The 57,671-nt window shown below is 38.1% G+C and carries 46 protein-coding genes, 1 tRNA gene, 2 pseudogenes and 1 riboswitch (2 of these 50 cut by a window edge); of the genes and pseudogenes, 26 read left to right on the top strand and 23 right to left on the bottom strand.

The genetic code is table 11. From position 1 onward, the window contains the following. Window positions 1-1,000, bottom strand: the 5' portion of a protein-coding gene (locus GTH25_RS14575) for an ATP-grasp domain-containing protein (protein WP_164530688.1). 68 nt of this gene lie to the left of the window's left edge; only the first 1,000 of its 1,068 coding nucleotides appear in the window; the start codon lies at window positions 998-1,000; its stop codon lies off the left edge, out of view. 323 nt (window positions 1,001-1,323) lie between these two features. On the opposite strand from GTH25_RS14575, the gene GTH25_RS14570 reads away from it, so the two are divergent. The 6 genes from GTH25_RS14570 (at window position 1,324) to GTH25_RS14545 (ending at window position 5,927) form a co-directional block, all read left to right on the top strand. Beyond that, window positions 1,324-1,908 carry a TerD family protein gene (locus GTH25_RS14570; protein WP_072064329.1) on the top strand — a complete coding sequence of 195 codons (585 nt, stop codon included), beginning with the start codon at window positions 1,324-1,326 and terminating at the stop codon, window positions 1,906-1,908. After that, a complete protein-coding gene (locus tag GTH25_RS14565; protein ID WP_075672879.1) occupies window positions 1,909-3,087 on the top strand; it encodes a TerD family protein in 1,179 nt (392 codons plus the stop codon). Window positions 3,088-3,112: 25 nt separating this feature from the next. Next, window positions 3,113-3,568: a tellurite resistance TerB family protein gene (locus GTH25_RS14560; RefSeq protein WP_075672880.1), complete on the top strand. Its 456-nt coding sequence runs from the start codon at window positions 3,113-3,115 to the stop codon at window positions 3,566-3,568. Window positions 3,569-3,599: 31 nt separating this feature from the next. After that, entirely contained in the window at window positions 3,600-4,640 is a 1,041-nt protein-coding gene (locus GTH25_RS14555; protein WP_075672881.1) for a TerC/Alx family metal homeostasis membrane protein, read from the top strand. 53 nt (window positions 4,641-4,693) lie between these two features. Further along, window positions 4,694-5,272 (top strand): TerD family protein, encoded by a 579-nt coding sequence (locus GTH25_RS14550; RefSeq protein ID WP_072070083.1) that lies wholly within the window; start codon window positions 4,694-4,696, stop codon window positions 5,270-5,272. A 79-nt stretch (window positions 5,273-5,351) separates the two neighbouring features. Continuing rightward, the gene (locus GTH25_RS14545) at window positions 5,352-5,927 is read left to right on the top strand and encodes a TerD family protein (protein WP_075672883.1); all 576 of its coding nucleotides are present in this window, start codon (window positions 5,352-5,354) and stop codon (window positions 5,925-5,927) included. Between the two features lie 65 nt (window positions 5,928-5,992). Here the strand turns inward: GTH25_RS14545 and GTH25_RS14540 are convergent, their stop codons facing one another. From GTH25_RS14540 to GTH25_RS14515, 6 genes are all read right to left on the bottom strand, one after another. Then, window positions 5,993-6,673 (bottom strand): HAD family hydrolase, encoded by a 681-nt coding sequence (locus GTH25_RS14540; protein WP_075672884.1) that lies wholly within the window; start codon window positions 6,671-6,673, stop codon window positions 5,993-5,995. A gap of 215 nt (window positions 6,674-6,888) precedes the next feature. Further along, complete coding sequence (locus GTH25_RS14535; RefSeq protein WP_075672885.1) at window positions 6,889-8,064, bottom strand: fimbrial protein; 1,176 nt, start codon at window positions 8,062-8,064, stop codon at window positions 6,889-6,891. A gap of 3 nt (window positions 8,065-8,067) precedes the next feature. After that, the gene (locus GTH25_RS14530) at window positions 8,068-10,713 is read right to left on the bottom strand and encodes a fimbria/pilus outer membrane usher protein (protein ID WP_099660222.1); all 2,646 of its coding nucleotides are present in this window, start codon (window positions 10,711-10,713) and stop codon (window positions 8,068-8,070) included. Window positions 10,714-10,751: 38 nt separating this feature from the next. Beyond that, window positions 10,752-11,471 carry a fimbrial biogenesis chaperone gene (locus tag GTH25_RS14525; protein WP_075672886.1) on the bottom strand — a complete coding sequence of 240 codons (720 nt, stop codon included), beginning with the start codon at window positions 11,469-11,471 and terminating at the stop codon, window positions 10,752-10,754. A 64-nt stretch (window positions 11,472-11,535) separates the two neighbouring features. After that, a complete protein-coding gene (locus GTH25_RS14520; RefSeq protein ID WP_075672887.1) occupies window positions 11,536-12,099 on the bottom strand; it encodes a fimbrial protein in 564 nt (187 codons plus the stop codon). A 326-nt stretch (window positions 12,100-12,425) separates the two neighbouring features. Then, window positions 12,426-12,719, bottom strand: coding sequence for a helix-turn-helix domain-containing protein (locus GTH25_RS14515; RefSeq protein ID WP_164530687.1), 294 nt, complete (start codon window positions 12,717-12,719; stop codon window positions 12,426-12,428). 1,134 nt (window positions 12,720-13,853) lie between these two features. Between GTH25_RS14515 and GTH25_RS14510 the strand changes: the two genes are divergently transcribed. Further along, complete coding sequence (locus GTH25_RS14510; RefSeq protein ID WP_159241798.1) at window positions 13,854-15,383, top strand: methyl-accepting chemotaxis protein; 1,530 nt, start codon at window positions 13,854-13,856, stop codon at window positions 15,381-15,383. Window positions 15,384-15,620: 237 nt separating this feature from the next. Here the strand turns inward: GTH25_RS14510 and GTH25_RS14505 are convergent. The 7 genes and pseudogenes from GTH25_RS14505 to rpsU form a co-directional block, all read right to left on the bottom strand. After that, a pseudogene (locus GTH25_RS14505) lies at window positions 15,621-15,848 on the bottom strand (bestrophin family protein); the annotation flags it as partial. Between the two features lie 205 nt (window positions 15,849-16,053). Beyond that, on the bottom strand, window positions 16,054-16,773 hold the full coding sequence (locus GTH25_RS14500; protein ID WP_075672890.1) for a scabin-related ADP-ribosyltransferase: 720 nt from the start codon (window positions 16,771-16,773) through the stop codon (window positions 16,054-16,056). Window positions 16,774-16,858: 85 nt separating this feature from the next. Further along, a complete protein-coding gene (locus GTH25_RS14495; protein ID WP_075672891.1) occupies window positions 16,859-17,218 on the bottom strand; it encodes a hypothetical protein in 360 nt (119 codons plus the stop codon). Window positions 17,219-17,658: 440 nt separating this feature from the next. Further along, a tRNA-Ile gene (locus tag GTH25_RS14490) sits at window positions 17,659-17,735 on the bottom strand. Window positions 17,736-18,052: 317 nt separating this feature from the next. Further along, entirely contained in the window at window positions 18,053-19,909 is a 1,857-nt protein-coding gene (gene rpoD, locus GTH25_RS14485) for an RNA polymerase sigma factor RpoD (protein WP_075672892.1), read from the bottom strand. Window positions 19,910-20,095: 186 nt separating this feature from the next. Next, the gene (gene dnaG / locus GTH25_RS14480) at window positions 20,096-21,844 is read right to left on the bottom strand and encodes a DNA primase (protein ID WP_075672893.1); all 1,749 of its coding nucleotides are present in this window, start codon (window positions 21,842-21,844) and stop codon (window positions 20,096-20,098) included. A gap of 112 nt (window positions 21,845-21,956) precedes the next feature. Next, a complete protein-coding gene (gene rpsU, locus GTH25_RS14475; protein ID WP_001144069.1) occupies window positions 21,957-22,172 on the bottom strand; it encodes a 30S ribosomal protein S21 in 216 nt (71 codons plus the stop codon). 342 nt (window positions 22,173-22,514) lie between these two features. Between rpsU and tsaD the strand changes: the two genes are divergently transcribed. Beyond that, window positions 22,515-23,537: a tRNA (adenosine(37)-N6)-threonylcarbamoyltransferase complex transferase subunit TsaD gene (gene tsaD, locus GTH25_RS14470; RefSeq protein WP_098941951.1), complete on the top strand. Its 1,023-nt coding sequence runs from the start codon at window positions 22,515-22,517 to the stop codon at window positions 23,535-23,537. Between the two features lie 106 nt (window positions 23,538-23,643). On the opposite strand, the gene plsY is transcribed toward tsaD, so the two are convergent. Continuing rightward, a complete protein-coding gene (plsY, locus tag GTH25_RS14465; protein ID WP_075672895.1) occupies window positions 23,644-24,300 on the bottom strand; it encodes a glycerol-3-phosphate 1-O-acyltransferase PlsY in 657 nt (218 codons plus the stop codon). A gap of 104 nt (window positions 24,301-24,404) precedes the next feature. On the opposite strand from plsY, the gene folB reads away from it, so the two are divergent. Beyond that, window positions 24,405-24,755, top strand: a complete 351-nt coding sequence (folB, locus tag GTH25_RS14460; RefSeq protein ID WP_075672896.1) for a bifunctional dihydroneopterin aldolase/7,8-dihydroneopterin epimerase — start codon at window positions 24,405-24,407, stop codon at window positions 24,753-24,755. Here the strand turns inward: folB and GTH25_RS14455 are convergent, their stop codons facing one another. After that, the gene (locus GTH25_RS14455) at window positions 24,756-25,994 is read right to left on the bottom strand and encodes a multifunctional CCA addition/repair protein (protein WP_099660219.1); all 1,239 of its coding nucleotides are present in this window, start codon (window positions 25,992-25,994) and stop codon (window positions 24,756-24,758) included. A gap of 26 nt (window positions 25,995-26,020) precedes the next feature. Further along, window positions 26,021-26,641 carry a TIGR04211 family SH3 domain-containing protein gene (locus tag GTH25_RS14450; protein WP_075672898.1) on the bottom strand — a complete coding sequence of 207 codons (621 nt, stop codon included), beginning with the start codon at window positions 26,639-26,641 and terminating at the stop codon, window positions 26,021-26,023. A gap of 219 nt (window positions 26,642-26,860) precedes the next feature. Between GTH25_RS14450 and GTH25_RS14445 the strand changes: the two genes are divergently transcribed. From GTH25_RS14445 to hldE, 3 genes are all read left to right on the top strand, one after another. Beyond that, complete coding sequence (locus GTH25_RS14445) at window positions 26,861-27,784, top strand: CYTH domain-containing protein (RefSeq protein WP_109419687.1); 924 nt, start codon at window positions 26,861-26,863, stop codon at window positions 27,782-27,784. Between the two features lie 26 nt (window positions 27,785-27,810). Continuing rightward, window positions 27,811-30,651, top strand: coding sequence for a bifunctional [glutamate--ammonia ligase]-adenylyl-L-tyrosine phosphorylase/[glutamate--ammonia-ligase] adenylyltransferase (glnE, locus tag GTH25_RS14440; protein WP_159241794.1), 2,841 nt, complete (start codon window positions 27,811-27,813; stop codon window positions 30,649-30,651). 95 nt (window positions 30,652-30,746) lie between these two features. After that, window positions 30,747-32,171 (top strand): bifunctional D-glycero-beta-D-manno-heptose-7-phosphate kinase/D-glycero-beta-D-manno-heptose 1-phosphate adenylyltransferase HldE, encoded by a 1,425-nt coding sequence (gene hldE, locus GTH25_RS14435; protein ID WP_099660216.1) that lies wholly within the window; start codon window positions 30,747-30,749, stop codon window positions 32,169-32,171. 96 nt (window positions 32,172-32,267) lie between these two features. On the opposite strand, the gene GTH25_RS14430 is transcribed toward hldE, so the two are convergent. Beyond that, window positions 32,268-32,972, bottom strand: a complete 705-nt coding sequence (locus GTH25_RS14430; RefSeq protein WP_099660215.1) for a GntR family transcriptional regulator — start codon at window positions 32,970-32,972, stop codon at window positions 32,268-32,270. A gap of 301 nt (window positions 32,973-33,273) precedes the next feature. On the opposite strand from GTH25_RS14430, the gene GTH25_RS14425 reads away from it, so the two are divergent. Both GTH25_RS14425 and GTH25_RS14420 read left to right on the top strand, forming a co-directional pair. Then, entirely contained in the window at window positions 33,274-34,902 is a 1,629-nt protein-coding gene (locus GTH25_RS14425) for an alpha-glucoside-specific PTS transporter subunit IIBC (RefSeq protein WP_075672903.1), read from the top strand. Then, entirely contained in the window at window positions 34,902-36,224 is a 1,323-nt protein-coding gene (locus tag GTH25_RS14420; protein WP_075672904.1) for a 6-phospho-alpha-glucosidase, read from the top strand. Before GTH25_RS14425 ends, GTH25_RS14420 begins: the two co-directional genes overlap by 1 nt. A gap of 99 nt (window positions 36,225-36,323) precedes the next feature. Here GTH25_RS14420 and ubiK read toward each other — a convergent pair whose 3' ends face one another. Further along, window positions 36,324-36,644, bottom strand: coding sequence for a ubiquinone biosynthesis accessory factor UbiK (gene ubiK, locus GTH25_RS14415; protein WP_075672905.1), 321 nt, complete (start codon window positions 36,642-36,644; stop codon window positions 36,324-36,326). A 201-nt stretch (window positions 36,645-36,845) separates the two neighbouring features. Beyond that, a riboswitch (FMN riboswitch) is annotated at window positions 36,846-37,005 on the top strand. 124 nt (window positions 37,006-37,129) lie between these two features. On the opposite strand from ubiK, the gene ribB reads away from it, so the two are divergent. Together ribB and ygiD are read left to right on the top strand one after the other, a co-directional pair. Continuing rightward, window positions 37,130-37,783: a 3,4-dihydroxy-2-butanone-4-phosphate synthase gene (ribB, locus tag GTH25_RS14410; RefSeq protein WP_072070063.1), complete on the top strand. Its 654-nt coding sequence runs from the start codon at window positions 37,130-37,132 to the stop codon at window positions 37,781-37,783. Between the two features lie 174 nt (window positions 37,784-37,957). Beyond that, the gene (gene ygiD, locus GTH25_RS14405) at window positions 37,958-38,743 is read left to right on the top strand and encodes a 4,5-DOPA-extradiol-dioxygenase (RefSeq protein WP_164530686.1); all 786 of its coding nucleotides are present in this window, start codon (window positions 37,958-37,960) and stop codon (window positions 38,741-38,743) included. A gap of 155 nt (window positions 38,744-38,898) precedes the next feature. Here the strand turns inward: ygiD and GTH25_RS14400 are convergent, their stop codons facing one another. The 3 genes from GTH25_RS14400 to tolC form a co-directional block, all read right to left on the bottom strand. After that, a complete protein-coding gene (locus GTH25_RS14400) occupies window positions 38,899-40,062 on the bottom strand; it encodes a glutathionylspermidine synthase family protein (protein ID WP_075672907.1) in 1,164 nt (387 codons plus the stop codon). Between the two features lie 8 nt (window positions 40,063-40,070). Continuing rightward, entirely contained in the window at window positions 40,071-40,799 is a 729-nt protein-coding gene (locus GTH25_RS14395; RefSeq protein ID WP_075672908.1) for a DUF1190 family protein, read from the bottom strand. Between the two features lie 329 nt (window positions 40,800-41,128). Then, entirely contained in the window at window positions 41,129-42,526 is a 1,398-nt protein-coding gene (gene tolC / locus GTH25_RS14390) for an outer membrane channel protein TolC (protein ID WP_075672909.1), read from the bottom strand. A gap of 214 nt (window positions 42,527-42,740) precedes the next feature. On the opposite strand from tolC, the gene nudF reads away from it, so the two are divergent. From nudF to GTH25_RS14345, 10 genes and pseudogenes are all read left to right on the top strand, one after another. After that, a complete protein-coding gene (nudF, locus tag GTH25_RS14385; RefSeq protein ID WP_075672910.1) occupies window positions 42,741-43,376 on the top strand; it encodes an ADP-ribose diphosphatase in 636 nt (211 codons plus the stop codon). Between the two features lie 226 nt (window positions 43,377-43,602). Further along, the gene (cpdA, locus tag GTH25_RS14380; protein WP_075672911.1) at window positions 43,603-44,442 is read left to right on the top strand and encodes a 3',5'-cyclic-AMP phosphodiesterase; all 840 of its coding nucleotides are present in this window, start codon (window positions 43,603-43,605) and stop codon (window positions 44,440-44,442) included. A gap of 3 nt (window positions 44,443-44,445) precedes the next feature. Further along, window positions 44,446-45,021, top strand: coding sequence for an esterase YqiA (gene yqiA / locus GTH25_RS14375; protein ID WP_099660212.1), 576 nt, complete (start codon window positions 44,446-44,448; stop codon window positions 45,019-45,021). A 124-nt stretch (window positions 45,022-45,145) separates the two neighbouring features. Beyond that, window positions 45,146-47,041, top strand: coding sequence for a DNA topoisomerase IV subunit B (parE, locus tag GTH25_RS14370; protein ID WP_099660211.1), 1,896 nt, complete (start codon window positions 45,146-45,148; stop codon window positions 47,039-47,041). A gap of 32 nt (window positions 47,042-47,073) precedes the next feature. Next, window positions 47,074-49,254: pseudogene (gene parC, locus GTH25_RS14365) on the top strand (DNA topoisomerase IV subunit A); the annotation flags it as partial. 51 nt (window positions 49,255-49,305) lie between these two features. Further along, window positions 49,306-50,031 (top strand): DNA gyrase C-terminal beta-propeller domain-containing protein, encoded by a 726-nt coding sequence (locus GTH25_RS19385; protein ID WP_373274652.1) that lies wholly within the window; start codon window positions 49,306-49,308, stop codon window positions 50,029-50,031. Window positions 50,032-50,095: 64 nt separating this feature from the next. Further along, window positions 50,096-50,845, top strand: a complete 750-nt coding sequence (locus GTH25_RS14360) for a 1-acylglycerol-3-phosphate O-acyltransferase (RefSeq protein ID WP_075672915.1) — start codon at window positions 50,096-50,098, stop codon at window positions 50,843-50,845. A 238-nt stretch (window positions 50,846-51,083) separates the two neighbouring features. Then, entirely contained in the window at window positions 51,084-52,505 is a 1,422-nt protein-coding gene (gene ftsP, locus GTH25_RS14355; protein ID WP_075672916.1) for a cell division protein FtsP, read from the top strand. A gap of 458 nt (window positions 52,506-52,963) precedes the next feature. Continuing rightward, window positions 52,964-56,188, top strand: a complete 3,225-nt coding sequence (gene pta / locus GTH25_RS14350; protein WP_159241789.1) for an autotransporter Pta — start codon at window positions 52,964-52,966, stop codon at window positions 56,186-56,188. A gap of 109 nt (window positions 56,189-56,297) precedes the next feature. Then, entirely contained in the window at window positions 56,298-57,422 is a 1,125-nt protein-coding gene (locus GTH25_RS14345) for a hypothetical protein (protein WP_075672918.1), read from the top strand. Window positions 57,423-57,462: 40 nt separating this feature from the next. On the opposite strand, the gene GTH25_RS14340 is transcribed toward GTH25_RS14345, so the two are convergent. Continuing rightward, a protein-coding gene (locus GTH25_RS14340; RefSeq protein ID WP_088494659.1) for a LysE family translocator crosses the window boundary here: on the bottom strand, window positions 57,463-57,671 show its 3' end. The gene runs 406 nt beyond the window's last position; only the last 209 of its 615 coding nucleotides appear in the window; its start codon lies off the right edge, out of view — the gene reads right to left on this strand; it ends in the stop codon at window positions 57,463-57,465.

Here is a 57,671-nt window from a genome sequence, read left to right as displayed (position 1 = left end):
GTATTTTTGTTGGTGTAAAATGGTTATTTTGGGCTTGAGCCTCTTCAATACTCATTAATCCTAATTGGCGTAAAGCAAAAATACCTGCAAGGTTAATTCCACAATGTTGGGTATAACCAATACCACCAGAAGGGCGCATATTAATTTCAAGTAAGAGCGGGCGACCTTGATGATTATTTCGAGTCTGCACATTCACAAGCCCATCGGCTTTCATCGCTGTTGCGCACGCTTTACCTAATTCATAAGCTTCACCTGAAATTTCCAAATGCTGTATTGCACCCTCTTTGCGTCGAGCAACAGCGGCAATAACATTACCTTGCTCAACCACCATATCCACCGAGTATTCTGGACCCGGTAAATAAGGCATTAAGACTAAAGGTTCAAAACGCTCAACCGCTTTTAATGCATCAAGATATTGTTGAGGATTGACTTGGCGATTTTCTGGGTGATTAAACAGTGCCATCGGCGAAACTTGATTATCAAAACGCCAAAAACCCATGCCATAAATCCCTTTTACAGGTTTGATACATAAAGGAGTTTCACCAAAAGGAGGCTCTTTTATATGCTCTTTTAAGTCATCGATCGATTCAATGTAAATAGAAGGTACCGTGGGAAGTCCACATTGTTCCATTGCTTGTGCAAAGGCGACTTTATTATCAGCTAACTGAAGCTGTTCAAGTTGTGTGGCTCCGGTTGTTAATTTGACCCCCAACGACTCAATTTCTTGGCGATGTAATTCAAACCATGCGCTATTACGGCCCGTGTGAATGACACTGACTTGGTGCTGTTTTACAACATCAGCGATAAATTTTAAGCGTAATGTCTCTTCAAGAGGTTCATAAAAAGCCCCATCAGCAAGCGATAAAATCTCATTTCGAGTATGACGATGAGATGCAAGCACAAAGATCTCTTGGTGCTGCTGTTTTGCAAAGTCTTTAACACTTTGAATTATATCGCGTTGTGATGATAAACCTTCCATAAACCAAATTGTGTTATTCATTACGCTGTATACCGTGAAATAAAAGTGTAGGGTTTGATGCCTATAATCATGAAGATTTCGAAGAACAGTGTCAATCATAATATGATTTATTTAAGTTAGTTTTAAAATCGAGTGATTAATTACATTATTATTATTGTTTTCTTGTATTTTTAACATTTATTACAATAAAAATATCATTAATATCAATTAATTGACAAAACTTTAAGTTTAAGTGAGAAAAATAGTCTTGCTCATGTACTTCATCATGATATGATGATTTTCATGATATGGATTTAATCACAAATGGCGTTATTGTTTCACTCTACCTCTGAAGGAATTTAATTATGGTTTCATTAAGCAAGAATCAAACAGTTTCTCTCAGTAAACAAGCACCTACACTGAGCCATTTAATGTTTGGTTTGGGCTGGGATCCGATTAAGAAAAAAGGATTATTAGGCGGTCTTTTTGGTGGTGGTGGTTCTATTGATTTAGATGCAAGTTGCGTATTGCTTGACGCAAGTGGCAATCAAATCGATACCATTTGGTTTAGAAAATTAAAATCAAGTTGTCAGTCAGTTATTCACTCTGGTGATAACTTAACTGGTGACGGTGATGGTGATGATGAAACAATTTTCGTTGATTTAGATCGTTTACCGACAAATGTTGAATATTTGGTATTCACAGTAAATAGTTTCCGTGGACAAACATTTAATGAAGTTGAAAACGCATTCTGCCGTGTTGTTGATAAAACAACTAACAAAGAGTTAGTCCGTTATACCTTAACAGAGCAAGGCTCTCATACAGGTATCGTGATTGCTTCTTTGCAACGTAATCATGGTCAATGGGATTTCACTGCGTTTGGTGCGCCTTGTAAAGGTCGTGTTATTAACGACATGATGCCTGATATTGTGGCTACGGTGGTGCGATAAATGAATATGACTCCAGGTGGGAACTTACCTGTTCCTAATCAAACATTAATCGTTAGAATTCAATCAGGTGCACCTGTTGATGTTTCTGCTTTTAGACTTTATGCGTCAGGTAAAGTGAATGGCGACTCCGATATGGTGTTTTATGGGCAAACTGCGAGTGATGATCGTACTGTTATTTATGCCACGGCAGGTAACAGCACATCATTTACCATAGATTTAACCCGTTTACGTCCAGATGTTGAAAAAATTGCGTTTACGGCAACCTGTGATGGCCAGCAAACAATTGCAAATTTACAACGATTATCGATTCAAGTTGATGCTAATAACGAAGTTGTAGCGAACGGTAATGTTGATATTAACGGTCGTCCAGAAGCAGCATTAATTTTAGGTGAATTGTATCGTCGTAATGGTAGTTGGAAGTTCCGTTTTATTGCTCAAGGATTTAACGGCGGTTTAAAACCACTTGCTGAACATTTTGGTGTTGATATTGCAGATCCTGCTCCAACGCCAGCACCAGCACCAACACCGAAACCGGCGCCAGCTCCAACGCCAGCGCCAAGTTCGGTGAACTTGAGTAAGGTCTCTTTAACCAAAGAGAAACCAGCGATCAGCCTCACGAAGAAAGATGACTTCGGTAAAATTCGAATCAACCTTGATTGGCATCGTGAAAGCAAAAGCGGGGGCTCTGGGTTATTAGGTGGATTGTTCGGTGGCAATAAAGGTATCGACTTAGATATTGGTGCATTCGTCGAACTTCAACAAGGGCATAAATCTGTTATTCAGGCATTAGGAAACGGGTTTGGCGATTTTAATCGTATTCCTTATGTTGAATTACAAGGCGATGATCGCACCGGTGATGTTGCTGGTGGTGAATGGATCTTTGTGAATGGGCGTGAATGGAAAAATATCAAGCAAGTACTGATTTTCGCGTTTATTTATGAAGGTGTGCCGAATTGGAGCAAGACTGATGGTGTGGTCACTATTCATGTGCCAGATCAACCACCTATCGAAACACGCTTAACTGATGGTAATAATGGTCGTGGCATGTGTGCGATTGCCCGACTCGTTAATGAGAACGGATCAATAAAAGTTGAACGTCTCAATGAGTTTTTTAAAGGCCACCGTGATATGGATAATGCGTACGGGTGGGGGTTTCGCTGGACAGCGGGCTCTAAGTGATCAAATTGATATAAGGAAAAATAACATGAGTTTTTTTAACAAATTAAAAGAAGGTTTTAATACAGGCCGTTCTGAGTTAGCCAAGCAAGTTGGTCGCTTTAAAAATAAAAAATTTATGCAAGGTACTGTTGCGATTTGTGCACGTATCGCCATTGCTAGTGACGGTGTAAGTTCTGAAGAAAAACAGAAGATGCTTGGTTTTTTAAAAGCATCGGATGAACTTAAAGTATTTGATACTTCTGAAGTTATCGAATTCTTTAATAAGCTAATCCTGAGTTTCGAGTTTGATACCGAAGTCGGTAAAGGCGAAACCATGAAGTATATTCTGGCAATGAAAGATCAGCCAGAAGCTGCGCAATTAGCTATTCGTGTCGGTATTGCTGTTGCGAAAAGTGATGGTGATTTTGACAATGATGAAAAAGAAGCGGTGCGTGCTATTGCCATTGCATTAGGCTTTGAGCCCGCAGAATTTGGTTTGTAATTAATTTATAGGGAACCGTTCAGGAATTATTATGGTATCCACACATATTGGTTTTCCGACAGAAACTGTCATTGTCTTTGTAGTACTTGCGATTGGCGCTATTTTTATCGACTTATTTATGCATCGTGCAGATAAGCCGATAACGTTAAAGAATGCCATATTTTGGTCTATATTCTGGGTTGCCATTGCAATGGCATTTGCAGGATTCCTTTATATTCATCATGGTGCAGAAGTTGCGAGCTTATTCGTAACAGGTTATGCCTTAGAGAAAGTGCTTTCCGTTGATAACTTGTTTGTCATGATGGCGATTTTCTCTTGGTTTGCTGTACCTGACCGCTTCCGCCACCGCGTTCTTTATTGGGGTATCATCGGGGCCATCGTTTTCCGTGGGATCTTTGTTGCCATCGGTACAGGACTGTTAAGTTTAGGACCATATGTTGAGATTGTATTTGCCTTAATCGTTGCTTGGACGGCAGTTATGATGCTGAAAAGCGGTGATGATAGTGAAGAGATTGAAGACTATTCACAACATCTTGCTTATCGCTTAGTTAAACGATTTTTCCCTATATGGCCAAAAATCACAGGGCACGCTTTCGTATTAACACAAAAAGAAGTCGATGCTGAACTAGCAAAACCAGAAAACAAAGAAATTACTATCGGTCGTGGTACAAAAGCGGCGTTATATGCAACACCACTTATGCTGTGTGTGGCGGTTGTAGAGCTTTCCGATGTGATGTTTGCTTTCGACTCGGTTCCCGCTATTATCGCAGTAAGCCGTGAACCCCTTATTGTTTATAGTGCAATGATGTTCGCAATCTTAGGCTTACGTACGCTTTACTTCGTGTTAGAAGCGTTAAAACAGTATCTGATTTACCTTGAAAAAGCGGTTATTGTGTTGTTGTTCTTTATTGCTGCAAAACTGGGTTTAAATGCAACAGATCATATCTGGCAACATGGATACAGCATCTCCGCGACAACTAGCCTATTTGTTGTGCTAGGTGTTCTTGCTCTGGGTATTATCGCAAGTTTTGTATTCCCAGAGAAAAAAGATGATGAAGGTAAGACAAATTAATAAATATTCTTGAGAAATCAGAATATTAAAAACAAAACTAAAGAGGTTATAAAATGAGCGTTTCTCTTTCTAAAGGTGGTAATGTCTCTCTGAGCAAAGCAGCCCCAACGATGAAAAACGTCCTTGTCGGACTTGGTTGGGATGCCCGTTCTACAGATGGTCAAGATTTTGACTTAGATGCGTCTGTATTTCTGTTAGCTGCAAATGGAAAAGTGCGTAGCGATGCCGATTTCATTTTTTATAATAACTTAAGATCTGCTGATGGTTCTGTTGTTCACACTGGTGACAACCGTACCGGTGAAGGCGATGGTGATGATGAAGCGCTGAAAATCAAATTAGACATGATCCCGAATGATGTCGATAAGGTTATCTTCGTTGTGACTATCCATGATGCGCAAGCTCGTCGCCAAAGCTTTGGCCAGGTATCAGGTGCATTTATTCGTTTAGTTAATGATGACAACCAAATTGAAGTTGCTCGTTATGACTTAACTGAAGATGCATCAACAGAAACAGCAATGTTATTTGGTGAACTATATCGCCATAACGCGGAGTGGAAATTCCGTGCTGTTGGTCAGGGTTATGCAGGTGGTTTGGGTTCTGTTTGTGCTCAATACGGTATTAATGCCTCTTGATAGTCGATTTGTAAGACACTAAACGCTGGCAGTTATAAGATGTGATTGCCAGTTTATTCAATAAAGTAGGAGCTTTGATATGGCAGTTTCCCTCGTTAAAGGTGGTAATGTTTCTCTGACTAAAGAAGCACCAACAATGTCGGTTGCTATGGTTGGTCTAGGATGGGATGCCCGCGTGACTGATGGCGCAGAGTTTGATTTAGATGCGTCAGTGTTCATGGTAGGTGAAGATGGAAAAGTACTTTCAGACGCAAGTTTTATCTTCTTTAATAATAAAGTGAGTCAATGCGCAAGCGTTGAACACCAAGGAGATAACCGTACTGGGGAAGGCGATGGTGATGATGAGCAAGTAAAAATCACCTTATCAAAAGTCCCTGCTGAAGTGAAAAAACTGGTATTCGCAGTCACTATTTATGATGCAGAAAACCGTAAACAAAACTTTGGTATGGTCAGCAACAGTTTTATGCGCGTTTATAATAACGACAATAATACTGAAATTGCACGCTTTGATCTTTCTGAAGATGCATCAACAGAAACCGCAATGATCTTTGGTGAGTTATATCGCCATGGTGCAGAGTGGAAATTCAAAGCAGTTGGTCAAGGTTTTGCGGGTGGTTTAGGTGCGTTAGCAGCACAACACGGCGTAAATATCTAAGACTCTATTTAGCCCTCGCTTTTGCGGGGGCTATTTGTTTGTATCGATAAGAAAACAGTAAGCGATTAAGACTCTTTTTTTACGGTCACTTTAATTGGTGAATTTTTAGATTTACGACGACCGGTATGAAAGTGACGCCAATGAGGATCTTGCGCTGCAAACAGCAATTCATGATCACCACGAGAATCTCCCCAAGCCCTTAAATGGTATTGTGTTAAGTCCCCATATACTGCTTCTAATCGTTTTATTTTTTCACCACAACGACAGTTATTACCAATAATTTTACCAGTCAACTTTCCATCAACAACTTCAAGTGTTGTTCCTATCAGTTTAATGCCTAAGCGCTTGGCAAAAGGTTGTAATACCATAGCAGGTGATGCCGAGCAAATCGTCACTTCAGCATTGCTATTCACTTCTTCTGCAACAGCGAATAAGCCAGTAGGGCGCATCAATTTGGTCCAATAAAGTTCGCAAAATTCTTCTGCTTTTTCTTTTAACCATTGTTCATCAATATTGGTTAGAAAGGTTTTGATAAGCACTTCTTTTAGTTCATCACGAGTGAGCTTGCGTCTAAAGCAACGTAATGTCGGTAATACCATTTTAATTAAACGGCGTGAGAATTTACGTTTACCAAAGGCGAATTTTAGAAAAGGAATAAAACTGTCGTGATAGGTTAGCGTGCCATCAAAATCAAACACTGATAACGTTTTTACGGTGTTTTTCGCGTTTTCAAATTGGGGTTGCATACAGGGTAAGGCTCCGTAAATCATCAGAGTTTGAAAAATATATTTTACTTATTATATCATTGTTCTAAAAATGAGATAGAGGTAGCCTTATTTATTGATAAATAATGATTTTTCTCATTTATAACGAGAAGTAGAGTAATGAGCCGTAAAAAACACCTCTTAGTGATTTAGGCTAAGAGGTGTGATTTTAGGCTGTTGGCAAACAGAATAAGGGATTAATAATATTCAATCATAAAGGTCGCTGCACCATTGGCGGAACCTGCGGATAATCGGTCATCAACACGAATATAGCGCGCTCGTAATGGAACACTCACGACCCCCGCTTTTTCAGTGATCGGCTGTGCAAAGGCGGTTGGCGTATTAAATTTAACAAAATCTTCACCGACATCACCAAATGCAAGTTGGATCCCTACACCTTTTGCTGCACCCGGTACATCATTTACTTTAAAAGTTCCCGGATATTCAGGAATAGTTGGGTTAACAGGCTTTATTGTTACTCTTAGCTCATTAGGATCGCGTTCAGGAAAGGTTTGTTTAACTTCAGTTGAAATAATATTTCCTTTTCTTCCTGAATAATAACCTCTAAAAGCAGGACAATTGGTTAATATAATATCGGAATTTATCCATTTAGTTGTACTCCCTTTGGCTGGAAGTGTAGTTGTTTCATGAGAGCCAAGATTAACTGTATAATCTTGTGTTCGGCAGGTTGATGACATTACATTTACGTTACCCGTAATAAAGACATCAAAAAAAGTAAATGGAAAATCAGGTGCAATAACGTGATCAAGCCTTGTGTTTGGCATATGTATAGTAGTTTGATTACGCGCTGTAAATTGCGCATTGCCTGGTGTTATTGGACCTGTTTTAATCAAAACAAAAGATAGATAAGGTTTAGACCAGTAGTTAACAGAATTAACATTATCGCCAATAGTGGCTTTACTAAATTCACGCACTACTTCGCCTGACATATCTACACTTTCACCAATTTTCAAGGACCGATTTTTGTCCTTCATAGTATAAAATTGGATCCCAACTCCTGGTAAATTGGTCTGAAATACGTTACTTGGGAGCCCTGCTCCTACAACAGGAGTGCCGGATATAGAGAGCATTTTAGTTGATTCAGTCATAACAAATCGATAAACATCATCAAGATTTGAACGATCAGCACTACAGTTATAGCTATAATAGTATTGAGCTGTATCAACATAAGATTGGTAAATGACACTACCAACAGGAGCGTCAGGACCTAAAAAAACCGAACCACTTACAGTAATATGTAATTGTTGCGTTGGTTTATCTACTGTACATGTCACATCTGATTTAGCCATTACTTCCGCAACAGGGAAAAGTAGAAGTATTAAGGCTAATGAGTTTTTAATAATAGGCTTCATACTTTATTCTCCACATACGCTGGTAAGTTGGACAAAACTACTTTGATTATCTTTATCTGGTGCTGGGGCACTATAGTTAATGGTACATTGCTGTATTTCACCTGGCCCCCATTTCACGGTTAAGCGACCTGACGTTTTCTCAACTCGGGCGTAGAGAAGTCCTCCCTGACCTATACTACCCACTTCATTGTTCTGTTCATCGTAAGCGACACTACCAAATGGAATAGCGCCGTTATTACGTTGGATTGTAATTAACAGAGGGATACCTGCATTAGTTTTAAATTCCACTTTAGTGATCGCACCTTCAAACGGTGCAACGCGCGCTTGCGTATTTTGTAGCTCGATATTATTTGACATTCCTTTCGGGTTAATCGTGATGTCATTCATTTGATATGGGGTTAAATAAGGCACAGCAGCATGACCAAATCCATCGATTTCAATGCCTGGATAGCCACTGACTTTGGCACCTTTAGCACCATCAGCTTCAACTACCGCAAAGGTATTGCCTTGATAAGGGGTTGCTACCACGCCACCAGACCAGCCAATAAATGAACCACTAGCACCGATCGAACCATTTTGATAATGCTCACCTAAACCATAGTTAGCTGTTAAGTTGGTATAATTAGTTTTTGCACTACCATTCAAGGTCATGCTAGATCCAACACCATGGTTTGTATTCATTGCTGTTATACCGTAGTTATAACGATTATTTTCACCAGCAGATCCAGAGATCCCGATACGCTCACCTACATCTCCTCGACCATTACGTGTTAAGGCTGCAGTTAAGGTCGGCATATGATCAACACTTAAATCATAGAGTGGTAAAATAAAGTTCAATTCAAACGATGTCTCCTTTTTACCATCGGCATTACGTGCTTGACCGACATTTAAGCCATAAGAGAGACGTTTCCAGCGGTTGTTGTAACCCATTTGGTATTGCAAGTCGGTCGTGTCATTATTCCAGTAGTTTTGTGTAAATCCACTGACATAGAATGTTCCCCAACCTTCGGGTAAACCTTGATCAATCGTGACATTAAAGCGGCTTTTTGGACGCCAAATATTGTTGATACTGCGCCCATAGCGTTCTTCATTAATAGCTTGAACGGCAGAGCTATAATCATAGAATTTTTCGGTATTAAATTTATAAGCAGCAATCGTCAGGTTACTATTAGTATCTTGAATAAATTTGCTATAACTGATTTGATAACTTTGTCCGCTATTCACTTTTGACGATGTTGTATTTAAATGCAAACGTGCTTGAGTGATGTCAGCAGAAAATGCTCCTAATGGCGTGCTTAATGCAAAACCAGCTTGAAGTGCGTAATAATCTGCACCGGTACTCTGTATACCCGCATAACCCGTTATCAGATTAGTTAATCCGCGACGATAAGTGGCTTGATATAACGTTGGATCATAGTCAACAGATGATGAGTTTAAATGGCCAGCGGCTACCGTATAGTTATGTTGCCCAGGACGCAATAACTGCACAACAGAAGCGTAATAGACTTTAAAGTTTTGTTGTGACCCATCCGATTCTTGAATGGTGACATCTAAGTTACCACCATATCCTGATGGATAAAGGTCATCAATTTCAAATGGACCTGGCGGTACGGTAATTTCATGGATCACTCGCCCATCTTGGCGAATAATGACTCGGGCATTGGATTTTGCGACACCACGAATGGTCGGCGCAAAGCCACGCTGTGAGTCAGGTAACATTTTCTCATCACTAAAGAGTTGGATACCTCTTAATGGTTGTGAATCAAAAAGTTGTCCTGTCGTAAGAACATCACCAACTTGAACGACACCTTTTATTGTAGTGATAATACGTTGTAGATAATTATAAGTTGATGTGTAGTCATGGCCATTTTGTTCATTCCATGAATAATTACCAGTGTGATGGAAACTCCATGTGCCTAAATTTAGGTTACTATTAACACCAACGAATGCTGATTTGTAATTTGTTCCGTTGTTACGAGACATAAAATAATTTGCGTTATAGCTTACTAACAACGCATTTATACCTCGTTCCCAAAGTGAAGGACTTACATAACCACGGGGCTTATAACCAACAAGAGCTTGTGGTGTGTTGATCGTTAAACGTTGAACTGAGTGGTCATAGTTTACGTCAGTTGAGGGCACAAAATCGGTTAGTGCAATGCATTCATGTAGCTCTAACGCACTTTTTAATAGCGGTGTTATTTTGTCACTTTTAAACCCTATTAAGCCAATGATATCTTTAGTTAAACAAGGCGATACTTGGCCATTTGCCATATCTTTAAAGGTGACTGTTGTTCTTGTCATAAATTGGCTGTTGACATAGATTTCAACATTCCATGTACCCGGCAAGAAAGTATTTTCTTTATCAAAACGACTGATATCAATCTCACCTTGAGATGTATTCATAAAAATAGGATTAAATGAGAGTGAGTTAATTCCATTTGTATGGGAAGGCTCATTATTCTCTGTTGATGAGGCAGTATTATTTTGTAATAAAGGTGACGTATTGGTCGATAATACAGGAGTGCCATTAGGTAACCATTTATTATTTTCGATCTCTGTTATATTTTCTGCATAGGTATAGGGTGCGATTAGAAAAAAAGTCGCACTAGCAGATATTATAATAGTTTTTAAAATATAACTGCTCATTTGAGTATTCCCGTATATTTTATAAAGTCACTGGAGAATTAAATTTTTGATTCAACTATCTTCATGGCACCCCAATCGTTTACATATCGATAAACGACTTTATTTCCCGTATTTGCAGATATCCCATTGGGTATAGCAAAGTCATGGCTACCTAATGGCGGAACTAATTCACCATCAATAGGTTGTTTATCATTTCCATTAAGAGAAATAGAAACTAAAGAAACATAATAAGGGGCATTATTGATAACTTTTAAAGTGTTACCTGAAACTGAAAATTGAAGGCCTTCCGCAGCATTAATTGCCCCTATTTTATCTTTTAGTACATCAGGACGATAAAATAGTTTTATTCTTGAACGATAAGCAATTTGTAATTTATTATCTATTTCCGTATTTGCGTTAGGTGGTATTTCTAATACATTTAACCAATAAATAGATTCTTTATCTTTAGGTAATGTTGTAGCGCCCGTAAAACTAATTCTTAATGATTGTGATTTTTCTGGCTCAATGCGAAATATAGGGGGAGTTAATACAAAAGGAACTTGAATATTTTCAGGTTTTGCATCAACGTCACCAGTATCAATCCAATTTTGAATTAAAACAGGAACTTTCCCTTCATTACTAATTTTTACTGTGACTTCTTTTTCATTTTCATTATAAATAACACGAGTTCCGCTAATAATAACACCAGCGTTTACCCATGTAGAAATGATTAATAATAAACTAAAAAAAAAGCTTTTAATTAATTTAGGGGCTATCATATTTATCTTTATTCCATTAATAAAAAGCAAACAGAGAGGAGAAACTCCCCTCTGTTTATTTCGATTATTTATATTGCAGAGTATAAACAACGCTACTTGTTACTTTACCAGCCTCTGTTTTACCAATTGCGTAGTATTCTACAGCGTATGGTAAGGTGGCTTTATCATTAGTAATTGTATAATAAGTAGTATCATTTACTTGAGATGTGTTACCTACTTTAATTGCGTTAAAGTTAGCTCCATCTAACAGTTGTAACTGGACTAATTTTGCGCCAGTTGCAGCAACATCCATATTTTTCAAACGACCAGTCGCTTGGTCTACTGTTGCACCAGTTTCAAAGAATGCAGAAACAGTGCTATGACCTGCCACACCTACTTTACAATCAGAAAGGTTCATATTAAATGCAGTACGGCCAGTCACTTCACCTGCATTTTGTAAAACGTTAGTACTAACTGTTGGTAGAGTAATGGTTGCATCAGGGCCTTGACCTTCAATGTCAACTTTACAAGTAGTATCAGTTAATTCACCATTAAAAGTAATCGTACCAGTATTATCAGCAGCAATTGCATTACCAGCCATTAGACCAAATGCCATTGCTAAAGATGCACCAATGATAGATTTTTTCATTCTAAATTCCTTCGTTTTATATTAGATGACTACGTTTTAATAAATAGCTAAACATTTAAATAATATTTAGTAATTTATTTTTTTTGACTAGCTATTAGTGTAAAAATAAATAAAAGCCATCCATGGCGAATAAAAACACTTAATAAGCGTTTTTTATTTTCCTAATAATTATCTATTAATACGAAATAATAGTTTGGTCGATTGCTAACATCCCTAACTTCATAAAGCTAATAGCTCATGAAAATAAAACATAATTAAATATTTTATTTTCATGGTTAATTGCTTATAGTGATGTTACGTAATTTTGTTAAATGTTTGTTTTTAATTTAGCTGGCTAATAGTAGTACCACTAAATTCATAGTCTCTTTTTTTGATTGCGTATTTGGCACCTTTTCGTTGTAGGTGCTTATTACTTCACGATTCAAATCATCCCATGATTTATCAAAAATAATAAGTAGCTTGTTTATTAAACTAAGTGACATACTATTTTTGCCATTTTCATAACGGGATATTTGTTGTTGGCTAACAGAAATTATTTTTGCCAGTTCACGACCTGATAATTTCTTCTCTTTTCTAGCCTTCTTAAAAAAAAAGCCTACTTTTGTGTCTAGATCGTTCATAAATTAATTCCAATAACATGAGGTCTAATATTTAGAAGTTATCACATATTAAAATTAGCCATTTCATTTTGAATAACTATATTACACATAAATTAATGGGTAAAAATGGTTTGCTCTATGCGATATCATTTTGTAATAGGCCGTTCCTATCAAGAGAGTAATTATTGTAAGGCTATACTTAAGTTTTAGTAAGTGATAGATATATCAATATGTTAAGTAATTTAATGAAATTACAAACTAATTGCGATATTCGTTATGTGAGTTTTATTTGGGTGTAAAATCTCGTTTAGTAAGTTATATGTTATTTTATATTTCATTTTTCATCCTTATAAGATGAATTGTATGAAAGAGTTAGATATTGTAAGGGAATGTATTTTACGCGGATTATGGGTATTTATGAAAATTATAGAGCGTAAGAATTCTCTGAATAAAATCAAAAATGGGGGGATATGATGAAAATGAGTTATGTGTTTTTATAAAAAAATTGTAAAAACAACTTTTTTATTTAAAAGAGTGAAAAGTAATAATTGGTCTAATAGGGTAATTATAGTGGGATATATTCATATAAAGAAGAATTTGTTGTTTGATGCTAAGTAGATGGCCTTTTTTTGAAAATATTAATTGCAATGATGTTTTATTTGTTTTCTTAAATGTTTTATTTATTCCTCTATATGAGGTTAAAAACAATTTGTGTGTTTATCTATTCCTCTCTTTTACTAAAAGTGACAATAATTTTTCATTAGCGATATCCTAAGTGTATATACTCTGTTTTTAGAGATATTCAGAAACTGTTTATCTAAAATATATGAGCTAAATCGTAAAAATACTTAATATTTATTAATCTATAAGAGATGATCCCTATTTTTGTGAAATTAAAAATTTTTATCGATTTTGAGTTTTCATTAAAATTCATCCCTAATTGCTAATCAATTAATAACACTGAAATATTATTTCATAACGGTATATGATCTAGATTAATACTTAAATTTAAGAATAAAAATCTGATTACCATCATTGATGGAGAACTGTATTAATCGTTTGTATTGATAATTCTGATTAATGAGTAAATAAAATCTATTTCGTGCCGATAAATGAATGCATTTGTATCATTTTATTATCGGGGAAGATTATTTCATGAGTATTGAAAGATCAGCGAAAGTAGGTTCCATTATACTATTAACTATTTTCTTATTATCATCAGTTTTGTCGTCATTTTTTATTTATAGAATGCAAGAAAACTTTGCGTCATTGGATTCTTTGAATACCAGATTGAATAGTGTTCAAGAGGCAAGATATGAGTTAGCGACTATTCGTTCTCACGTCAATTATTTAATGTTGTTGAAAACCATGACGGATGAAAATAAGCAAGAAACTATTAAATCACTTGTTGCTGAAGCGAAAGAGTTGGCGACAAAATCAAAAGCGACTATTACTCATTGGGTAGGTGTGAAGAAAATAAGCCCTGATGCTCAACGTAATTCAGAGCAGCTCTCAGTGTTATTCTATTATCTTCTAGATGAACTTATTGCACCTATTGATACGCTAGATTACACAGAATCAAATCTCTCTAACGACTTTACTCGTCTATCTGAACTTTTTGATGAATATCTTATGATCACGAAAGGTGTGAATGATGATATTAAAGCACAGCAAGCTTGGATGGTGCAGTTGTCAATTTATACAACCATTATTGCCCTGGGGATCATTCTTGTTCTTCTGTATATCGTTATTCGTTGGGTAAATAAAACGTTTATCTTTAACTTGAATACGCTATCAGTTATTTTGCAGAAAGTGGGAGAGGGGGATTTAAGTTTCACTTTACCTAAGAAACGAAATGATGAGTTTGGAACCTTGTTCTCTAATGTGGGAGAGATGCAAACCTCGCTAACATCGACTATTCAACTAGTTAAAGAAGAAGCATTAGAGATCAAAAAAGGCTCAGCAGAAATTGCTTCTGGTAACCAAGATCTCTCTTCTCGTACCGAAGAGCAAGCGAGTGCTCTGCAACAGACAGCGGCAAGTATGGAAGAGATTAAAATTGCGGTAGTGAATAATACTGATAATGCGATTTTAGCCAACTCCATCACCGCAGAAACACGTGATTTGGCGATTGATGGTTCTAATATCATGAATGATGCCATTAACTCGATGAAAAAAATCGAGGTGGGTACATTAAAAGTTGCTGAAATCAATGATGTAGTTAATAACATTGCAAGCCAAACTAATATTCTGGCATTAAACGCAGCGGTTGAAGCGGCGCGTGCGGGTGAACAAGGTCGCGGATTTACTGTTGTTGCAACAGAAGTGAGAAATTTAGCAGCAAGAAGTGCGGATGCTGCGCGTGAAATTAATCAAATCATCAGAGAATCCGTTGCTGACGTAGCTCATGGTCGAGAATTAGTGAATAGAACGGGCGAGCATATGCAGGACATCGTTTCTTCTATTACTAAAGTTAGCGATATCATGCAGGGCATTAGTATCGCATCAGAAGAGCAAAAAGTGGGCATTGAACAGATTGCAGTTGCCATTAACCAAATGGATTCTGTTGTTCAGCAAAATGCAGCTTTAGTTGAACAGGGCGCAACGTCAACAATGATTTTAGATGAGAAAGCACAAAACTTAACAGATAAAGTTTCAGTCTTTCAAATTAAAGAACAATATTAATAATTAAAATAGCTGGTTAACGTTTATATTTAAAACAAGCTCACTTTAATAGCGATATAAGAGTGAGCTTTATTTTTGAAACGTCATTTGATGCTGGCTTTTATTTCCCGTGCCTTTATTCTCATTAGCGTGTGCTTGGGTATATTGCGTAGCGCTTATAACTATAGGTATTATTTATCTGTTAATCAGAGTAAATTATAATGTTTATCTGGTCTTACAGTTATCGGTAATGGGCTAATAGCTTGCATTATTTCTGAAACCAAGAGACATCGCAATGGCAATACCTAACAAACTAAAAGGAGCAATTGTTAAGTGTATTCCTAATTGTTCATACCATTGATAAATCAAAATAGCGATAATTGACATGATAACATTAAGGCATAAACGAAAGATTATTTTTGAAAGCACAGAACCATGCCAATCAAATAACCGCAAGAACCAGTGTTGATTAGGACGAATGACCATAATAGTAATGATATAAAATGAGGTTTAAATTTTTTGGAATATTATCTCAATAAAAGAAGTAATAAGCTAATTAATTCTCTTGAAAAATAAAGAGGATAAAAAACTGGTTCATATCTGTATGTATGAACCAGAACGATAAATTTATATTATTAAATATAATTATTGTTAATATAATAATTTATGCATAGTTGATCTGATTTATTAATCATAATGTTTCAGCCACCTCCATAACTGTACTTAGCACAGAGCCCCATGTGAATGAAGAAGAAGGTAGCACTGCGGATGCTTCTGCTAATTCATTGTTTATATTAGTCATAGATAATCCCATTACAAGGTGGGGTAAATTATCTATCTTTAATGGGTTATAACCTTTATATGGTTCATCAGATGAATGCGTTTCTTCTGGTGAATAATGAGGGTTTGGAATTGTTTCTTCAATAATATCACTATCTATTTTTGTGTAGATAGTGACAAGCTCTATTAATTGATTTGGAATGTTTATATATGCAGAATATTCTTGTTCTTCAGTTAATACGGTTCTGAGTATATCACTGACACGTTCTTTAATTTGATCATGATAATAATAGACGGTATCAAGTGCAGAATAAAAATTATTTGTTGGTCTTATCTTATAAATATAAGATTTATTTTCGCTTGAGACATTGAGCAAATCTTTTGCGAATTTTTCACTTGATTTAAAACTTGATGTCGTAGGAATAAATGCAGAGTCTTTACTTCCTCTTCTCCCTGAAACACCATTTACATGAGCATGAAAATTGATATTATTTCCCCAAGCAACAAATCCTTTTTTAAATACCTCCTCTGGTGGTCTTGAATCTGCTCTGTACACTTTACTTACGGGTCTTGCATATGATAGCTGTATATTAAATAAAATAAATAATATAATTAAAATTATTTTTCTCATTATAACCTCTTATTATTCTATAAATGCTTTAGAGTGCTATGTTATTTCTCTTTTTATTTAGTCATAATTTTTTATTTTGGAGTAATTAATGTTTTGATAATCCAATCATATATAAGGCATCGTTACCAGGAAAAGCATTTTCTACCCCGACGCATACGGCTATATCTGCCTGTGTCAGAAATGAAACTTTAGCGATATCGTAAAGTGTAGTGGCATTGTACATAATGCCATAATGATAGGAGCCACCCGTTTTAGGGACAAATTTTATATTGGCTGCTAATACTGGTTTTTCCCCATTGTTATAACTATTAGTTACAACGGTTAAGCTGGAAATTTTGCCATTTTTTACACTTCCATTTAATTTTTTGCAATAACCGTCAAAATTAGTTCCGGCATGCGAAAATGATGAAAAGGAAAGAAGACTAATAATAAGTAATTTTTTCATTTATAACCTCTATATTTATGGTGTTTATATGTAATTGTCGTTAATTCCATTGAATAAATAATTGATGTTCATTGTTGGATTTAATATGTACATCTAAGTAATGGAAGTGATTTAAATATACAGAGGTAAGTTGTTTTTAAAATATTTTTTTTTAACATATTGTAATGTAAAAATAATATTTACAATGCGAATTTGTTTTTGAAAGTTTTATCTGATGAAAATAAATAGAAATATAATATGTTATTTTTCTGAGGGGAATATTTTTGAGGAGCAACGAGTTTTAATATTCTATTAATGAAAGGATAAAACTTGAAGTGTAGAAAAAGGGGGCCGATAAAAAATTAACGTAGTTAAAGATATTTGATGGGGCAACGGTTTATAAAAACAAAAAAGCCACTTGCTAAGAAGTGGCTTAATGCGCTGATTTAACAGCTAAAATTTGGTGGCCCCTACTGGACTTGAACCAGTGACCAATCGATTATGAGTCGACTGCTCTAACCAACTGAGCTAAGGGGCCTTAATGGAGTGTGATTATACGTGCCATTTGGCACTAGGTCTAGCCTTTGAATGACTGTATGCGCAAATTCTGTTCAATCTAAACAATAAAAAAATAAAACAGAGAATAACAGTGATATCAATAACATAGTGTAATGACTAATGGGTAAGCTTACATATAGGTACAATAATATAAATAATAAGGCTATTTTTTATAAATATATGTAGATGAAGTCTATTGTAGCTTACATCGTGTGTGGATACTGTTTCAAAATTCCATAAAAAAACGCCTGTGATATCACAGGCGTCTATTATAACTTTTATTGAAAAGTAAGTTGATTACTCGTCAAGGAAGCTACGTAGTACCTCAGAACGGCTTGGATGGCGTAATTTACGCAGTGCCTTCGCTTCAATCTGACGAATACGTTCACGGGTAACATCAAACTGTTTACCCACTTCTTCCAAGGTATGGTCGGTATTCATATCGATACCGAAACGCATACGCAGGACTTTCGCTTCACGTAATGTTAAGCCAGCTAACACTTCGTGAGTTGCTGAACGTAAGCTTTCTGATGTTGCAGAATCTAGTGGTAATTCGAGAGTCGTATCCTCGATAAAATCGCCTAAATGTGAATCTTCATCGTCACCGATTGGGGTTTCCATGGAGATTGGTTCTTTAGCGATTTTCAGTACCTTACGGATCTTGTCTTCAGGCATCAGCATGCGCTCTGCAAGCTCTTCTGGTGAAGGTTCACGTCCCATCTCTTGCAACATTTGACGAGAGATACGGTTCAGTTTATTAATCGTTTCGATCATGTGAACAGGGATACGGATTGTACGCGCCTGATCAGCGATTGAACGAGTAATTGCCTGACGGATCCACCATGTTGCATAAGTTGAGAACTTATAACCACGACGGTATTCAAATTTATCAACCGCTTTCATCAGACCAATATTCCCTTCCTGAATTAGGTCAAGGAACTGCAAGCCACGGTTGGTATATTTTTTCGCGATAGAGATAACGAGACGTAAGTTCGCTTCGACCATCTCTTTTTTCGCACGACGTGCTTTGGCTTCACCGATAGACATACGACGGTTAATATCTTTAACCTGTTCGATTGTCAGTCCAGTTTCAACTTCAATTTGTTGCAACTTTTGTAAACTGCGTTGTACTTCTTCTTCAATACCTGCCAGTTTTTCAGACCAAGGCTTATTCATTGCACGAGCAGCAGTGAACCATGTGTCATTGGTTTCGTTACCTGTAAACAAAGTAATGAAGTTTTTCTTTGGCATCTTAACTTGATCAACACAAAGACGCATGATGTGACGTTCTTGAGCACGAACTCTGTCCATCATTTCACGCATATTGTTAACCAGATAATCAAACTGTTTTGGTACTAAGCGGAACTGTTTGAAAATTTCAGATAACAATAAGATTTCAAGCTCTGTATCTTTGTGGTTACGACCTTTCGCCTTGATAGTTTGGCGAGTTTTTTCGTATTGCTCACGAAGCTCAGTAAATTTCTGACGCGCTAATTCAGGATCGATGCTGTTATCATCATCGCTATCGCTGTCATTGTCGCTATCTTCATCTTCGTCTTCATCTTCGTCTTCATCACTATTGTCAACGTCATCATCATCTTTGTCTAAATTGACATCTTCACTTTCTGCCATTTCTTCGGCATTAGGGTCAATAAACGCAGTAATTAAGTCTGAAAGACGTGCTTCGCCAGCTTCAACGCGATCATACTGTTCAAGAAGATAAGTAATTGCTTCAGGATATTCTGCAACGGAACATTGAACTTGGTTAATACCATCTTCAATGCGTTTTGCGATATCAATTTCACCTTCCCGGGTGAGCAGTTCAACTGTTCCCATTTCTCGCATATACATACGGACAGGGTCGGTTGTACGGCCAATCTCAGATTCTACACTAGAAAGTACCTGAGCTGCGGCTTCTGCAGCATCATCATCAGTATCATTTGAATTTTCTGCCAGCATCAGATCATCGGCGTCAGGTGCTTCTTCCATAACCTGAATGCCCATGTCGTTAATCATCTGGATGATGTCTTCGATTTGATCTGAATCGACGATATCTTCCGGCAGATGGTCATTGACCTCAGCATAGGTCAGGTAGCCTTGCTCCTTACCTTTAGTAACAAGTAGCTTCAGCTGTGACTGCGGGTTTTGCTCCATAAGACGGTATCCACACTTCAAAGTAATTTGGGTTGGTGTCGGTCGGCGATAACTGTTCAGCCAACAATAACTACGGAGGGGCATTTTCATTGTCGATTGCTACGGTCCCCTCAGCGTAGCAAATGTAGGTTTTTAGTACCTACCGATAGCGGCAATTAAGCCGTGTTTTTAATCTTAATTTTGTGTTTACTTTTTAACGCGTGCCTGTATTATCAATTGGACTTCTTCGCGTTCATCTTGCGTTAGGCCTTCTGTTCTCTCTTTCGCAATAAGCGCGTTTAAACGTTCGTCCATTGCGGTTAAAAAAAGATGATCTAACGTGTCTGTAAAGGTTTTCTCTGCAATCTCATCTATATCTATATCGTTCCACATTGCCAATTTTTCAAGCTGTTTACCGAATTTATTCTCTCTATAGAGTTCGATAATCTGTCCTGTATTTAGGCCCGGTTGTGCTTGGCAAACGGAAACTAACTCAATAAAAAGCGATAGACCTGCAATTTTTTCTGTACTTAATCCCTCGAGAGGGGGCACTAATTTAGAGAACTCTGGGTTTTGTATCAATAAGGCAATCAATATACGCATTGGTGTAGTGCGTAATTTTGTCGGTTGATACGACAACTCGTGATTAACCGGTGTTTTACCAAATAAACGATCCATTTGCTCAATATCGGGATTTCCCGTTAAGCTTCCAAGCTCTCTTAATAAATATAGACGTAAAGTTTCACTTGGGATCTTATCTATTAATGGTCTGGCTAAACTATATAGCTTACCATTGCCTTCTTGAGTACTCAGATCCACTTGCGGAACGAGTGAATCAAACAAAAATTCTGATAATGAATGTGCTTGTTCCATACGTTTTTCAAAAGCGTCTTTACCTTCACGACGAACCAATGAATCAGGATCATCACCTTCGGGTAAAAACATAAAACGTAAAGAGCGACCATCATTTAAAAAAGGAAGGGCGGTTTCTAATGCTCGCCATGCGGCATCACGACCAGCTCTATCTCCATCATAGCAGCAAATAATGTTATCCGTTGTCCGAAAGAGCAACTGGATATGTTCTGCTGTAGTGGAGGTTCCTAATGAGGCAACGGCATAATCAATACCAAACTGCGCTAATGCCACAACATCCATATAACCTTCAACAACTAATAGCTTTGTGACGTTATTATTAGATTGTTGCGCTTCATAAAGTCCGTAAAGTTGGCGACCTTTATGGAATATCTCTGTTTCTGGTGAGTTTAAGTATTTAGGTAAATCATCACCTAACACTCGCCCTCCGAAGGCAATAACACGGCCACGTCTATCTCGGATAGGAAACATGACTCGTTGGCGAAAACGATCATAAGTGCGGCCATTATCGTTAGTTATTACCATACCCGCTTCAAGAAGTAAGGCTTTATTATCGGCACTTTGACCAAAACGTTTTAGGGCGTTATCCCAACCAGTTGGCACAAATCCAATAGAGAAACGGGTAATAATCTCTTCACTAAGACCTCGATGCGCGAGATAGTTTCTTGCTTCTTGTGCATCAGGTTTATTGAGAGCGCTACTATAATACTGATTCAACTTCTCCATCACTTGATAGAGATTTTGTCTTATATGTCGTTCAATAGGGCTACTGCCTGTTCCTGATTCATAAGGAACTTCTAACCCATGCATTGCTGCTAACTCTTCAATGGTTTCGACAAAATCAAGCCTGTCGTAATTCATCAAAAAATCAATAGCATTGCCATGCGCGCCGCAACCAAAACAGTGATAAAACTGTTTGTCGCTATTTACTGTGAAAGAGGGCGTTTTTTCATTATGAAACGGACAACACGCTGAATGATTTTTGCCTTGTTTTTTTAACGGCACGCGAGCGTCGATAAGATCGATGATATCGGTTCGAGCAAGCAAATCATTGATAAATGAACGTGGAATTCGTCCAGCCATAAGCCCTTTTACGCCTGTTGTTGAACGAGAATAAGCCGCGCTCTCAGAAGAAAGCACGGCCTTTAACTGCGACTACAGTGTCTGCATATGTTGCGGTATAAGCCGCAAAATATTAGTACAGACGAGTACGACGTGCGTTTTCGCGAGCTAATTTTTTAGCGTGACGTTTTACTGCTGATGCTTTAGCGCGTTTACGTTCAGTCGTTGGTTTTTCATAAAACTCACGACGACGAACTTCTGCTAATACGCCTGCTTTTTCACAAGAGCGTTTGAAACGACGAAGAGCAACGTCAAATGGCTCGTTTTCACGTACTTTGATTACCGGCATGTGCCTCTCACCTCAATAGAAATCGGTTTGCGCTGGCATTATTTAAGCCAGCCGACATTTAAAATGGTGCGGAATTTTACTTCAAAGCAGGGCACTTTGTAAAGAGATGCACAAAATTGAAACGCAAACTCTCACTTTTGTGTCTTTTTTGGGAGACCACAAAAAGCGAAAGTCGCTAACCACACATTTAAATCACTTAAAATAGGTGGATAATTATAGAACAGAAAAAGGAATTTGTCACATGCTGGTATGTAAAAGATGTGCTGAAGGCGTATAAAATCACCGAAATAATGGTACAATCGATTTATTACGCGAGTCCGCGAAGAAGAATTTGGAAGCGTCATGCGAGTTTTAGGTATTGAAACATCTTGCGATGAAACCGGTATCGCAATTTACGATGATAAAGCCGGTCTATTAGCGAATCAACTTTATAGCCAAATTAAACTACACGCCGATTATGGTGGTGTAGTTCCTGAACTTGCTTCACGGGATCATATCCGTAAAACAGTACCTCTTATTCAAGCGGCACTGAAAGAAGCAAATCTTACGGCACAAGATATTGATGCGGTTGCTTATACAGCGGGACCCGGTCTTGTTGGCGCTTTGCTTGTAGGCGCAACAATTGGACGCTCGTTAGCTTTTGCATGGGATGTTCCAGCTATTCCTGTTCATCATATGGAAGGCCATTTATTGGCTCCAATGCTTGAAGAGAAAACACCTGAGTTTCCGTTTGTGGCACTTTTGGTTTCTGGTGGTCATACACAATTAATCAGTGTGACAGGAATTGGCGAATACACTTTATTAGGTGAATCTATCGATGATGCTGCCGGTGAAGCTTTTGATAAAACAGCAAAATTGTTAGGATTAGATTATCCCGGCGGTCCTGTTTTATCGAAAATGGCGCAACAAGGCACAGAAGGTCGATTTGTTTTTCCTCGTCCAATGACTGACAGACCGGGGCTTGACTTTAGTTTCTCTGGTTTAAAAACCTTTGCTGCTAATACTATTCGTCAAAATGACGATTCAGACCAAACTCGCGCTGATATTGCACGGGCATTTGAAGATGCTGTTGTTGATACGCTAGCGATAAAATGTCGTAGAGCTTTAGAACAAACGGGCTTTAAACGTTTAGTGATGGCGGGTGGTGTAAGTGCTAACCGGACATTACGTGCGAAAATGGAAACCGTGATGAAGCAATTAGGTGGCGAAGTTTTTTATGCGCGCCCTGAACTGTGTACTGATAATGGTGCAATGATTGCATTAGCGGGGATGATCCGCTTTAAAGGCGGTACAGAAGGCCCATTAAGTGTGACTGTAAGACCTCGCTGGCCTTTAGCTGAATTGCCTGCCCTTGAAAATAAATAATGCATTGTAAAGTGTCTATTTCTAATTTGACACTCGATGTTTGCAAAAGAAAAGCCACTTTATAAGTGGCTTTCTTTTTTCAATTCAAATTTTAAACAGACGTTAATTAATCTTCTTTTTCTTGCTCTTTCGCTTCTTGAATGATCTCTTTTTCCGTTTTTTCGGTTTTCTTTTTCAATTTGTGCCAGATCCGGCTTTCTTGACCACGCCATAAACGTTGAATATTGTCATGATGACGGTAAAGTACAAGACATGATAATAACGCGACGGGATAAGTGAATTCTGGTTTAAACCACCAAACGTAAAAAGGGGCAAGTAGTGCGCTGATGATCGCGCCAAGTGATGAATAGCCACTCAGTAAGACGGTGAGTAACCATGTTCCTGCAATAAGACCACTTAAATCCCAACCAATGGCAGCAATAGCACCAAATGCAGTGGCAACGCCTTTTCCGCCTTTAAAGTGGAAGAAAACAGGGTAGATATGCCCAAGGCAAGCTGCGATTGCCACAATGCCGAGGTAAAAAGGAGGCACATTTAAGTAGTAGGCGAGCCAAACAGGGAGCATCCCTTTTAGGACGTCACAGATAAGCACTGCCGCTGCGGCCGCTTTTCCACCAATACGTAGGACGTTGGTCGCTCCGGGATTGCCAGAGCCAAATTTTCTTGGATCAGGTAGTCTTGCCAGTCGGCAAATCAATATCGCGCTGGAGATTGAGCCGCACAAGTAGGCGAAGATGATCATTCCAAGTGCGTTAGCACTCATTTGTATTCTCCAATGTTTATGTAAGTTCGTTAGGCATGTATGGATAATACGCATATTTCATCGGAAGTGGTATCCGATGAGCAGAAAAAATAAGAGATGACGTGATGGATATCGTATTTATTGAGCAATTATCAGTAATAACCACAATCGGTGTTTATGATTGGGAAAAAACCATAAAACAAAAATTAGTGTTCGATATCGAAATGGAATGGGATAACAAACGCGCATCCCAAACCGATGATGTGGTTCATTGTTTAGATTATGCCAGTGTGAGTAATGCAATCATTGACTATGTTGAGACCCGACGTTTTGAGTTAGTTGAACGTGTAGCAGAAGAAGTGGCACAGCTATTGATAACTCAATTTGCTGTACCTAGAGTAAAAATTAAATTAGCGAAACCTGGGGCTGTTGCACAAGCCAAAAATGTGGGTGTAATTATTGAGCGTAAAGCTTAATTAGAGCTGATCCTGATTAAGTCGTGATTTCCATTTTATAATCGCGACTTCTCGTTGCTTGGTTAGCGCATCTCGTATTGCACTACCTTTTAATCCACTTTCAATAATTGGCTTAATATCCACATTATTTGCAATTGCGAAAGCTTGGCAAAGAAACGCGCGTTGTGGATAAACGAGATTTTCTAATCCTTTTCGTCCTCTGGCGTCCGCTTCACTCACCATCGCTAATTGCTCAACACGTTCAGGTTTTCGCCATGCGTCAATAGCATCAAGTAAGCGGATTATTTTTGAAGGGCGCATTCTATCAATACGATGGATATGATCATGAAACCTTGCCGTTAGGCGTGCCAAATCACGAATATGATTAGGAATACGATAACGTTGGCATAAGGCTTCAACTAAAGGAACACCGGCAGGGCCATGTCCATGGTGATGAGGCCAATTTTCAGGAGGTGTTAATCCTTTTCCCAAATCATGGCATAAGGCGCTAAAGCGTACCGCAATATCGTCGGTTAATTGGCTAGCGATATTGAGTACCATCATGGCATGAATGCCTGTATCGATTTCTGGGTGCCATTTTTCAGGCGCAGGAACACCAAACAAAGCATCAATTTCAGGAAAAAGAACACTTAAAGCACCACATTGACGTAGAACTTCAAAATAGACTTGAGGCGCGGGGCTCTCAAGGGCTTTTTCTGTTTCTTTCCAAACACGTTCAGCCGTCAGCGCATTTAGCTCGCCACTTTGTGCCATTGTTTTCATTAATTGCAGTGTTTCAGGTGCAACTCTAAATCCTAAAGGTGCAAATCGTGCAGCAAAACGTGCAACCCGCAAAACTCTTAAAGGATCTTCTGAAAATGCTTCAGAGACATGACGAAGTTGTCTCGCATGAATATCATCTATGCCATGGTAAGGATCGACATATTCACCATTAGCAGAATAAGCAATAGCATTAATGGTGAGATCACGACGTGCGAGATCGTCTTCTAACGTGACATCTGGCGCTGCATAACAAGTGAAACCCGTGTAACCTGAGCCTGATTTTCGTTCTGTACGCGCAAGGGCATACTCTTCATGAGTATCTGGATGAAGAAAGACAGGAAAATCTTTGCCTACTTGTTGATAGCCTTGTTGTAACAGCATTTGAGGTGTTGCACCAACAACAACCCAATCTCTGTCTTTTACTGGCATCTGCAATAGTTGGTCGCGCACAGCACCACCAACAAGGTATATATTCACGGGATCACTGTTCCTTTGGCTGAATATTAGTTCATCCAACGATCGTTGCGTTTACGACGACGAGGAATGATATGTGGAAGGATTAGGCCAAAAATAAGACCCGCACCAGCAACACCACCACCATACATAAACCACTGTAAGATGATGTCACGTTGTCGGTCATCTAACTGTTGATTAGCGAAATCAAGTTTTTTCTCAGCAACAGCAAGTTTTGTTCTCATCTGTTCATTTTCTTTTTTCAAACCGTTGATTATGTCATCGCTGTTTGAGACTTTGTTTTGCATATCTATAGTACGTTGATTCCAACTTTGGTCGATATTCGCTAGTTTATCGCGTAGTGTTTGGATCTCTTTTTCCATAGCAGGAATACGAGTACGCATACTTGGTTGGGCACTTAGTTGGTTTTCTGGTAACCAGACAGTACGATCTTTATCATCTTTAATTTGTACATAACCTGTTGCCGCATTGCGAGAAATGACAGTAACGGTTGAACCTGAATTTAAAGAGCCAACAATTCGATACTGATTTCCTGGTCCACTATGCACATAAGTGGATAATTCATCGGAAACATAGCGAGTTTCTGCGTGTGAGCTCAGAGAAACACCTAAGCCAAGTAAGGAAATAAAAAGTAAGGGTAATTTTCGCATTATGTTTTCAACTTTTTTATCTATACAAGAGAATATTTTTACTGATACTAAAGAGTAAAGTTTGCGTAAGCAAATAGTAAACCAGAATGAGAACACTCTTAACTGGTAGAATATAGGGATAATCTGCCTTTTATTCATTATTGTTATTAGGCTATCACTTGCAAAATGAAAATGCGTCAAATATTTTACTAATCAATTGATTTACTTAAGGGAAATAGAATGAGCCAATTAGAAACTGAACTCAAAATGAGTGCTATACCTGCCGCTATTCCTCACATTATTCAGCGCATTCTGACTCTACCTCATCAACACTCTGCACCCAAAAAGCTGACTAATCTTTACTTTGAGACGACAGATAATCAAATTCGTCGTTGGGATATGGGATTGCGTATTCGTGGTGTTGATGAAAGTTATGAAATGACAATTAAAACCGCAGGTAAAGTGGTTGCAGGTTTGCATCAACGTCCAGAGTATAACGTGAAATTAGAACAACCTAAATTAGATTTAGCGCGCTTTCCAGCAGAAATCTGGCCTGAAAATACAGATTTAACCCTATTAGAAACACAACTCAATGTGCTGTTTAATACCGATTTTTATCGCGAAATCTGGCTGGTGGATTTTCAAAATAGCCAAATTGAAGTGGTATTAGATAAAGGTGCTATTCGTACTCATCAATACGAGTTGCCGATTGAAGAGTTCGAGTTAGAGCTTAAAAAAGGCGATGTGTCAGATGTTATCGCATTAGCAACTTATTTAGGTGAAAAGGGGGGATTGCGCCTAGCTTCTCGCAGTAAAGCAGCTCGAGGTTATTATTTAGCGAAAGATAAACCTGCTTTATCGTTGAGTGTGGTGAACCTTTCTCCTAGTGATACAACTGCTCAGCAACTCACGAAATGGTTAAGTGCAATACAAGCATTAGAAGAAGCCATTTTTGCTAACCCAACACCACCGACAATTACTATGCCAGCAATGTTGGCGTTATTTTCAGATTGGTGTAAAAAACAGTCTGATCTGCCTGAATCTATGCAACAGTCACTCAATGGTATTTCACCGTTAACATTTACAACTGCAACCGACTATTATCATGTTTTATGGTTGAATTTTAAGTTATCTTCTATGGCGTGGTTACTATCTATTGCTTAATTTCCTGACAACTTGAGAGTCTATTTATGTCTGTTATCGGTGTATTTCAACAATTGTGGAATAAAGCACAGTGTGGGTTCTCTTCTCAATTAAACGCGTTAGCACCTTTTAGTGAGCTTGAACAACAGTTTTTTGCTTTTAGCCCTTTTGCAACAGAGCATTTACGCGTTAATCCTCAATGGTTAACTGATATCAGGCAAAATCCACCAACTAGTGTGGAATGGCAGAGTTATGAGTCTCAATTAACAGAAAAATTAGCCAATGTTGATAATGAAGATGATGTGATGCGGATCTTACGCCAATTTCGTCATCAACAATTAGTGCGCATTGCATGGCTACAATTTTTTCAATTAGGCGATATTCCTTGTGCACTAAAACATTTGAGCGTATTGGCTGAAACATTAATTTGTGTTGCGAGAGATACGCTTTATCAGCAATGTTGCCAACAATGGGGAACACCTTGTGATCATGAAGGAAAACCTCAACCATTATTGATTTTAGGAATGGGAAAACTAGGTGGGTTTGAACTTAACTTTTCTTCTGATATCGACTTAATTTTTGCCTATCCTGAAAATGGATTTACGCAAGGTGGACGCCGAGAATTAGATAATGCACAGTTTTTTACTCGCTTAGGTCAAAAGCTTATTAAGGCTTTGGATCAGCAGACCATTGATGGCTTTGTCTATCGTGTTGATATGCGATTACGTCCTTTTGGTGAAAGTGGTCCTTTGGTAATGAGTTTTGCAGCACTGGAAGATTATTATCAAGAGCAAGGGCGAGATTGGGAACGCTATGCGATGATCAAAGCGCGTGTTCTAGGTGCTGAAAAGAAAGAATATTGCCAAATTTTACGGCAAATGTTACGTCCTTTTGTTTATCGTCGTTATATTGATTTTAGTGTGATCCAATCACTTAGAAATATGAAATCCATGATCAGTCGCGAAGTCCGTCGTCGTGGCATGATTGATAACATAAAATTGGGCTCTGGGGGGATACGTGAAATTGAATTTATTACTCAGGTTTTCCAGCTAATTCGTGGGGGAAGAGAGCCCGAGTTACAAAGTAATTCATTATTAACAGTGCTTAATGTCATCACTAAACTTGAGCTGTTAACATCACAAGAAACCGCGCAACTAACTGAAAGTTATCTTTTCCTTCGCCGATTAGAAAATTTACTGCAATCTATTGGTGATCAACAAACCCAAACCTTACCAGAAAGTGAAGAAGATCAAGCACGGTTAACTTTTGCAATGGGATTTGATGATTGGGAAACGCTTTATCAAGAAATTAGCCACAAGATGCAGGCTGTTTCCGTGATTTTCACGCAATTAATTGGTGAAGAAGACGAGAACGATGATGAAGACGATATCGCTGAATTTAAGCGTCTTTGGTTATTAGGGCGTTTGCCTGAAACGTCGTCATTATTTCATGAGACATTAACCATCGAAGCTCTTGAGGCGATAAATCAGACGTTGCAGAATTTTCGACAAGATATTGGCAAGCGAACGATTGGGCCGAGAGGACGAGATGTTCTTGATGCCTTAATGCCAAAACTATTAGCTAAAATTTGCCAACAACCTCAAACTCTAGTGACACTACAACGCGTGACGCCTCTGTTATTAAGCATTGTGAGTCGAACAACGTATTTAGAGTTGATGCAAGAGTCGGATGAAGTTTTAACGCATGTCATACGGCTCTGCGCGGCATCTCCGATGATCGCTGAACAATTAGCACTTCACCCTTTATTGTTAGATGAATTACTTGATCCCAATTCTCTTTATCAACCCCTGCCTTTAGATGCGTATCGTGATGAATTACGACAATATTTATTACGTGTGCCGGAAGAAGACGAAGAGCAACGATTAGAAGCATTACGTCAGTTTAAGCAAGCTCAATTACTACGTATCGCTGCTGAAGATATTACAGGTGTATTACCTGTCATGAAGGTTAGCGACCACCTAACCTACTTGGCTGAAGCTATGATTCATACTGTTGTTCATCAAGCTTGGTCATATATGGTGAAACGTTATGGTGAGCCCGAACATTTAGCTCATCGTGATGGACTGGGTTTTGCAGTGATTGGATACGGCAAATTGGGGGGATGGGAGCTAGGATATAGCTCTGATTTGGATTTAGTCTTTTTATTAGATTGTCCAATAAATACAGTGACAACGGGAGCAAAACAGATTGATGCTCGCCAATTTTATCTGCGTTTAGCACAGCGTATTATCCATTTGTTTAGTACACGAACTTCCTCTGGCGTATTGTATGAGGTTGATGCGCGTTTACGCCCTTCAGGTGAATCCGGTATGTTGGTTAGTACTATTCAAGCTTTTGATGAATATCAGAAAAATGAAGCTTGGACTTGGGAACATCAAGCGCTAATTCGTGCCAGAATGATTTATGGTGATGATGAATTACAACAGATGTTTTCACGTATTCGTCACGAAACGCTATGTCTTTCTCGTGATGCTGATGTGTTACAAAATGAAGTACGCGATATGCGTAAAAAAATGGTGCAACATCTTGCACCAACACAAGCAGATAAATTTGATTTAAAAACTTCATCTGGCGGTATTACCGATATTGAATTTATCGCGCAATATTTAGTATTGCGTTTTTCTCACCAATATCCGGCTTTAACTCGTTGGTCGGATAATGTGCGTATTTTTGAGTTAATGGCAAAACATCAAGTGATGGATGAAGATGAAGCCCTCGCTTTAACACATGCTTATGTCACATTGCGCAATGAATTACATCACCTGGCGCTACAAGCATTACCTGCTATTGTGGATAATCATTGTTTTATCGCAGAGCGCGAGTGCGTATTAAAAAGCAAACTGAAGTGGCTCGGTGAACAAGAGTAATGGTTTGTTGGCATGAAGTCTTATGTGTATCTCTTTTTGCTTAACAAGTTATGGTATTATTTCGGCTTATTTTGAAAATAAATGTGGAGTATGGGATGAAAGTAACGCTGCCGGATTTTAATAAGGCCAATGTGTTGGTTGTCGGTGACGTCATGTTAGACCGCTATTGGTATGGCCCAACAAGTCGAATTTCACCAGAAGCCCCAGTGCCAGTGGTCAAAGTAGATACCACAGAAGAGCGACCAGGAGGGGCTGCAAACGTTGCAATGAATATTGCGTCTCTTGGTGCTAATTCGCGTTTAGTGGGTTTAACCGGTATTGATGAAGCCGCAAAAGCATTGAGCAATACATTAAATCAGGTCAATGTGCGTTGTGATTTTGTCTCTGTTGCGACACATCCAACGATCACAAAATTACGTGTTCTTTCTCGTAATCAGCAATTAATCCGTCTTGATTTTGAAGAAGGATTTAGCAATGTTGATCCTCAACCTATTTATGAACGTATTCAGCAAGCATTACCTTCTATCGGTGCATTGGTTTTATCAGACTATGCCAAAGGCGCGCTTTCTCATGTTCAAGAGATGATCCAACTGGCGAAAAAAGCAGGTGTCCCTGTATTAATCGATCCTAAGGGAGCTGATTTTGAACGTTATCGCGGTGCGACATTATTAACACCAAATATGTCTGAATTTGAACAAGTCGTTGGTGTCTGTAAAACCGATGATGAGCTGGTGGAGAAAGGCACAAAATTAGTTAGAGATTTAGATCTTGAAGCGTTGCTTATCACTCGCTCAGAGCGTGGAATGAGTTTACTCCGTGCTAATGAAGCCCCACTGCATTTACCAACTCAAGCACAAGAAGTTTATGATGTTACAGGCGCGGGAGATACGGTAATTGGTGTATTAGCAACCTCTTTAGCTGCAGGCAAACCTTTAGGCGAAGCCTGTTTCCTTGCAAACGCTGCTGCAGGTGTTGTTGTGGGTAAACTAGGAACATCCACTGTATCACCTATTGAGCTTGAAAATGCTATTCGTGGTCGTGCTGACAACGGCTTCGGCATGATGGAAGAAGAGCAATTAAAACAAGCTGTCGAATTAGCGCGTCAACGCGGTGAGCGTATTGTTATGACGAATGGTTGTTTTGATATTCTTCATGCAGGTCATGTTAGCTATTTAGCAAATGCACGTAAACTCGGAGATCGCCTTATTGTTGCTGTAAATAGTGATGCGTCTACTAAGCGCTTAAAAGGTGAAAGTCGTCCTGTTAACCCATTAGAACAGCGTATGACGGTTTTGGGTGCTTTAGGCGCAGTCGATTGGGTTGTTGCGTTTGAAGAAGATACACCACAGCGCTTAATTGCCTCTGTATTACCAGATATCTTAGTTAAAGGTGGTGATTATAAGCCTGAAGATATCGCAGGTAGCAAAGAAGTTTGGGCTGCTGGCGGTGAAGTAAAAGTGCTGAATTTTGAAGATGGCATTTCTACAACAAATATTATTAATGCGATTAAAAAGAAATAATGACATAAATTAACGATGAAAGGCACTCTTTGGAGTGCTTTTTTTTATAATAAAGGATCTAACTATTATCATTTTTAATGACATTTTTATTAATGGTTATTGTTCTCTTTTTAAATGATACTCAACAATATAATCTTGAGTGTTTCTATACATAATCGAATAATTAATATAATCACCCTGAGTACTATATGATAATGTACTAAGTCTTAATATTGGAATGTTAGCTTCTATTTTTAATAATTGACAAATATTGTTATCAGGCATAATAGGGTGAAAAGTTTCATAACTTCCTGATATTTTTATTTGGCAAATATTTTCAATAAAATCAAATTTAGAACCTTCTAAATGCATTAAGGTTAAATTACGAAAATATTTAACAGGCATGTAACTGTCTTCAACAATAAGTGGTTTATTATCGACGTAACGTATTCGCCTTGAATAAAAAATACGTTCATTTGAGTTGATACGTAATTTACTGGAGATAGATAAAGGGCAGGGAATAACACGAAATTCTATAACTTCACTTCTTACATTGTGGCCTGTATTTGCCATTAATTCGACAAAGCCTTTTAAGCTTGCATTTTCATGATGAACATCTTTTTCTTTAATATAAGTTCCTGAACCATGTTTTCGTTCTAATAATCCTGCGGTCACTAATAAATCCACCGCTTTACGTATTGTCATTCTCGATACGTTGTATTGCTGTGCTAATGATTTTTCTGCTGGTAAAGGGTCACCAATTTGGTATCCAGCCGAATTTATTTGAATTCTTAGGCTTTTTGCAATGTCTTTGTAGATCACTTTTATACCTCTTTTTATTCTTAAAACCGGCTTTCTTTATTTAATTTATATGAATCTAATCTTTTGATATATAGGATAATCATTTATACCTCAAAAATGTGAACGTTATCAAAAAATAAAAAGTGATCTGATTTTTGACTAAAAATGAGATCACTTTGCCTGAAAGATTAGTATGAATCAGATCACGAATAATTCATTTTAGATGAGAGAATAAAGAGAAAAGAATCTAATCTGAATTTACAGAAAAAATATGAATTAAATAGCATGTCGTTTCAGTAGCAGTAAATAAGAGGATATTTTTATGCTCAGTCAAATACAACGATTTGGTGGAGCCATGTTTACCCCTGTCCTGCTATTTCCTTTTGCAGGTATTGTTGTAGGCATTGCCATTTTATTACAGAATCCATTATTTATTAGTGAAGATTTATTAAGACCCGATAGTTTATTTTTCCAAATTGTTCATATTATTGAAGAGGGGGGATGGACTGTTTTTCGTAATATGCCTCTTATTTTTGCAATTGGTTTACCAATAGGCTTAGCCAAAACAGCACAAGCACGAGCTTGCCTTGCCGTTATGGTAAGTTTTCTCACTTGGAATTATTTTATTAATGCAATGGGAATGGTTTGGGGCAGTTATTTTGGTGTGGACTTTACAAATGAGGTTGGTGGAAATAGTGGCTTAACAATGATAGCTGGAATTAAAACATTAGATACCAGTATTATTGGGGCAATTATTATTGCGGGTATTGTAACAGGTATACATAATCGTTATTTTGATAAACAGCTTCCTGTTTTTTTAGGTATATTTCAAGGAACTTCGTATGTTGTATTAATTAGTTTCTTTGTCATGTTACCGCTAGCGTGGATAACGTTATTTTTCTGGCCAAAAGTGCAAATTGGCATTCAATCTTTGCAAGTATTTATGGTTGGATCGGGTTCTTTAGGTGTTTGGATATATACCTTCCTTGAACGTATTTTAATTCCCACTGGCCTACATCACTTTATTTATGGTCCTTTTATTTTTGGCCCCGCAGTCACTGAACATGGAATTCAAGTTGATTGGGCTCAAAATATGCAATATTTCAGTCAAAGTACTGAATCTTTAAAAGCGTTATTTCCAGAAGGTGGCTTTGCATTGCATGGTAATAGCAAAGTCTTTGGTTCTATTGGTATCGCACTTGCTCTTTATTTTACTGCTGCACCTAAAAATAGAGCCAAAATTGCAGGTTTGCTTATACCCTCTGCATTGACCGCTGTATTCGTGGGAATAACAGAACCTTTAGAGTTCACATTCTTATTTATCTCTCCGTTATTGTTTGCCATTCATGCCGTGTTAGCTGCCACATTAGCGACAACACTTTATCACTTTGGGGTTGTCGGAAATATGGGCGGAGGGATCATCGATAATTTCCTACCTATGAATTGGATCCCAATGTTTCATAACCATTACGGGATGATTATTACGCAAATAGTCATAGGCCTTATTTTTACAATGATTTGGTTTGTGGTGTTTAGAACATTAATTATCAAACTTAATTTAAAAACACCCGGTCGTGAAGAGGATGATGAAGAGATCAAGCTCTATAGCAAACAAGATTATAAAAATAAAAAGTCACAAGATTCGGATAGTTCAAAAACAGCAAAAGAAGATCGCAAGCTCGCACTTCCTAAAGGCATCCTTGAAGGCTTAGGGGGAAGTGGAAATATCAAATCCTTAAATAACTGTGCAACACGTTTACGTATCGAAGTGATAGATAACGAGATAATTGAAACAGATGCCTATTTTAAAGGGCTCGGTGTACATGGTGTAGTGCGTAAAGGTCATGCATTGCAAATTATTATCGGGCTACACGTTTCTCAAGTGAGAGACAAAATTGAACAACTTATGAAAGAAGATAGACAAAATAACACCTTGTCGGAGGCTATATAATGAAGAAGTTCTCAGTCGTAATTGCAGGTGGCGGTAGTACATTTACACCCGGTATTATTTTGATGCTACTGGAAAACTTAAAACGTTTTCCATTAAGAGCTATCAAGTTTTATGACAATGATGCTGAGCGGCAAGAAATCATTGCTAAAGCTTGTGAAATCATTCTTACTGAAAAAGCACCTGAAATTGATTTTTGCTATACCACTGATCCCAAAACGGCCTTTACAGATGTTGATTTTGTGATGGCGCATATCCGTGTTGGTAAATATCCAATGCGCGAAAAAGATGAAAAAATTCCTTTGCGCCATGGTGTATTAGGACAAGAAACTTGTGGTCCTGGTGGTATCGCTTATGGTATGCGTTCTATCGGTGGCGTATTAGAGTTGGTTGAATATATGGAAAAATATTCGCCAAATGCCTGGATGCTAAATTATTCTAACCCAGCTGCCATTGTCGCTGAAGCTACTCGTCGTTTAAAACCGAATGCGAAGATCTTAAATATCTGCGATATGCCAATTGGCATAGAGTCACGTATGGCACAAATTGCAGGATTAAAATCACGCAAAGAGATGCGTGTCCGTTATTACGGTTTAAATCACTTTGGCTGGTGGACTCAGGTTGAAGATTTACAAGGTAATGATTTACTGCCAGTTATTCGTAAACATGTTGCGGAACATGGGTATATTCCCAAAGTGGCAGGTGAGCCAGTTGAAGCGAGTTGGAATGATACATTCGGGAAAGCAAAAGATGTGTGGGCACTAGATCCGACAACTATGCCGAATACTTACTTGAAATATTATTTATTCCCAGATTATGTTGTTGCGCATTCTGATCCTCATCATACTCGTGCAAATGAAGTGATGGAGCACAGAGAGAAGAATGTATTTAGCGCCTGTCGTGCCATTACTAGTGCAGGTAAATCATCAGCAGGGCATCTTGAGATTGATGAACATGCTTCTTACATCGTCGATCTAGCAACAGCTATTGCGTTTAATACTCAAGAAAGAATGCTACTGATTGTTCCTAATAACGGATCAATTATTAATTTTGATCCAGAGGCAATGGTTGAGATCCCTTGCATTGTTGGAAGTCATGGCCCAGAGCCTTTAGTTATGGGTAAAATTCCATTATTCCAAAAAGGGATGATGAGCCAACAAGTTGCAGTTGAAAAATTAGTGGTAGAAGCCTGGATTGAAAAATCATATTTGAAACTTTGGCAGGCGATTACAATGTCTAAAACTGTGCCAAGTGCGACTGTTGCAAAAGCGATTTTAGACGATTTAATTGAAGCGAATAAAGACTATTGGCCAGCGTTAAAATAGCTATTGATGGATATTTTGAGTATATAAAAAATAACCCTGTATCTTTGTAAGATACAGGGTTATTTCTTTATTACTAAAACAAGTAATAAAGTGAATAGATTAAGCTTTATTTTCTGCTGGAGTTTCTACCACAATTTCCACTTCTTCAACTTGGGCAATTTCAGCTTGAGGTTTTTCCTGCAGACCAGCTTCTAGCTCATTTAAACGTTGCTCTAAACGATTAAGTTTTTCACGAGTACGTAATAAAACTTGAGTTTGTACATCAAACTCTTCGCGATTAACTAAATCCAATTTGTTTAATTGAGATTGTAGAACAGTGCGGATTTTTTTATCAATATCATCACCAATATCTTTAATGCCCTGTGGCAGGACGTTTTGGATTTGGCGCGCGACTTGTTCAAGTTTTTTCGGGTCCAACATGGGAAGTCCTCACAAATAAAATAGAAAGCTGAGGCTAAGTGTAATATGAGGACAGAGGGAATAAAACCAGATATCAAGATTATTGTTACTTTTTATTATAAATAGTTAAATAACCGTATGTCATAAAATGATTATGTGATGAAACAAAGATTGTCGCCGATTGATGATTGCCTCTTATAATTTTAAAGCGTATAGTTTCACCGTTAATCTCAGGGCGGGGTGAAAGTCCCCACCGGCGGTAGATACCTGAATATTTAGGTAAAGCCCGCGAGCGCTTTGTGTTGCCATTGTGATGCAAAGGTCAGCAGATCCAGTGTGATTCTGGAGCCGACAGTTAAAGTCTGGATGGGAGAGAATAAAATAGCATCAGTAGGATCATTGTATCCATTCCTGTTGTTTCTGCTTATGTACTTACTAAGCAGAGATCCACTCCTAAGACTGCCCTGGTTCTGGTAACTTTCATTAATTATTGAGGTTTTTTTACCATGAATCAGACGCTACTTTCCGAATTCGGTAATCCATTTGAGCGTGTTGAACTTGCTCTAGAAGCCCTTCGTGCTGGTAAAGGCGTGATGGTGCTCGACGACGAGAACCGCGAAAATGAAGGCGATATGGTTTTCGCAGCAGAAACTATGACCACAGAACAAATGGCGATGTCTATTCGTCATGGTAGTGGCATTGTTTGTTTATGTATTACAGAAGAACGCCGCCAACAACTTGATTTGCCTATGATGGTGGAAAATAACACCAGTCATTTCCATACTGCATTTACAGTAACGATTGAAGCAGCACAAGGTGTAACAACCGGTGTTTCAGCCTCTGATCGTTTAACCACAGTACGTGCAGCGGCAGCTGATAATGCAAAACCAAGTGATTTAAATCGCCCAGGTCATGTATTCCCATTACGTGGTCAACCTGGGGGAGTGTTAACACGTGGCGGGCACACAGAAGCGTCGATTGATTTAGCAACTTTAGCCGGTTTTAAACCAGTTGCAGTGTTATGCGAATTAACAAATGACGATGGCACAATGGCAAGAGCACCAGAAGTGATCACTTTTGCTAAAAAGCACAATATGCCTGTGCTAACTATTGAAGATTTAGTGGCTTATCGTCTTCGTGAGGAGAAAAAAGCTGGCTGAAATTAACATGTTATAACCGACACTGAAAACACACACACTTATTTAAGCTACTTAAGGAAACTTAGGTGGCTTTTTTCATATTTTTTGAATAACTATTTCATACTTCTTTGACTATATTTCAAGTAAGAAGGCGCTATGCTAACGCCATAAGATCACAAGCCATAAGAGGTGATTATGGACACAAAAATGATGCCAGCGCTGTTTATTGGACACGGTAGCCCAATGAATGTATTAGAAGATAATACATATACTCGCCTCTGGTCAAAATTAGGGGAAACGCTTCCTCAGCCTAAAGCGATTTTAGTGATTTCAGCCCATTGGTATACCGATGGAACTTATGTAACAGCAATGTCGCAACCAAAGACAATTCATGATTTTTATGGATTTCCACCAGAGTTATACGCAATAGAATACCCAGCGCGAGGCTCGATAGGCTTGGCCGCACTAATTGAAGATCTTATCGATCCGATTAAATTAAAACTCGATATGGAACAATGGGGATTAGATCATGGAAGTTGGGGAATACTTGAAAAAATGTATCCCAACGCAAATATTCCAGTTGTTCAATTAAGCATTGATGCTCGCCAATCAGCGCAGTGGCATTATGAATTGGGACAAAAGTTGGTTGAATTACGTAAAGAAGGTGTCTTAATCATTGGTAGCGGTAATATCGTTCACAATTTAAGAATGATGGATTGGCAAAATAGCAATGCGACGCCTTATTCTTGGGCATTAGCCTTTAATGAGACAGTCGAAAACAGCTTACGAAGTGATAATGTACCAGAAACGTTATTTACGATTTTATCAACAGAAGAAGGGCGGTTGGCACATCCTACACCCGACCATTTTTTACCTGCGTTGTATTTATTAGGCTTAAAACAAGAGGGTGAAAAGGTAACAGTGCTGAATAATGATATTGTGAATAAATCGCTAAGCATGATGACGTTTCAAATTGGATAAAACTATCCAATAAAAACTAATTGATTTATAGAAGTGAAAGGCTAAATTTCTTTTATGGAATTTGGCCTTTTTTACTGATAACGAAACCTATTTTGAATAAAAACACCTTACCGCTTATAAGCAATAAGGTGCTCAACATGATTTTAAGATTTCTATTAATCTAAAATAATATGTGGATAGAAGCGGGAAAGATCTTGAGTAATAAGCTCTCTATCTTCTCTAATACAAATACCTGCAGATTGGTCGTTAACCAGCCAGCTACCAATTAATGTATAGCTATCGCCAAATTTTGGCAGTGGATGGAAATCTTGAACAATAAAGCCTTCTTCACCGTAAGGGCCATCTGCGACAGCAATATCCTTTCCGTTTTCAACAATGCGAATATTTGCACCTTCGCGTGAAAACAGTGGCTTGATAACATAGCGCGATAATGAATCAGGCGCTTTACCATCATAAAAATAAGCTGGTAGTAGATTTGGGTGATTAGGGAACATCTCCCAAAGCATTGGTAGCAATGCTTTATTCGAAATAATGCTTTTCCAAGAAGGCTCTAACCAACGAATACCTGCATCAGCCAGCTTAGTTGAGAAGTCTTCGCGGAACATAAATTCCCAAGGGTAAAGCTTAAACATATTACTGATTATCTGATCTTGCAGATCAGTTAATTCACCACGTTCACCTAAACCCAGATCTTCAATAAAAACAAAGTCAGTCGTTACTTGGGCTTCTTCAGCACAATCTTGTAAATATTGAACTGTACCGCGATCTTCTTCAGTATCTTGGCAACAAGACATATGCAGATAACGCATTCCGTATTGATCACGAAGCTCTGCGAATCGATCAATTAACTTCTCTTGAATGCTATTAAATTGATCGGCATTTTGCGGTAAACGACCTGCATTGACTTGATCTTCAAGCCAGATCCATTGGAAAAAAGCAGACTCATACAGTGATGTCGGAGTATCTGCGTTATTTTCTAACAGTTTTGCTGGGCTTTTACCGTCATACGCTAAATCAAGACGTGAATAGAGTGAAGGTTGAGAAGATTTCCATGAATCACGCACAAAATCCCAGCAGTGACGCGGGATCTGAAAGCGAGTCAGTAATTCTTCACTATTAGCCACTTTATCAGCGACTTGTAAGCACATCTGATGCAACTCTTCCGTCGTTTCTTCTAACGTTTCAACCTCTTCCATTGAGAATTGATAATAAGCATCTTCAGACCAATAAGGCTCGCCATACATGGTATGAAAGTTGAAGCCAAATTCCGTTGCTTTTTCACGCCAATCCGGGCGTTCAATGATATTTTCGCGTTTCATGGTTTTAATTAACCACCTGAACGATAAGAAGACGAACCGGTTGAGCTACGGTTATTATTGGTTGCATTGGTACGTTGAGCAGCTGCTTGTCTTGATACAGTGTTACCAAAGCCACCACGAGTTACCGTTGAGGTTGTTGATGGTTTTGGTGTCATGGCTGTTTTTGGTACGTTCATTTGACGACCGCCAACTGCAGGACCGTAGTTACGGCCTGTTGCATCCACAAATTTACCATTTGCAGGGCTTGTTGGGTTACGCGAACTAAATAAAGGTTGTGCTGGTGCACCACCACCCATTAGGCGACCCATCATATAACCCGCCATTAATGGCATAAAAAAGCTACCACCGGAGTTAGCTTGAGCCATTTGCGAACTATCTGGATTAAGGTTATTGGCATTTTCAGTGCTTACAGGCTGTCCATCAATAGATGCTGTTTGAGTACATTGTGCATCACCGAATTCAGCTACACAGTCTTCTAATGTTGCGTATTTAGGTGCGGTACGCTGTGCTTCTTGCAATGCAGTGCGATAAGAGTCTTCACATTGTGCTGCTTGTGAAGGATTCGCTTGAGCACATTCTTGTGCGTTCATATACAGTGAAACTGTCTCATCGCTCTCTTCACATCCTGAAAGCGCGAATACAGCAGTGATGGCGATTGCAACAGGCGCCAGACGATAAGGGCGAAATGCTTTACGGAAAGCATCACGATTAATCGATTTGGTACGTTTCATTGGCATATTGATAAGATCCATAAAAGGTAAAACGTTCAAAATAAAAGCTAGGATAGGTTAAATAGTCTAGAAAATAAATAAGAAACGCCTAATCATCAGGGATAACCAGAAATTTGTGATCTTTATAAGGTTAAGGGTAATGAAATTAGGTAAATCCTCTCTTTTTAACCTAATTGTAATTAAGGTATTTGTTAATACAACAATATAGATATTGTTTAGATATTAATTTAATCCATAACACAATATCTTATGTGAAGAGAAAGCATAAAAAAAACCGCTTATCAGTTTATCGCTGAAAGCGGTTTTTTATAAGTGACTAACTTCTTAATTCACGATTAAGGCGCAACGTTAAGAGCAGGGCTTGTTAACGGGCGAATAATGCTGTCTGGTGAGGTTGAAACTTCTTCTCCCAGAGCATTATTAAGCTGAATTAAGTCATTTTCGTTTAATGTGCCACGTGCATATTCGATATTTAATTGATTAATTAAATAGTCATAACGCGCGTTGGATAGCTTCTGTTTTGCATCATAAAGCGTTGTTGTGGCATTCAACACATCAACAATAGTACGAGTACCTACTTGATAACCCGCTTCAGTTGCATCTAATGAACTTTGCGCAGAAACAACGACTTGTTGATAGGCTTTAATGCTACTGATTGATGCAGAAATATTGTTATAAGAAGAACGAGCTATTTGAACGATAGAACGATAAACCGATTCTAATTGTTCGCTTGCACTAGTAAAACCATATTGTGCTTGTTCAACTTGTGAGCTTGTTCTGCCACCTGTATATAGAGGGATACTAACAGACAGACCAATACTATTTTGACCATTGTAACTATTACGGCTATTACCTGCTGTTGCTGGAGGTAATGCGCTGCCGTGACTATGGCTATTTGATACGCCAGTTGATGCATTTAAATCTACAGTTGGTAAGTGACCTGATTGCGCTAAACGAATATTTTCACGCGCTAAGTCTTGGCCTAAACGAGCACTTAATAAACTTAAGTTACGCTCTTCAGCATCTTTTAGCAGTTTCTCAATAGAGTCTGGTGATGTTGTTGAAAAACGGTTGATGTTTAGAGATGCTAGATTAATGTAATAGATACCACTTACTTGGCGTAGTTTTTCTAATGCATTATCTAATTGGTTACGACCTGCCACTTCTTGTGCCAGTACGCTATCGTAATTTGCACGCGCATTTTGTACGTCAGTAATTGCCACTAAACCCACGTTAAAACGTTGAGTTGTTTGATCTAACTGGCGGTAAACTTGTTCTTTTTGCGCTTCAATAAATGATAGTGAATCGATAGCACGCAAGACATCAAAGTAAGCGGTCGCGGTGTCTAATATCAGCTTTTGCTGACTTGTTTGGTAAGTCACATCGCTCATACCCGCTGTCTTTTCTTGCATGTTTAATTGGCGCCATAAGGCCATATTAAACACACTTTGAGTCAGCGTTAAATTTGCACCAATAGAATTAGATTCGGTATCTCTTGCATCACGGTAGCCGCTTTTATAGTCTGCAGATGCACCTAATCCTAATTGTGGTAATAATGAGCCACGAGCTTCATTAATTTTCTCAAAAGCTTGATTTCGTTCAGCTAATGATTTGCGTAACTCAGGGTTACTGTCCTTTGCTTTTTGATAAACTTGAAGCAGATCCTCAGCCTGACTTGCAGTGCTGAATCCTGCCAAACTCATCGTGACCAAAAGAGAGAGCAGTTTTTTCATTTTAATTCCTTGTTGCAACAGTTTCGCTGAGTTGCCTCTGTTAATCTTGATTGGGGATAATTCTAGCAGATTGTTTCCCTAAGTAGGGGTAGCCATTTGTGCCATATCCTTTTATTTTAGATTAACTTTACATGAATTGTTGGCAAATTTCTTTAAATCTGTATTAAACGTAAGCAATAAAAAAGACTCTTAAATGTAACTTAAGGAACATTGTATGAAGAAAAGGGAAAATACACCATTTTTATACGGTCGTGAAGATGTGAAATTGCTCAATCAGAGAGATTTGTATAAAGGCTTTTTTCGCATGACCGAATATCGCTTTAAACATCGCCTTTTTGAAGGCGGATGGAGTGAAGAAGTTAAACGTGAGGTTTTTGAACGAGGCAATGCAGGTGTTTTACTCGCTTATGATCCCAAACGTGATGAAGTGGTGTTAATTGAGCAAATTCGTATTCCTGCGTATGAAACCAGCGAGACACCTTGGTTGCTTGAAGTCGTTGCGGGTATGGTCGAAGAAGGGGAAAGCCCTGAAGATGTTGTTAGACGTGAAGCTCAAGAAGAAGCGGGTGTTGTTGTTGGACGATGCGAACCTATTGTGAGTTATCTTTCAAGCCCTGGTGGTACGAGTGAAAGAATGCATGTCTATGTTGGCGAAGTTGATGCAACAACAGCAAAAGGTATTCATGGATTAGCGTGTGAGAACGAAGATATTCGTGTTCATGTAGTGAGCCGAGAACAAGCCTATCGTTGGGTTGAAGAAGGCGTTATTGATAATGCGGCATCTGTTATTGCTCTGCAATGGTTACAACTTCATCATATTGCACTAAGAGAGCGCTGGTCAGTAATTTAATACGTTAATAAATCTGTAAAGGATGTTTTTAATAATATTATCAAGTAGAGTAACTATCTCTAAGTGTACGATATCAAATGAATTAAATTGTAAAATGAAGTGAAAAAAACGTGATTGAAAGCGAGAATATTTCTCACTAATCTTTTGAAATGTGTATTGGTTGGCAGATCTTTACTACGAAAATACGTTAACATAACGGCTAATGAGAGTGAAACAAGGAAACCTTTTGGAAAGCCAGCTTGAGTTATCGGTGAAACAGAAAAACACCGTAAGAATATTACAAATCACAGACACCCACCTCTTTGCTAATGTGGAAGACACTCTGCTGGGTATTAATACCTATCGTAGCTACCATGCGGTATTAAATGCGATTAGAGAGCAGGGTCTTGATGTTGACTTGATTGTTGCGACAGGTGATTTAGTTCAAGATCAAACCTTTGAAGCTTATCAGCATTTTGCTGATGGCATAGCGACGCTGGTACCTCCTTGTGTTTGGTTGCCAGGCAATCATGACTATCAGCCTGCGATGATTGATGCTTTAAATCAGGCAGGAATTTTGTCAGCTAAACAAGTGTTGATTGGTGATAATTGGCAAATGCTATTATTAGATAGCCAAATTCAAGGCGTTCCTCATGGTGAGTTATCAGATTGTCAGTTAGATTGGCTAACACGCTGTCTTGAAAGCCAAAAGCACAGAGATACGATTATCTTGTTGCATCATCATCCTATGCCTTCAGGGTGTACATGGTTAGATCAACATAGTTTAAGAAATTCTCAAGAGTTAGCCGAGCGTTTAAAAGACCACTCTCAAGTAAAAATGATGCTTTGTGGTCATATTCACCAAGAAATGGATGAAATGTGGAATGGTATTCGCTTGTTGGCGACGCCTTCTACGTGTATTCAGTTTCGTCCTCATTGTACAAATTTTACATTAGATACTGTTTCTCCAGGCTGGCGCTATTTGGAAATGTCACTTTCATCTGATGAGAAGGGCAAAATTGACACACAGGTTTACCGTTTAGAAGGTACTGAATTTTGTCCTGATCTTGATGCGGATGGTTATTAAGTTATGCCTCGTATTCTTTACTTACATGGCTTTAATAGCTCACCGAAATCAGCAAAGGCACAGGCTTTTCGCCAATGGCTTGAAGTAACTCATCCTGAAATTGAATTATTAATTCCTCAATTACCACCTTATCCTCAAGAAGCCGCTCAGCTAATTGAAACGTTAGTTAAAAAGAGTGCAGATGACAAACTTGGATTAATTGGCTCATCATTAGGTGGCTATTTATCTATTTGGTTATCTCAACGTTTTAATTTACCCGCTGTTGTTGTTAATCCTGCAATACGACCGTTCGATCTTTTGCAAGACTTCTTGGGGGAGAACGAAAATCCTTATACACATCAAAAATATAAGCTAGAACCTCATCATATGGATGAGCTACTTGCTTTGCGTATTCCCACAATCACATCACCGGAACTTATTTGGTTGCTTCAACAAACTGGAGATGAAATACTTGATTATCGTCAAGCTGTCTCATATCTTGGCGCGTGTAGGCAAACCATAGAATCGGATGGAAACCATGCTTTTGTGGGTTTTGAGCGTTTTTTTCCGAAAATTATTCAATTTTTAAAGATAATTTAGCCTTTCGGTCGATTAACCTGTAAAACGTAGGTTGATGTATCTAGCCGAAAATTAATATCATATTGCCGTCAACACCTGTTATTATAGACAGTATTTTTCTAACAGCGAACCGCAGATTAAAACAATGACTCAATCAAGTTATAACGCAAAGGATATTGAGGTTCTTAATGGTCTAGAGCCTGTACGTCGCCGTCCCGGGATGTATACAGATACAACAAGACCGAACCATTTGGCACAGGAAGTGATAGATAATAGCGTGGACGAGGCGCTTGCGGGACACGCATCGAAGGTCGATGTCATTTTATATGAAGACCAATCTATCGAAGTTATCGATAATGGGCGAGGAATGCCTGTCGATATTCACCCTGAACTTAATGTTTCTGCTATCGAGTTAATCCTTGCTCACCTCCACGCCGGAGGAAAATTCTCTAATAAAAACTATCAATTTTCTGGCGGGTTGCATGGTGTTGGGATCTCGGTTGTTAACGCCCTCTCAAAGCGTATTGAAGTAACTGTTCGTCGTGATGGTAAAATTTACCAAATTTCCTTTGAAAATGGCGATAAAGTTGAAGAGTTACATGAAATTGGCACCTGTGCGAAACGAGATACAGGAACGAGTGTACATTTTTGGCCTGATGGCTCCTATTTTGATGTTCCTCGTTTTTCTTCTAAAAGCTTATCTCATGTATTAAAAGCCAAAGCGGTACTGTGCCCAGGCGTTAATGTTTCTTTTATAGATAAAGTAAATAACACCCAAGAAAACTGGTGCTACGCTGATGGTTTAACCGATTATTTAAGTGAAGCTGTTGCAGAATTTGTTCGCCTTCCAGAAGTGCCTTTTACTGGTAAATTTGAAGGTGATAATGAAGCCGTTGAATGGTCTATGTTATGGCTACCTGAAGGTGGCGATCTACTCACTGAAAGCTATGTTAACTTAATTCCGACGGTTCAAGGTGGTACTCACGTAAATGGTTTACGCCAAGGCGTGTTAGATGCAATGCGTGAATTTTGTGAATTCCGTAATTTACTACCAAGAGGGCTTAAGTTAACGGCTGATGATACATGGGAGCGTTGTGCTTATGTATTATCAGTGAAAATGCAAGATCCTCAATTTGCAGGGCAAACCAAAGAGCGACTCTCCTCAAGACAAACCAGTGCGTTTGTTGCAAATGCTGTAAAAAATGCTTTTAGCTTATGGCTAAATCAGAATGTTCAAATCGGTGAATTACTTGCTGAAATGGCCATTAGCAGCGCTCAGCGCCGTATGCGTGCCGCCAAAAAAGTGGTACGAAAGAAACTTACTTCAGGGCCAGCATTACCGGGTAAATTAGCTGATTGTACTTCTCAAGATTTACGTTACACCGAACTATTTTTAGTTGAAGGGGACTCTGCGGGAGGCTCCGCTAAACAAGCACGGGATCGTGAATATCAAGCGATTATGCCTCTGCGCGGTAAGATCTTAAATACATGGGAAGTCTCTTCTGATGAAGTGTTAGCGTCACAAGAAGTCCATGATATTTCGGTGGCAATCGGTATGGATCCTGATAGTGATGATTTAAGCCAATTACGATACGGTAAAATTTGTATCCTTGCAGATGCGGACTCGGATGGTTTACATATCGCCACTTTATTGTGTGCTTTATTTGTGCGGCATTTCCCTGCTCTTGTTAAGGATGGACACGTTTATATGGCGATGCCACCGCTTTACCGTATCGATTTGGGTAAAGAAGTTCATTATGCCCTTGATGAATCAGAAAAAAATGCCATTTTACAACGTCTAAGCCGTAAAAAAGGAAAGCCTAATGTACAGCGCTTTAAAGGATTGGGTGAAATGAACCCTCTTCAATTGCGTGAAACAACGCTTGATCCTAATACGCGTCGTTTAGTGCAATTGGTGATTGATGATGAAAATTATCAAGAAACCCTAGGCATGATGGATATGTTGTTAGCGAAGAAACGCTCTGAAGATCGCCGAAATTGGTTACAAGAGAAAGGCGATGAAGTTGACATCGAAGTGTAATGGATACCACAAGAGTCTGAGGAAAAAATTGAATGAGTGAATTGACTCATGATGGTGTAGAGCGCCAACCGCTCCACTTATTTACAGAGAATGCTTATCTCAACTACTCCATGTACGTCATTATGGATCGTGCATTACCTTTTATTGGAGATGGGCTAAAACCCGTGCAACGTCGCATCGTTTATGCGATGTCAGAGCTTGGTTTAAGTAATAACGCAAAATTTAAAAAGTCAGCTCGTACAGTTGGTGACGTGCTAGGTAAATATCATCCACATGGTGATAGTGCATGTTATGAAGCAATGGTATTAATGGCTCAGCCTTTCTCTTATCGTTATCCGTTAATTGATGGACAAGGTAACTGGGGGGCGCCGGATGATCCGAAATCTTTTGCTGCGATGCGTTACACCGAATCACGCCTTTCTAAATATTCACAAACATTATTGAGTGAATTAGGACATGGTACGGTAGATTGGATCCCTAACTTTGACGGCACGATGCAAGAGCCGAAAATGTTACCTGCACGCTTACCTAATATCGTGCTTAATGGAACAACAGGTATTGCTGTTGGGATGGCAACGGATATTCCACCGCACAATGCGCGTGAAATAGGGCAAGCTTTAGTGATGCTTTTAGATAACCCTGATGCGGGATTATCTGATGTGATGCAATATGTTCAAGGCCCTGATTATCCGACTGAAGCTGAAATTATTACCGCTCAAGACGATATCAAAAAGATTTATAAAACAGGGCGTGGCTCTGTCAGAATGAGGGCTGTGTGGCAGAAAGAAGAAGGGTGTGCGGTGATCACTGCATTACCTCATCAAGTTTCTGGCGCCAAAGTACTCGAGCAAATTGCTGCATTAATGCGTGCCAAAAAACTACCTTTAGTTGAAGATTTACGTGATGAATCTGATCATGAAAATCCAACTAGACTTGTTATTGTTCCTCGTAGTAATCGCGTCGATTTAGAACAAGTTATGTACTACTTGTTTGTGAATACTGACTTAGAGAAAAGTTATCGTGTTAACCTAAATATGATTGGGTTAGATAACCGCCCAGCAGTAAAAGGATTGCTGACTATTTTAAACGAATGGTTAGTTTATCGTCGCCAAACAGTCACAAACCGCTTAAATCACCGTTTAGAAAAAGTTTTACGTCGCTTAGAAATTCTCAAAGGTTTATTAATTGCTTATCTCAATATTGATGAAGTGATTGAAATTATTCGTCATGAAGATGAGCCAAAAGCAGAATTAATGCGCCGCTTTGAGTTATCCGATATTCAAGCTGAAGCTATTTTAGAGTTACGTTTACGCCATTTAGCTAAACTTGAAGAGATGAAACTAAAAGGCGAAAGTGATGAGCTTGAAAAAGAACGCGATAGCATTGAGAAGTTGTTAAGTTCACCACGTCGTTTAAATACTTTACTGAAAAAAGAGATTGAAGCTGACGCAAAAGAATTTGGTGATGATCGTCGTTCGCCGATCCGTCCTCAAGAAGAGGCGAAAGTAGTTAATGAACAAGATATGTTGCCATCAGAGCCTGTTACCATTGTGCTGTCTGAAATGGGTTGGGTACGCAATGCGAAAGGACATGATATTGATCCGAGTGGCATGAGTTATCGTGCAGGGGATAGTTATCACAGCGCAGTACGTGGTATGAGTAATCAGCCAGTTCTGTTCCTCGATTCTACGGGACGTAGTTACACCTTAAGTCCAAATGATATGCCTTCAGGGCGTAGCCAAGGCGAACCATTAACTGGCAAGTTAACTTTCCCACCTGATGCCAGCGTGAAATACATGTTAGCGGGAAGTGCTGGGCAAGAGTACTTACTGGCGACAAAAGAAGGCTATGGCTCTGTTCTCTCTTACGATGAGATGGAAACAAAGAATAAGACAGGTAAAGGGTTGCTGACTGTTTCTGAAGAGACTGAGTTATTAGAACCATTCTTAGTTGATCCTCAGAAGAAAAATGAGCAACACTGGTTTATTATTATCACTGATAAAACACGTATTTTAGCCATTTCAGCAGAACAGCTAAATGAAATGAATAAAAAAGGACGTGGTACACGTCTTGTTGCTTTAGGAAAAGAGCAAGGTGATGTGATTGAACAAATTCTGTTCGCACCTAAAGATGAAGCATTAATCTTTACTGTTGATGGTCAGCAAGAAGTGCTTAAAGCAGAAGAACTCAATTATTTTAGCGGTAATGTGGGCGATGAACCTATTCCGTTAAAACATCTACATCCAGAAGCTGTTACTGTCATTATGTCTGAAAAAGGGCTTATTCGTTGCCAGAAAGGACATAATATTGATGCTAAATCGGCTGGTTTTAAATCCGGTGATGATTATTTTAATGCCGTTGAAGGCATGAGTAACCAACCGGTACACTTGATTGATACAACTGGTCAAAGCTATACCGTTGATGTTGATGCATTACCTTCTGGTCGTAGCAAGGGCGATGCGCTAACTGAACGATTAAAAGTTCAGAAGGGTGCACAATTACGCCATGTTGTTATGGGCGAAGGTACCGATAAAATCTTAATGGCATCTGATGCAGGTTACGGTTTTATTTGTCAGGTTGATGATTTAACTTCTAAAAATAAAGCAGGGAAATCACTACTGACTTTACCTGAAAATGCATTACCATTACCGCCACAACGCTTGAATAATGAGCTCACGGATCTCATTATGATCATTACGAAAGGTGGCAGAATGCTGATTTTTGAAGCGACAGAATTACCAACGATGGTAAAAGGAAAGGGAAATCAGATGGTTTCTATTCCTGCTTCACAAGCAGCAAGTGGTGAGGATAACGTCGCTTGGTTACGAGTATTACCTGAAAATGCCTCTGTAACGCTACATTTCGGTAAACGTAAAATGACAATGTCGATGAATGAGCTAGTTAGCTTTAAAGCAAAACGTGGACGCCGAGGAACCTCTTTACCTCGTGGTGCTCAAGTTATCGATCATATTGATATTGAAACCAATTAAATCTAATACTTAATTGATATTTAGTGGGTCTGTTGACCCACTTCTATTTAGGACGCTAAAACTTATGTTAGCCATTATTCGAGGCATCATTGTCATCCTGTACACCATTATTGTGGTGACGTTTGGAATGATTTATTGCATGTTTTCACCAAGAAATCCTAAACATGTAATGACTTATGGACGTTTATTCGGCAAGTTATCTACTGTTTTTGGTATCAAGCTCGTTGAGCGTTTTCCAAAAGAAGCGGAAAGCTATGGCCCAAGTATTTATATCGGAAACCATCAAAATAATTTTGATATGGTGACGATGTCAAATGCAGTACAACCTAATACTGTAACCGTGGGTAAAAAAAGCTTAATTTTCATTCCTTTTTTTGGTCAGTTGTATTGGATAACCGGTAATATTTTGATCGATAGAGCAAATCGCTCTAAAGCACATGGCACTATTTCACAAGTTGCTGATCAAATTAAATCAAAGAAGATTTCTGTGTGGATGTTCCCTGAAGGAACTCGTAGTCGTGGTCGTGGCCTTTTACCGTTTAAAACAGGTGCATTCCATGCCGCCATCCAAGCAGGTGTGCCTATTATTCCGGTTTGTGTTTCTACAACGCAGGATAAAATTAAGCTAAATCGCTGGAATAATGGCTACGTTATTGTTGAAATGTTGCCTCCAATTGATGTATCAAAATACACCAAAGATCAAGTTCGAGAATTAGCAGAAGATTGTCGTCAAATTATGAAAGCGAAAATCGAAGAGCTAGATAAAGAAGTTGAAGAAATGAATAAGCGTGATTTTCCTGGTAAATTAAATTAATACTTATTTGGTTTTTTTGATCATAACAATATAAGCCTGATTTTCAGGCTTATATCATTTTTAATTAATGAAAACATACTAGATTATCAACTATTTTTAGGATTTATGTCACATCCGCGCTATTATGCTCCCGTAATTTCATTTAAGTCCTTTTGTCTTTAAATCACAGCAGCTTTTTTCCTGTCTCTACATTTTTGATTATGCGATAGGAATATTTGTATTTTGTTGCGGAGAAAGTATGTCATTTAGTCGTCGCCAGTTTATTCAGGCTTCAGGCTTAGCGGTATGTCTGGGCTCAATATCTTCTTCTGTTCGTGCTGAATCAGTTAATGATAAACAATTACCTATACCGCCATTGTTGGAATCTCGCCGTGGTCAGCCTCTTTTTCTGACTTTGCAAAATGTGCATTGGGCATTTAATGGTACTCAAAAAGCGGAAGTTTGGGGGATCAATGGCTCAACACCAGGACCGACAATCAAAGTCAAAAGTGGCGATGATATAAAACTTATTTATAGCAACCGTCTTAATGAAGCAGTATCAATGACGGTGAGCGGTTTATTAGTTCCGGGGACTCAAGTTGGTGGCGCGGCAAGATTAATGTCACCTGGCGCTTATTGGTCGCCGGTATTGCCTATTCGACAGAAAGCAGCAACATGCTGGTATCATGCCAATACTCCCTTTAAAATGGCACCCCATGTTTATAATGGATTGGTGGGAATGTGGATTGTGGAAGATGAAGAGAGCAAATCCCTCCCTTTACCAAAACATTATGGTGTAAATGATTTTCCGATCATTATTCAAGATAAACGTATCGATAATTTTGGCACGCCACAATACGACAAAGAAGCCGCTAGTGATGGTTTTTATGGCGATACATTGTTAGTCAATGGACGTGAAGATCCTTATATTGAAGTTTCAAGAGGATGGATCCGCTTACGTTTAGTTAATGCATCTAATGCTCGCCGTTATGAACTAACTGCAAATGATGGTCGCTCACTATACCTTATCGCTTCTGATCAAGGTCTGTTAACATCTCCGATAGAGCTGAAATCAATTCCAATGGCTCCGGGTGAGCGACGTGAAATATTGGTTGATATGTCTGAAGGTGGAGAAGTGACAATTACCGCAGGGCAAAGTGCTGGCTTTATGGATAGGCTCCGTGGTATTTTTGAACCTTCTGATTTACTACGTAATACCAATGTATTAACCATTAAACCAACCGGATTGATGTCGTTAGTGACAGATAAAGCACCTGCACAATTGGCAGTAGATGACACTCAAATCACTACTTCTATTCAGCCTAGAACCATCCAACTGCATAACAGTCCTCCAGGAATAAATAATGCTCGTTGGGAGCTTTCAAGAATTGATTTAGTAGGCAAGCAAAATGGGTGGGAACGTTGGCTTGTAACAGTACCGACACCACAGCCATTCCATATTGAAGGTGCCCGTTTTAAAGTGATTAACCATAATGGTCAGAAACCTGCACCTGCAGATTTTGGTTGGAAAGATACAGTTTGGATCGAAAACCAAAGTGAATTGCTGGTGGAATTAAAACAGCCTTCTTATTCACATTTCCCCTTCCTGTATTATAGCCAGTTATTAGAAAATGCAGATAAAGGGATGGTAGGACAAATGGAAGTCACGCCTTTTGAATAAAAAATAAGTAGTAACACTAAATCAAATTAAAAGAAAAACAGTATTTTTAAAATAAAGATACTGTTTTTTTATATTTAAAATAATGTGGATTATATTTTTTAGACTAAAGTTAAATAGAGAGAAATATTCTCAAAGATAAATTGTTAATCAATTTGATGTTTTTGTTTTTTTATTTAGGTTATCTTTATTAAGTTTATTTAAATATTATTACCAATGAGGTTAATATTGAAATAGGTTAATTTTGTTTATTTGTAATATAATAACAGGCGATCTATTTTTGTTTAATCTATCTATTAATTTGTGATTTCGTAGCCAATCTATCTATTTTTATGGTGTGGGATCATATTTTTGAGATGTCCTTCAAGTAATTATTTCTCTAGAAACTAGAGAATCTTTGCGTCTTTTGTTTTTGATCCTTAATTAATGTTATTAAATTTTAATATAACTGAAGGTACAGAATGAACAAAGAAATAGCTTTAAGTCACCATCACAAAATAAATAAAAAAAATAAAATAAATAATAATATATTTCAACTTTCCCTTGTTGCATCAGCACTTCTTTTTTCTGGATATTCCGTAGCATATTCAGAAGCTGGGCAATTAGGCGATACCAAAAGTTGGGAAAGCCAAGAGTATCAAAAAGACTGGGGGCTAGCTGCTATGAATGCCTCTAGTGCTTATGCACTTGGTTTTCATGGGCAAGGTGCCAAAATCGGTGTCATGGACTCTGGTGCATTATTATCACATCCAGAATTGAATGATGCTCGTTTTCATGCAGTAAAAGCCAAAGGTCAATATGGCACAACGGGTATGCGCTATCCTCAAGAATTGGGTGGGCATTATGAAAAAGGTCAAGCTTTTGATGTTGATGGAGGCTGGATCAAAGGTGTGAATGATACACACGGAACACACGTTACAGGCACTGTAGGTGCAAACCGTGACGGCAATGGTATGCATGGGGTGGCATGGGGTGCGGATGTCTATTTAGGAAATACAGGCGCAACAGACAGCAATAACTACGGTCCTTACCAAGATTACACCTATTTCTACACTGGCTGGAAAGCCATGGTCGATGCAGGGGCTCAAGTCATTAATAATAGCTGGGGTACAAACACTCGTATTATTAACGCAGATAAAACTGTAGGCCCTGATGGCGGTAATACAACAGTACATATGCCAGTAGATACCACTGCGCAAACGGAATACGAATATTTCTACTTTAAAAAAGTCTATGGCGATAAACCTTCCTTTGTTGATGCCGCTTATGACGCAGTAAAAGGCACTAACGTTGTTCAAGTCTTTACAACGGGTAACCGAGACTTTGCTCAGCCTTATTATCGTCCTCTTTATCCTTACTTTAATCCTGAAGCAGAAAAACATTGGATTGCAGTTGCGGGTCTGAAACAGAATGCAGACAAATCGGGTTATGAATTAGAAAAAATCTTCAATGAAGCGGGTAATGCGAAATGGTGGACGGTTGTTGCACCAGGTCGTTACATTTATTCGTCAGTTGTTGATGAAGAGGGAAATGCAGGTTGGGATACCTTTAGTGGTACATCAATGGCGGCACCTCACGTTACGGGTGCAATGGGTGTATTGATGTCGCGTTACGAGTCAATGAATGCGATGCAAGTTCGTGATGTGATGTTTACAACTGCTAATCATCGTAATCCAGATGGCTCTTTATATGATAGCTGGACTGCGGCTGAAGGTACGCCGGATGTGCGTTATGGTTGGGGTACCCCAGATTTAGATAAAGGGATGTATGGTCCGGGTCAATTCTTAGGTAAATTTGAATATAACTTAAGTATGACACCGCTTGATGTCTGGACAAATGATATTTCACAAACTGCGTTAGATCTTCGTGAACAAGAAGATTTAGCATGGCTGAAAGACTATCAAGAGAAGGGTATTGCGGCTGGTGGTGATTATAATTTAGGAACGGATTTTGTTATTAACGATGGTAACCCAGATCCAACTTCCCATATTGTTAGCAAAGAAGATGCTGAGAAATGGCGTAAAGAGTATTACCAAAAACGTGCTGATGCTATTCAAGCTAAAATTGACGCTGGTTTATATGATGGTGCTTTAGTTAAGAGAGGTGAAGGCACATTGGTTATGACTGGCGATAATACTTATCGTGGCGGTACAACAGTCGAGCAAGGAACATTATATGGCTTTACCGAATCGTTTGGCACTGAAGCTGTTAATGTCAACGGTGGTAAATTAAGTGTCATTGATCGTTATAACGATACCTTTACACAACAAGGCCAATTAGCCTCAAATGAGAGTCATAAAGCTAATATCAATATCAACGATAAAGGAACGTATTTAGTTACCGTTGGACATGATGTTAATGTTGGTGATATGGCCTTAAATAAAGGAGCTAGTTTAGATATTGGTGCCGATAATGAAGGTCAATTAAAAGATATCTATCTTAATAATACAGTCGCGACAGGCACCGTTAATGCGGACAATTTAGTTGATAATCGTACTAAAACTAAAATGTTAGCCAATAATAATCCAAATAGTGATTATGCATTATTTGATAAAAATGTTTCTGTAAAAGACAACACAATTACAGGTACATTAAGTAAGAAAGAAAATACTTCTTTAGCCACATTTGCTAACAATGAAAATGGTCGCTCTATTGCTAATACATTGGATAGCACAGGTCGTGGCGATTTATTCAATGCAGTATTACCAATGAATGAAAGAGATCTGAGCAAGACTTATAATTCATTGGGCAGCGATATGTACCTTAATGCTAACAATGCAAGTGTTGTGAATGTGTTAGGTTTAACACGTACAGTGAAAGATCAAGCAATGGGTATTGGTCAAGGCCGTTATGCTAAATTGGATAATAGCAATGCACGTATTTGGATAACAGGTATTGGCCAATGGGGCAGTGCTGATTATGGTCATAGCAATATGGATGTTGATTTCTATGTTGGCTTATTAGGTGCAGAAATTGATGTGACCGAAAATACCAAAGCAGGTTTATTCTTTGGTGCGGGTTCAACCAAATATAAAGGTAATGAACACGGTAAAATAGACAGTAACGATATCCATATTGGTGCTTATGGTGTGTCTAATCTGTATGACGTGGCTTCATTAAACTATGGTTTCACACATACTAACCAAGATAGAGATGCAAAAAGAACACTTTGGGTAGGACAAAATGCAGGTTATAACTCTACAAGTTATGATGCAAAAATTACTCAAATTTTCTTAGAAGGTGCTTATACTCAATTTAATACTAATCAGTACTCTATTGAGCCATATGCAGGATTTAGCTGGTTGCGTGTATCAACTGATGATATCAATGAAAATGTCGGTAATATGAAATTTACCACTAAGACTGACTCACAAGATATTCAAGTAGGTACTATTGGTTTACGTGGTGGATATCCATTTATGGCTGGCAACGTTAATATGGCTTTAAAAGGCGATATTTCTGCAAGTCATTTATTTGGTGATAACCGTCCTGAATCACGCCTCTTCTTATCAAACTCTGGTGATGCAACATTACGTGGCGGCAAACTAGATAATCTATTTGGTGTTGGTTTAGGTGTTGATGCACAATTAAGCAAATCAACAACTTTCGGTATTTCTTACCAAGGTCAATATAATAGTGATGTAAGCTCAAGTGGTATCAATGCAACACTGAAAGTTAATTTCTAAATCTTATTTGTTATTTTTTGATATTGAAAGCCCTTAGTAATAAGGGCTTTTTTTTGTATTAAAATTAATATTAGTGTTTTATTTTAAAATGGCAAGAGAGGGGGGAAGTATGACTACTATTAATGATGCTACTTTAAGAGATATAAAATATATTGTTCATTATAAAGGAAGAGTGAATAATGGTGCTTATGGCGTAAAGGATTTAATTGATAAAATCGATAATGTAAATAGAAGTTTTATTTTTTCATATAAGAAGAGAGGTCTTTTTCAAAGATTATTTGATTTTATAAAAGAAATAACGAATGTTAAAATAAGTTGTGATTCTATTTTAAATTATGATAAATATGAGAAAGTAAATAGCTTCTTCTTTTTAAACTCATTGAGAAATAAGAAAGTTATTAATTCTGATAGAACTACAATAGATTATTGTGATCTTAATAATAAAATGTCCTCGTTTTTACAACGAAGGATGAAAAATGGCATAGATGAACGTGAAAATAAGTATATTAATATCTATTTGAAAAATAATATAAGAACTAAGGGTGATTTCTTGTTACTATATTCAACTCTAAATAAATTGATAAGTTCAATAGAAAATAAAGAGAATGAAAGCAGATTAAAACAAACTGACAGTGAGGAATGTTTTAAATTTATATCAAGAAATGATATTTTTTATAAAGAGAGTATTTTTAAGTTGCTCGACTCTATTTATGATGAGGGGGTGAGTGAAGATAATAAAGTCATAATAATAAAAAACATAAAAGATTTAAATAAAATAAACAAACCAAATAAAGAAGTTCATGTTAATAACCTAATTAAATTCATTCATGATTTAAAAGAAAAGGAAATGAGGAATGAAATATTTCTATTAAAGTTAGAAATTAAATTGGAAAATATAAAAGAAAATCTTAAAACTTTTGGAAATAATAAAAGAATACAGATTTTGGGTGATAATTTGAAAACATTATTACCATTCTATATGCAAGAGGCGATGATGAACGATAATAAATCAATTGATTTTGATTTTGAGGGAGATGAAGGTTTTTATAATAATAATGATATATATAAAGATAAAATAAAATTGATTTTTGATGAATACAAAGTGAATAATAGACAAAAAACATCATACATTAAAAATACTATCGATGAGTTAAAGTTTAATGATGCTAATATTAATAACTATCCACGGTTTAATAAAAATGCATTAAATGATTTATTACTTTTTTTGAAATAAAAAATATCATACAGCTTGTGACTGTATGACATTTTATTTTTTAACTCAACGCGACTTTAATACCTAAACCAATCAGTACAACACCTAATACTTTATCAATCCCTTTTTGGATTTTATTAAGCACTCTTCTGACAGGCGCGCTTTGAATTAATAAAACCAATAAAGGCCAGTAAACTACGGCTAAGCCCCAAATAATAAAGGCATACCACAATTTTTCACCAATACTTGAATCGACACTTAACACCTGAG

This window comes from Proteus terrae subsp. cibarius (assembly GCF_011045835.1).
Taxonomy (GTDB): domain Bacteria; phylum Pseudomonadota; class Gammaproteobacteria; order Enterobacterales; family Enterobacteriaceae; genus Proteus; species Proteus cibarius.
This window is presented reverse-complemented; position numbering and strand designations above follow the sequence as displayed.

Excerpts from the sequence above, each read along its gene's own strand:
- dnaG (WP_075672893.1), bottom strand. The coding sequence starts at position 21,844 with ATGGCTGGACGAATTCCACGTTCATTTATCAATGATTTGCTTGCTCGA.
- nudF (WP_075672910.1), top strand. The coding sequence starts at position 42,741 with ATGAAGAAAAGGGAAAATACACCATTTTTATACGGTCGTGAAGATGTG.
- GTH25_RS14570 (WP_072064329.1), top strand. The coding sequence starts at position 1,324 with ATGGTTTCATTAAGCAAGAATCAAACAGTTTCTCTCAGTAAACAAGCA.
- ygiD (WP_164530686.1), top strand. The coding sequence starts at position 37,958 with ATGGACACAAAAATGATGCCAGCGCTGTTTATTGGACACGGTAGCCCA.
- GTH25_RS14360 (WP_075672915.1), top strand. The coding sequence starts at position 50,096 with ATGTTAGCCATTATTCGAGGCATCATTGTCATCCTGTACACCATTATT.
- GTH25_RS14515 (WP_164530687.1), bottom strand. The coding sequence starts at position 12,719 with ATGAACGATCTAGACACAAAAGTAGGCTTTTTTTTTAAGAAGGCTAGA.
- GTH25_RS14445 (WP_109419687.1), top strand. The coding sequence starts at position 26,861 with ATGAGCCAATTAGAAACTGAACTCAAAATGAGTGCTATACCTGCCGCT.
- GTH25_RS14560 (WP_075672880.1), top strand. The coding sequence starts at position 3,113 with ATGAGTTTTTTTAACAAATTAAAAGAAGGTTTTAATACAGGCCGTTCT.
- GTH25_RS14500 (WP_075672890.1), bottom strand. The coding sequence starts at position 16,773 with ATGAGAAAAATAATTTTAATTATATTATTTATTTTATTTAATATACAG.
- GTH25_RS14420 (WP_075672904.1), top strand. The coding sequence starts at position 34,902 with ATGAAGAAGTTCTCAGTCGTAATTGCAGGTGGCGGTAGTACATTTACA.
- GTH25_RS14530 (WP_099660222.1), bottom strand. The coding sequence starts at position 10,713 with ATGAGCAGTTATATTTTAAAAACTATTATAATATCTGCTAGTGCGACT.
- GTH25_RS14495 (WP_075672891.1), bottom strand. The coding sequence starts at position 17,218 with ATGAAAAAATTACTTATTATTAGTCTTCTTTCCTTTTCATCATTTTCG.
- GTH25_RS14545 (WP_075672883.1), top strand. The coding sequence starts at position 5,352 with ATGGCAGTTTCCCTCGTTAAAGGTGGTAATGTTTCTCTGACTAAAGAA.
- parE (WP_099660211.1), top strand. The coding sequence starts at position 45,146 with ATGACTCAATCAAGTTATAACGCAAAGGATATTGAGGTTCTTAATGGT.
- plsY (WP_075672895.1), bottom strand. The coding sequence starts at position 24,300 with ATGAGTGCTAACGCACTTGGAATGATCATCTTCGCCTACTTGTGCGGC.
- hldE (WP_099660216.1), top strand. The coding sequence starts at position 30,747 with ATGAAAGTAACGCTGCCGGATTTTAATAAGGCCAATGTGTTGGTTGTC.
- pta (WP_159241789.1), top strand. The coding sequence starts at position 52,964 with ATGAACAAAGAAATAGCTTTAAGTCACCATCACAAAATAAATAAAAAA.
- tsaD (WP_098941951.1), top strand. The coding sequence starts at position 22,515 with ATGCGAGTTTTAGGTATTGAAACATCTTGCGATGAAACCGGTATCGCA.
- GTH25_RS14425 (WP_075672903.1), top strand. The coding sequence starts at position 33,274 with ATGCTCAGTCAAATACAACGATTTGGTGGAGCCATGTTTACCCCTGTC.
- GTH25_RS14400 (WP_075672907.1), bottom strand. The coding sequence starts at position 40,062 with ATGAAACGCGAAAATATCATTGAACGCCCGGATTGGCGTGAAAAAGCA.
- GTH25_RS14395 (WP_075672908.1), bottom strand. The coding sequence starts at position 40,799 with ATGCCAATGAAACGTACCAAATCGATTAATCGTGATGCTTTCCGTAAA.
- GTH25_RS14550 (WP_072070083.1), top strand. The coding sequence starts at position 4,694 with ATGAGCGTTTCTCTTTCTAAAGGTGGTAATGTCTCTCTGAGCAAAGCA.
- glnE (WP_159241794.1), top strand. The coding sequence starts at position 27,811 with ATGTCTGTTATCGGTGTATTTCAACAATTGTGGAATAAAGCACAGTGT.
- yqiA (WP_099660212.1), top strand. The coding sequence starts at position 44,446 with ATGCCTCGTATTCTTTACTTACATGGCTTTAATAGCTCACCGAAATCA.
- folB (WP_075672896.1), top strand. The coding sequence starts at position 24,405 with ATGGATATCGTATTTATTGAGCAATTATCAGTAATAACCACAATCGGT.
- GTH25_RS14450 (WP_075672898.1), bottom strand. The coding sequence starts at position 26,641 with ATGCGAAAATTACCCTTACTTTTTATTTCCTTACTTGGCTTAGGTGTT.
- GTH25_RS14535 (WP_075672885.1), bottom strand. The coding sequence starts at position 8,064 with ATGAAGCCTATTATTAAAAACTCATTAGCCTTAATACTTCTACTTTTC.
- GTH25_RS14565 (WP_075672879.1), top strand. The coding sequence starts at position 1,909 with ATGAATATGACTCCAGGTGGGAACTTACCTGTTCCTAATCAAACATTA.
- rpoD (WP_075672892.1), bottom strand. The coding sequence starts at position 19,909 with ATGGAGCAAAACCCGCAGTCACAGCTGAAGCTACTTGTTACTAAAGGT.
- GTH25_RS19385 (WP_373274652.1), top strand. The coding sequence starts at position 49,306 with ATGTCTGAAAAAGGGCTTATTCGTTGCCAGAAAGGACATAATATTGAT.
- GTH25_RS14510 (WP_159241798.1), top strand. The coding sequence starts at position 13,854 with ATGAGTATTGAAAGATCAGCGAAAGTAGGTTCCATTATACTATTAACT.
- GTH25_RS14520 (WP_075672887.1), bottom strand. The coding sequence starts at position 12,099 with ATGAAAAAATCTATCATTGGTGCATCTTTAGCAATGGCATTTGGTCTA.
- ubiK (WP_075672905.1), bottom strand. The coding sequence starts at position 36,644 with ATGTTGGACCCGAAAAAACTTGAACAAGTCGCGCGCCAAATCCAAAAC.
- tolC (WP_075672909.1), bottom strand. The coding sequence starts at position 42,526 with ATGAAAAAACTGCTCTCTCTTTTGGTCACGATGAGTTTGGCAGGATTC.
- ribB (WP_072070063.1), top strand. The coding sequence starts at position 37,130 with ATGAATCAGACGCTACTTTCCGAATTCGGTAATCCATTTGAGCGTGTT.
- rpsU (WP_001144069.1), bottom strand. The coding sequence starts at position 22,172 with ATGCCGGTAATCAAAGTACGTGAAAACGAGCCATTTGACGTTGCTCTT.
- GTH25_RS14525 (WP_075672886.1), bottom strand. The coding sequence starts at position 11,471 with ATGATAGCCCCTAAATTAATTAAAAGCTTTTTTTTTAGTTTATTATTA.
- GTH25_RS14555 (WP_075672881.1), top strand. The coding sequence starts at position 3,600 with ATGGTATCCACACATATTGGTTTTCCGACAGAAACTGTCATTGTCTTT.
- ftsP (WP_075672916.1), top strand. The coding sequence starts at position 51,084 with ATGTCATTTAGTCGTCGCCAGTTTATTCAGGCTTCAGGCTTAGCGGTA.
- GTH25_RS14345 (WP_075672918.1), top strand. The coding sequence starts at position 56,298 with ATGACTACTATTAATGATGCTACTTTAAGAGATATAAAATATATTGTT.
- GTH25_RS14540 (WP_075672884.1), bottom strand. The coding sequence starts at position 6,673 with ATGCAACCCCAATTTGAAAACGCGAAAAACACCGTAAAAACGTTATCA.